The organism is Pedobacter sp. BG31, assembly GCF_042464845.1.
Taxonomy (GTDB): Bacteria; Bacteroidota; Bacteroidia; order Sphingobacteriales; family Sphingobacteriaceae; genus Pedobacter; species Pedobacter suwonensis.
Window position 1 is genome coordinate 1 of sequence record NZ_JBHNZK010000006.1, and the last position, 56,934, is coordinate 56,934.

General features: G+C 37.8%; 61 protein-coding genes (1 of these 61 only partly in view). 30 read left to right on the top strand and 31 right to left on the bottom strand.

The features are described from left to right. Positions 1 to 429 precede the first annotated feature (429 nt). The 3 genes from ACFE6N_RS09325 to ACFE6N_RS09335 form a co-directional block, all read right to left on the bottom strand. Complete coding sequence (locus ACFE6N_RS09325; protein WP_378935820.1) at positions 430 to 699, bottom strand: Txe/YoeB family addiction module toxin; 270 nt, start codon at positions 697 to 699, stop codon at positions 430 to 432. Next, entirely contained in the window at positions 690 to 890 is a 201-nt protein-coding gene (locus ACFE6N_RS09330; protein WP_378935822.1) for a DUF2683 family protein, read from the bottom strand. Before ACFE6N_RS09330 ends, ACFE6N_RS09325 begins: the two co-directional genes overlap by 10 nt. A 104-nt stretch (positions 891 to 994) precedes the next feature. After that, positions 995 to 1,855 (bottom strand): RNA polymerase sigma factor RpoD/SigA, encoded by an 861-nt coding sequence (locus tag ACFE6N_RS09335; protein WP_010601359.1) that lies wholly within the window; start codon positions 1,853 to 1,855, stop codon positions 995 to 997. A 410-nt stretch (positions 1,856 to 2,265) separates the two neighbouring features. On the opposite strand from ACFE6N_RS09335, the gene ACFE6N_RS09340 reads away from it, so the two are divergent. Together ACFE6N_RS09340 and ACFE6N_RS09345 are read left to right on the top strand one after the other, a co-directional pair. After that, positions 2,266 to 2,850, top strand: coding sequence for a hypothetical protein (locus ACFE6N_RS09340; RefSeq protein WP_378935825.1), 585 nt, complete (start codon positions 2,266 to 2,268; stop codon positions 2,848 to 2,850). A gap of 42 nt (positions 2,851 to 2,892) precedes the next feature. Then, on the top strand, positions 2,893 to 3,099 hold the full coding sequence (locus ACFE6N_RS09345; RefSeq protein WP_090982160.1) for a helix-turn-helix transcriptional regulator: 207 nt from the start codon (positions 2,893 to 2,895) through the stop codon (positions 3,097 to 3,099). Positions 3,100 to 3,427: 328 nt separating this feature from the next. Here ACFE6N_RS09345 and sucC read toward each other — a convergent pair whose 3' ends face one another. The 6 genes from sucC to ACFE6N_RS09375 form a co-directional block, all read right to left on the bottom strand. Continuing rightward, entirely contained in the window at positions 3,428 to 4,627 is a 1,200-nt protein-coding gene (gene sucC, locus ACFE6N_RS09350) for an ADP-forming succinate--CoA ligase subunit beta (protein ID WP_090982162.1), read from the bottom strand. 435 nt (positions 4,628 to 5,062) lie between these two features. After that, positions 5,063 to 5,374 (bottom strand): hypothetical protein, encoded by a 312-nt coding sequence (locus tag ACFE6N_RS09355; RefSeq protein ID WP_134203897.1) that lies wholly within the window; start codon positions 5,372 to 5,374, stop codon positions 5,063 to 5,065. 322 nt (positions 5,375 to 5,696) lie between these two features. Beyond that, a complete protein-coding gene (locus ACFE6N_RS09360; protein ID WP_378935828.1) occupies positions 5,697 to 7,259 on the bottom strand; it encodes a DUF4173 domain-containing protein in 1,563 nt (520 codons plus the stop codon). A gap of 12 nt (positions 7,260 to 7,271) precedes the next feature. Continuing rightward, positions 7,272 to 7,577, bottom strand: coding sequence for a hypothetical protein (locus ACFE6N_RS09365; protein WP_378935830.1), 306 nt, complete (start codon positions 7,575 to 7,577; stop codon positions 7,272 to 7,274). 54 nt (positions 7,578 to 7,631) lie between these two features. Further along, positions 7,632 to 7,928 (bottom strand): transcriptional regulator, encoded by a 297-nt coding sequence (locus tag ACFE6N_RS09370; protein ID WP_090982174.1) that lies wholly within the window; start codon positions 7,926 to 7,928, stop codon positions 7,632 to 7,634. 2 nt (positions 7,929 to 7,930) lie between these two features. Next, positions 7,931 to 8,566 (bottom strand): hypothetical protein, encoded by a 636-nt coding sequence (locus tag ACFE6N_RS09375; protein WP_378935832.1) that lies wholly within the window; start codon positions 8,564 to 8,566, stop codon positions 7,931 to 7,933. A 310-nt stretch (positions 8,567 to 8,876) separates the two neighbouring features. Here ACFE6N_RS09375 and ACFE6N_RS09380 point away from each other — a divergent pair, with 310 nt between their 5' ends. The 7 genes from ACFE6N_RS09380 (at position 8,877) to ACFE6N_RS09410 (ending at position 15,365) form a co-directional block, all read left to right on the top strand. Continuing rightward, positions 8,877 to 9,527: an ABC transporter ATP-binding protein gene (locus tag ACFE6N_RS09380; protein WP_134203895.1), complete on the top strand. Its 651-nt coding sequence runs from the start codon at positions 8,877 to 8,879 to the stop codon at positions 9,525 to 9,527. Between the two features lie 66 nt (positions 9,528 to 9,593). Beyond that, positions 9,594 to 10,073 (top strand): hypothetical protein, encoded by a 480-nt coding sequence (locus ACFE6N_RS09385; protein ID WP_378935834.1) that lies wholly within the window; start codon positions 9,594 to 9,596, stop codon positions 10,071 to 10,073. A 1-nt stretch (position 10,074) separates the two neighbouring features. Next, complete coding sequence (locus ACFE6N_RS09390; RefSeq protein WP_378935836.1) at positions 10,075 to 10,683, top strand: HAD family hydrolase; 609 nt, start codon at positions 10,075 to 10,077, stop codon at positions 10,681 to 10,683. 1 nt (position 10,684) lies between these two features. Beyond that, complete coding sequence (locus ACFE6N_RS09395; protein ID WP_378935838.1) at positions 10,685 to 12,190, top strand: S41 family peptidase; 1,506 nt, start codon at positions 10,685 to 10,687, stop codon at positions 12,188 to 12,190. Between the two features lie 146 nt (positions 12,191 to 12,336). Then, entirely contained in the window at positions 12,337 to 12,603 is a 267-nt protein-coding gene (locus ACFE6N_RS09400; RefSeq protein WP_090982182.1) for a hypothetical protein, read from the top strand. Positions 12,604 to 12,655: 52 nt separating this feature from the next. Next, entirely contained in the window at positions 12,656 to 13,750 is a 1,095-nt protein-coding gene (gene dprA, locus ACFE6N_RS09405; RefSeq protein WP_378936228.1) for a DNA-processing protein DprA, read from the top strand. A gap of 253 nt (positions 13,751 to 14,003) precedes the next feature. Then, the gene (locus ACFE6N_RS09410) at positions 14,004 to 15,365 is read left to right on the top strand and encodes a pyridoxal-phosphate dependent enzyme (RefSeq protein ID WP_378935840.1); all 1,362 of its coding nucleotides are present in this window, start codon (positions 14,004 to 14,006) and stop codon (positions 15,363 to 15,365) included. Positions 15,366 to 15,882: 517 nt separating this feature from the next. Here ACFE6N_RS09410 and murA read toward each other — a convergent pair. The 6 genes from murA to ACFE6N_RS09440 all read right to left on the bottom strand — a co-directional run bounded on the left by murA (position 15,883) and on the right by ACFE6N_RS09440 (position 22,481). Then, positions 15,883 to 17,208 (bottom strand): UDP-N-acetylglucosamine 1-carboxyvinyltransferase, encoded by a 1,326-nt coding sequence (gene murA / locus ACFE6N_RS09415; RefSeq protein WP_090982190.1) that lies wholly within the window; start codon positions 17,206 to 17,208, stop codon positions 15,883 to 15,885. A 92-nt stretch (positions 17,209 to 17,300) separates the two neighbouring features. Beyond that, positions 17,301 to 17,987: a DUF4290 domain-containing protein gene (locus tag ACFE6N_RS09420; protein ID WP_090982192.1), complete on the bottom strand. Its 687-nt coding sequence runs from the start codon at positions 17,985 to 17,987 to the stop codon at positions 17,301 to 17,303. Between the two features lie 483 nt (positions 17,988 to 18,470). Continuing rightward, positions 18,471 to 18,968, bottom strand: a complete 498-nt coding sequence (locus tag ACFE6N_RS09425) for a SixA phosphatase family protein (RefSeq protein ID WP_378935843.1) — start codon at positions 18,966 to 18,968, stop codon at positions 18,471 to 18,473. Next, the gene (locus ACFE6N_RS09430) at positions 18,961 to 19,992 is read right to left on the bottom strand and encodes a glycosyltransferase family 9 protein (RefSeq protein WP_378935845.1); all 1,032 of its coding nucleotides are present in this window, start codon (positions 19,990 to 19,992) and stop codon (positions 18,961 to 18,963) included. Before ACFE6N_RS09430 ends, ACFE6N_RS09425 begins: the two co-directional genes overlap by 8 nt. A gap of 120 nt (positions 19,993 to 20,112) precedes the next feature. Then, positions 20,113 to 20,715, bottom strand: coding sequence for a DUF4254 domain-containing protein (locus ACFE6N_RS09435; RefSeq protein ID WP_378935847.1), 603 nt, complete (start codon positions 20,713 to 20,715; stop codon positions 20,113 to 20,115). Positions 20,716 to 20,801: 86 nt separating this feature from the next. Next, complete coding sequence (locus ACFE6N_RS09440) at positions 20,802 to 22,481, bottom strand: helix-hairpin-helix domain-containing protein (RefSeq protein ID WP_378935849.1); 1,680 nt, start codon at positions 22,479 to 22,481, stop codon at positions 20,802 to 20,804. 89 nt (positions 22,482 to 22,570) lie between these two features. On the opposite strand from ACFE6N_RS09440, the gene ACFE6N_RS09445 reads away from it, so the two are divergent. Further along, positions 22,571 to 23,200 (top strand): hypothetical protein, encoded by a 630-nt coding sequence (locus tag ACFE6N_RS09445; RefSeq protein ID WP_378935851.1) that lies wholly within the window; start codon positions 22,571 to 22,573, stop codon positions 23,198 to 23,200. A gap of 84 nt (positions 23,201 to 23,284) precedes the next feature. Here the strand turns inward: ACFE6N_RS09445 and sppA are convergent, their stop codons facing one another. Next, positions 23,285 to 25,051: a signal peptide peptidase SppA gene (gene sppA, locus ACFE6N_RS09450; RefSeq protein ID WP_378935853.1), complete on the bottom strand. Its 1,767-nt coding sequence runs from the start codon at positions 25,049 to 25,051 to the stop codon at positions 23,285 to 23,287. A 38-nt stretch (positions 25,052 to 25,089) separates the two neighbouring features. Between sppA and folK the strand changes: the two genes are divergently transcribed. Continuing rightward, positions 25,090 to 25,596, top strand: a complete 507-nt coding sequence (folK, locus tag ACFE6N_RS09455) for a 2-amino-4-hydroxy-6-hydroxymethyldihydropteridine diphosphokinase (RefSeq protein WP_378935855.1) — start codon at positions 25,090 to 25,092, stop codon at positions 25,594 to 25,596. Positions 25,597 to 25,701: 105 nt separating this feature from the next. Here the strand turns inward: folK and pssA are convergent, their stop codons facing one another. Together pssA and rho are read right to left on the bottom strand one after the other, a co-directional pair. Continuing rightward, positions 25,702 to 26,394, bottom strand: coding sequence for a CDP-diacylglycerol--serine O-phosphatidyltransferase (gene pssA, locus ACFE6N_RS09460; protein WP_378935857.1), 693 nt, complete (start codon positions 26,392 to 26,394; stop codon positions 25,702 to 25,704). Positions 26,395 to 26,481: 87 nt separating this feature from the next. After that, positions 26,482 to 28,227, bottom strand: a complete 1,746-nt coding sequence (gene rho / locus ACFE6N_RS09465; protein ID WP_378935859.1) for a transcription termination factor Rho — start codon at positions 28,225 to 28,227, stop codon at positions 26,482 to 26,484. Positions 28,228 to 28,652: 425 nt separating this feature from the next. Here rho and pyrF point away from each other — a divergent pair, with 425 nt between their 5' ends. The 6 genes from pyrF to ACFE6N_RS09495 all read left to right on the top strand — a co-directional run bounded on the left by pyrF (position 28,653) and on the right by ACFE6N_RS09495 (position 32,638). Then, entirely contained in the window at positions 28,653 to 29,483 is an 831-nt protein-coding gene (pyrF, locus tag ACFE6N_RS09470; protein WP_378935861.1) for an orotidine-5'-phosphate decarboxylase, read from the top strand. A 648-nt stretch (positions 29,484 to 30,131) separates the two neighbouring features. Then, positions 30,132 to 30,386, top strand: coding sequence for a hypothetical protein (locus ACFE6N_RS09475; RefSeq protein WP_378935863.1), 255 nt, complete (start codon positions 30,132 to 30,134; stop codon positions 30,384 to 30,386). Further along, positions 30,377 to 30,613, top strand: coding sequence for a hypothetical protein (locus tag ACFE6N_RS09480; RefSeq protein ID WP_378935865.1), 237 nt, complete (start codon positions 30,377 to 30,379; stop codon positions 30,611 to 30,613). Before ACFE6N_RS09475 ends, ACFE6N_RS09480 begins: the two co-directional genes overlap by 10 nt. A 126-nt stretch (positions 30,614 to 30,739) precedes the next feature. Beyond that, a complete protein-coding gene (locus tag ACFE6N_RS09485; protein ID WP_378935867.1) occupies positions 30,740 to 32,023 on the top strand; it encodes a DUF2851 family protein in 1,284 nt (427 codons plus the stop codon). Positions 32,024 to 32,074: 51 nt separating this feature from the next. Next, positions 32,075 to 32,290 carry a hypothetical protein gene (locus tag ACFE6N_RS09490; protein WP_090982221.1) on the top strand — a complete coding sequence of 72 codons (216 nt, stop codon included), beginning with the start codon at positions 32,075 to 32,077 and terminating at the stop codon, positions 32,288 to 32,290. Positions 32,291 to 32,419: 129 nt separating this feature from the next. Continuing rightward, the gene (locus ACFE6N_RS09495) at positions 32,420 to 32,638 is read left to right on the top strand and encodes a PspC domain-containing protein (RefSeq protein WP_090982223.1); all 219 of its coding nucleotides are present in this window, start codon (positions 32,420 to 32,422) and stop codon (positions 32,636 to 32,638) included. Positions 32,639 to 32,746: 108 nt separating this feature from the next. On the opposite strand, the gene ACFE6N_RS09500 is transcribed toward ACFE6N_RS09495, so the two are convergent. The 3 genes from ACFE6N_RS09500 to pyrE form a co-directional block, all read right to left on the bottom strand. After that, the gene (locus tag ACFE6N_RS09500) at positions 32,747 to 33,403 is read right to left on the bottom strand and encodes an ankyrin repeat domain-containing protein (RefSeq protein ID WP_378935870.1); all 657 of its coding nucleotides are present in this window, start codon (positions 33,401 to 33,403) and stop codon (positions 32,747 to 32,749) included. A gap of 395 nt (positions 33,404 to 33,798) precedes the next feature. Then, complete coding sequence (locus ACFE6N_RS09505) at positions 33,799 to 34,197, bottom strand: SRPBCC family protein (RefSeq protein ID WP_090982227.1); 399 nt, start codon at positions 34,195 to 34,197, stop codon at positions 33,799 to 33,801. 33 nt (positions 34,198 to 34,230) lie between these two features. After that, positions 34,231 to 34,896, bottom strand: coding sequence for an orotate phosphoribosyltransferase (pyrE, locus tag ACFE6N_RS09510; RefSeq protein WP_378935872.1), 666 nt, complete (start codon positions 34,894 to 34,896; stop codon positions 34,231 to 34,233). A gap of 520 nt (positions 34,897 to 35,416) precedes the next feature. Here pyrE and ACFE6N_RS09515 point away from each other — a divergent pair. Next, positions 35,417 to 36,460, top strand: coding sequence for an NAD(P)-dependent alcohol dehydrogenase (locus ACFE6N_RS09515; protein ID WP_145855673.1), 1,044 nt, complete (start codon positions 35,417 to 35,419; stop codon positions 36,458 to 36,460). A 79-nt stretch (positions 36,461 to 36,539) separates the two neighbouring features. Here the strand turns inward: ACFE6N_RS09515 and ACFE6N_RS09520 are convergent, their stop codons facing one another. Next, on the bottom strand, positions 36,540 to 37,415 hold the full coding sequence (locus ACFE6N_RS09520) for a hypothetical protein (protein WP_378935874.1): 876 nt from the start codon (positions 37,413 to 37,415) through the stop codon (positions 36,540 to 36,542). Positions 37,416 to 37,853: 438 nt separating this feature from the next. On the opposite strand from ACFE6N_RS09520, the gene ACFE6N_RS09525 reads away from it, so the two are divergent. Further along, positions 37,854 to 38,465, top strand: a complete 612-nt coding sequence (locus ACFE6N_RS09525) for an NUDIX hydrolase (RefSeq protein ID WP_378935876.1) — start codon at positions 37,854 to 37,856, stop codon at positions 38,463 to 38,465. Positions 38,466 to 38,577: 112 nt separating this feature from the next. Here ACFE6N_RS09525 and ACFE6N_RS09530 read toward each other — a convergent pair whose 3' ends face one another. The 5 genes from ACFE6N_RS09530 to ACFE6N_RS09550 form a co-directional block, all read right to left on the bottom strand. Continuing rightward, on the bottom strand, positions 38,578 to 39,183 hold the full coding sequence (locus tag ACFE6N_RS09530; protein WP_378935878.1) for a hypothetical protein: 606 nt from the start codon (positions 39,181 to 39,183) through the stop codon (positions 38,578 to 38,580). Continuing rightward, positions 39,173 to 39,676, bottom strand: coding sequence for an RNA polymerase sigma factor (locus ACFE6N_RS09535; RefSeq protein ID WP_378935880.1), 504 nt, complete (start codon positions 39,674 to 39,676; stop codon positions 39,173 to 39,175). The genes ACFE6N_RS09530 and ACFE6N_RS09535 overlap by 11 nt, the downstream gene beginning before the upstream one ends. Before the next feature lie 391 nt (positions 39,677 to 40,067). Continuing rightward, on the bottom strand, positions 40,068 to 40,529 hold the full coding sequence (coaD, locus tag ACFE6N_RS09540) for a pantetheine-phosphate adenylyltransferase (protein WP_378935882.1): 462 nt from the start codon (positions 40,527 to 40,529) through the stop codon (positions 40,068 to 40,070). Between the two features lie 562 nt (positions 40,530 to 41,091). Further along, positions 41,092 to 41,628, bottom strand: coding sequence for a 16S rRNA (guanine(966)-N(2))-methyltransferase RsmD (rsmD, locus tag ACFE6N_RS09545; RefSeq protein ID WP_378935884.1), 537 nt, complete (start codon positions 41,626 to 41,628; stop codon positions 41,092 to 41,094). Then, positions 41,619 to 42,425 carry a DUF3822 family protein gene (locus ACFE6N_RS09550; RefSeq protein WP_378935886.1) on the bottom strand — a complete coding sequence of 269 codons (807 nt, stop codon included), beginning with the start codon at positions 42,423 to 42,425 and terminating at the stop codon, positions 41,619 to 41,621. Before ACFE6N_RS09550 ends, rsmD begins: the two co-directional genes overlap by 10 nt. A gap of 224 nt (positions 42,426 to 42,649) precedes the next feature. Here ACFE6N_RS09550 and ACFE6N_RS09555 point away from each other — a divergent pair, with 224 nt between their 5' ends. The 3 genes from ACFE6N_RS09555 to ACFE6N_RS09565 all read left to right on the top strand — a co-directional run bounded on the left by ACFE6N_RS09555 (position 42,650) and on the right by ACFE6N_RS09565 (position 46,219). Continuing rightward, positions 42,650 to 43,789, top strand: a complete 1,140-nt coding sequence (locus tag ACFE6N_RS09555; RefSeq protein WP_378935888.1) for a putative sensor domain DACNV-containing protein — start codon at positions 42,650 to 42,652, stop codon at positions 43,787 to 43,789. A 251-nt stretch (positions 43,790 to 44,040) separates the two neighbouring features. After that, complete coding sequence (locus ACFE6N_RS09560) at positions 44,041 to 45,474, top strand: ATP-dependent RecD-like DNA helicase (protein WP_378935890.1); 1,434 nt, start codon at positions 44,041 to 44,043, stop codon at positions 45,472 to 45,474. 73 nt (positions 45,475 to 45,547) lie between these two features. Next, positions 45,548 to 46,219, top strand: a complete 672-nt coding sequence (locus ACFE6N_RS09565; protein WP_378935892.1) for an MCP four helix bundle domain-containing protein — start codon at positions 45,548 to 45,550, stop codon at positions 46,217 to 46,219. Between the two features lie 81 nt (positions 46,220 to 46,300). On the opposite strand, the gene ACFE6N_RS09570 is transcribed toward ACFE6N_RS09565, so the two are convergent. Continuing rightward, positions 46,301 to 47,146 (bottom strand): S1 RNA-binding domain-containing protein, encoded by an 846-nt coding sequence (locus ACFE6N_RS09570; RefSeq protein WP_378935894.1) that lies wholly within the window; start codon positions 47,144 to 47,146, stop codon positions 46,301 to 46,303. 200 nt (positions 47,147 to 47,346) lie between these two features. On the opposite strand from ACFE6N_RS09570, the gene ACFE6N_RS09575 reads away from it, so the two are divergent. From ACFE6N_RS09575 to ACFE6N_RS09610, 8 genes are all read left to right on the top strand, one after another. Next, entirely contained in the window at positions 47,347 to 49,083 is a 1,737-nt protein-coding gene (locus ACFE6N_RS09575) for an ABC transporter ATP-binding protein (RefSeq protein WP_378935896.1), read from the top strand. After that, a complete protein-coding gene (locus ACFE6N_RS09580) occupies positions 49,067 to 50,827 on the top strand; it encodes an ABC transporter ATP-binding protein (protein ID WP_378935898.1) in 1,761 nt (586 codons plus the stop codon). The genes ACFE6N_RS09575 and ACFE6N_RS09580 overlap by 17 nt, the downstream gene beginning before the upstream one ends. Before the next feature lie 71 nt (positions 50,828 to 50,898). Then, a complete protein-coding gene (locus tag ACFE6N_RS09585) occupies positions 50,899 to 51,789 on the top strand; it encodes an SMP-30/gluconolactonase/LRE family protein (protein WP_378935900.1) in 891 nt (296 codons plus the stop codon). A gap of 71 nt (positions 51,790 to 51,860) precedes the next feature. Next, positions 51,861 to 52,769: a hypothetical protein gene (locus ACFE6N_RS09590; RefSeq protein WP_378935902.1), complete on the top strand. Its 909-nt coding sequence runs from the start codon at positions 51,861 to 51,863 to the stop codon at positions 52,767 to 52,769. Further along, positions 52,769 to 53,182 carry a luciferase family protein gene (locus ACFE6N_RS09595; protein WP_090982265.1) on the top strand — a complete coding sequence of 138 codons (414 nt, stop codon included), beginning with the start codon at positions 52,769 to 52,771 and terminating at the stop codon, positions 53,180 to 53,182. The genes ACFE6N_RS09590 and ACFE6N_RS09595 overlap by 1 nt, the downstream gene beginning before the upstream one ends. Positions 53,183 to 53,752: 570 nt before the next feature. Then, a complete protein-coding gene (locus tag ACFE6N_RS09600; protein ID WP_090982380.1) occupies positions 53,753 to 54,028 on the top strand; it encodes a hypothetical protein in 276 nt (91 codons plus the stop codon). A 158-nt stretch (positions 54,029 to 54,186) separates the two neighbouring features. After that, positions 54,187 to 54,375 (top strand): cold-shock protein, encoded by a 189-nt coding sequence (locus ACFE6N_RS09605; RefSeq protein WP_090982267.1) that lies wholly within the window; start codon positions 54,187 to 54,189, stop codon positions 54,373 to 54,375. Between the two features lie 246 nt (positions 54,376 to 54,621). Continuing rightward, the gene (locus ACFE6N_RS09610) at positions 54,622 to 55,293 is read left to right on the top strand and encodes a hypothetical protein (protein WP_378935905.1); all 672 of its coding nucleotides are present in this window, start codon (positions 54,622 to 54,624) and stop codon (positions 55,291 to 55,293) included. Position 55,294: 1 nt separating this feature from the next. Here the strand turns inward: ACFE6N_RS09610 and ACFE6N_RS09615 are convergent, their stop codons facing one another. From ACFE6N_RS09615 to ACFE6N_RS09625, 3 genes are all read right to left on the bottom strand, one after another. Further along, on the bottom strand, positions 55,295 to 55,666 hold the full coding sequence (locus ACFE6N_RS09615; protein WP_378935907.1) for a hypothetical protein: 372 nt from the start codon (positions 55,664 to 55,666) through the stop codon (positions 55,295 to 55,297). 171 nt (positions 55,667 to 55,837) lie between these two features. After that, entirely contained in the window at positions 55,838 to 56,746 is a 909-nt protein-coding gene (gene moaCB, locus ACFE6N_RS09620; RefSeq protein ID WP_378935909.1) for a bifunctional molybdenum cofactor biosynthesis protein MoaC/MoaB, read from the bottom strand. Between the two features lies 1 nt (position 56,747). Then, positions 56,748 to 56,934: the 3' portion of a molybdenum cofactor biosynthesis protein MoaE gene (locus ACFE6N_RS09625; RefSeq protein WP_378935911.1), read on the bottom strand. The gene runs 257 nt beyond the window's last position; 187 of the gene's 444 nt are visible here — the last part of the coding sequence; its start codon lies beyond the right edge, outside the window; it ends in the stop codon at positions 56,748 to 56,750.

Consider the following 56,934-nt stretch of genomic DNA (forward strand, 5'->3'; position numbering starts at 1 on the left):
GATATGTACAGAATCTGCAAGACCGAATTACTAACTTCGACTTGTTTATCAGTCACTTTAAAGTTGAAAATGAAACTGGAAAGAATCTTGCAAAATTAATTGTAAATATTTAATATACTTTATATAAAACCAGGTTAAGCATGATTTTTCTAAATCCTATGCCTTGATTTTTGAAAAAGTAGGCTGTGGATTGATAAAACATAAAGTATATACCTGCAGAAAATGACCAGCCGATAAGTTTGATGAATAGCGCAAAGGTGTAAATCCCTGGCTCCTTAAAGCCATTTAAAATGAAAAATACCGATGTGAGTAAGCTAACCAATACATTCCATAAAAAAATGGGTTTGTATATAGTTAAGGATTTTTTGAGTAAACCAACCGACATGATTTAAAGATATAAAATCATAACGATAAATTTAGTTTCGCGTTTTAGTAATGGCCTCTTAACGATTGTATTTCTAAAATAATAATTTCGTTTTCAGATGAAATTTCATAGACTAATCTATGTTCTCTATTTATTCTTCTAGACCAGGAGCCTGTAAGATTATGTTTTAATGGCTCTGGTTTACCAATGCCAGCAAAGGGATTTAATTCAATCGCTTCTATCAAAGCTGATATTTTCTTTTGGATTAATTTATTTCCAGATTTTCGCCAATATTCTAGATCTTCAATTGCACGTGGAGTATAAATTATTTCCACAGGTCTGACGTTTTGATTTTAATTCCTTTACCATCCTTAATGTCTTTTCTACCTTGCAATATCTTTTCTACAAATTCCGGATCATAAGGTGAATCTTCAGCTTTTCTAAAACTTACTTTCAATAGCTTTAATACTGCTTCAACAGCTGTTAGTTGCTCTGTATTTTTTGTTTCTACAATTAGTGTTGCCATATACAAATTTAACTATTATTTTTTAACCTGAGTTAAAAGTTACTGTTAAACAAAAAAAGACCAGCATTAGCCGATCTTTTAATATTTGGTATGCATCTAACCCCTTATCCTAAATAAGATTTTAAGATTTTGCTTCTTGAAGTATGACGCAAGCGTTGTAATGCTTTATCTTTAATCTGACGAACACGCTCGCGTGTTAAGTTAAATTTCTCACCAATCTCCTCTAACGAAAGTGGGTGGTTAGAACCCAAGCCGAAGAATAAAACAATAATTTCTCTTTCCCTTTCGGTTAAAGTAGATAAGGAACGTTTAATTTCTTCCGATAAAGATTCGTTGATCAATGAGCTATCCGTATTTGGTTCATGGTTTTCCAATACATCCAATAATGTATTTTCTTCACCTTGAACAAACGGGGCATCCATAGATACGTGACGGCCTGAATTGCTTAAAGTATCTGAGATTTTATCAACCGTAGTTTCTAAAATATCTGCCAATTCTTCCGGAGAAGGCTCACGTTCATATTCTTGCTCAAGCTTAGAAAAAGCTTTGCTGATTTTACTTAACGAACCTACCTGATTTAAAGGCAAACGTACAATACGGCTTTGCTCGGCAATAGCCTGCAAAATAGATTGACGGATCCACCAAACCGCATAAGAAATAAATTTGAAACCTTTAGTCTCATCAAAACGTTTTGCCGCTTTAATCAAACCTAAATTGCCCTCATTAATTAAATCGCCTAAAGTTAAACCCTGGTTTTGATATTGTTTTGCAACAGACACAACGAAACGCAAGTTGGTTTTGGTTAACCGCTCTAATGCAGCCTGATCGCCCTCACGAATCTTCCTTGCTAAAATTACTTCCTCTTCTGCCGTTATTAAATCTACTTTACCAATTTCGTGCAGGTATTTGTCTAACGACTGACTTTCACGGTTGGTAATGGATTGCGTTATCTTGAGTTGTCTCATTTATACGTTTTGTGTGCTCTTTTAATTATTGAAGTGTGCAAAGTTACGAAATTGAATTGCAATTTGAAAGGATAAAATGCTGAAAATGTTACCGTTTGCACACGTTTTTTCTATTTTTACTTACAACAAAAATCATTCCAATAAAGTTTTTGGTGTGTTTTAATGTTCTGATGTATCTATATCTGCTTTATAATAATTATTTATTGTAAATCAATAAATATATTTTGATTATTAATAATTTTATTTTATCGTTGTACAGTAAATTTTAAATAAATATGACCTTTCTGTTTCTCCTGATTAAATAGAGAAATACAAAAAAGGTATTTTTTACTGCCTAAAGTCAATATGATTTTATGTCAGTGACGTAAACATTATACAGAAGGCAAAAAACTGAACATTTTACACATTTTATGAACAAGCTTATAAAGATTTTTAGGTACGCCGGATTTTGTTTGATTTTTATCGCGCTCACGTCTATAGCCAATCATTTAATTGATGCTGTGGATCATTATCATGCAGGAACGCTTTCGATTAACTTAGTTGAAAATAACGTAGTGCAGGAGGTAAAAACCATTGGGAAGGCCAGGTTTACCAATAGCCATATCGGTTCATACGCATTTAAACCAACGTTAAAGCAGGCTATTATTTTATCGGGCGCGGGGATTGATGGCCTTGGTTCTCATGCTGCTTTTTATCTCATCCTGGGAAGTATAATACTTTTTATAGCTTACAAGCGGCCAGAATGGCTCGAGAACTTAACCGAATTTAAATTGTGGCAATGGGTAGGCGCAGGTATTATTTTATTTTTTAGCTTAAAATTTCTTTCTTTTTGGGCCATGAAAGGGTATGTTGAGGATTTGACTTGTAAAGCATTTAAATATCAGCCTATAATAGCTGAAAATATCAATTTGGGGGTAATTTCGCTCATTGCTATACTTAGCGTAATTTACGAGCTGCTTTCGTATTCCAGAAGCCTTAACAGGAAAATGATTTAACCATTTAGGTTAAATGAAAACATTTTAATTTTATTTACTCAAATGCCTATTATTATAAATTTAGATGTGATGCTCGCCCGTCGCAAAATGTCGCTTACCGAGTTGAGCGAGCGGGTGGGGATAACGATGTCTAACTTATCTATTCTGAAAACAGGCAAGGCAAAGGCCATCCGCCTGGAGACTTTGGAAGCCATTTGTGCAGTTTTAGATTGTCAGCCTGGTGATATTCTTGAATTCCGTGCTGAATAAACCTCGCAGGTTTTCAAAATCTGTAAGGTTTGAATATTCCCAAGAATCAGCTGCCCTGGTTACATAAACCTGATAGGACGGAAAGCCCGGAGCGCAGCGAGGACTTGGAGGGATAGCAGGGCAGGAGGCTGCCATAAGCAGAGAACGCTTCGTTTCCAAAAAAAATTGTCCAGATAGATCTCTCCGTTCCGCTGCGCTACAGTCGAGATGACGATTTTTCTGATGGTTTTGGAAAAGATGGTAAATAAAAAACCCTTCCAATTTTCATTGAAAAGGTTTCAGTATGATATACGCTTTTTGCTTTAGTCTTTCAACTTTTAGCTTTAGCTTATGCTTTTTCAGCCAAAACTTTGGTTACTAAATCGGCTGCTTCTTTTAAAGCAATCGCTGAATAAACCTGTAGGCCAGACTCATCAATTAATTTTTTAGCTTCTTCGGCATTTGTACCTTGTAAACGGCAGATAATTGGCACAGGGATATTTCCAATTTCTTTATATGCATCGATAACACCCTGAGCAACACGGTCGCAACGTACAATACCACCAAAAATGTTGATCAGGATCGCTTTAACGTTAGGATCTTTCAAAATAATATTAAAAGCCGCTTTAACGGTTTGTGCATTTGCAGTTCCGCCTACGTCAAGGAAGTTAGCTGGCTCACCACCCGCTAATTTTATAATATCCATGGTAGCCATTGCCAAACCTGCACCGTTAACCATACAGCCTACGTTACCATCAAGGTTAACGAAGTTCAGGTTGCTCGCACTGGCTTCAACTTCCATTGGATCTTCCTCGGTAACATCACGCATTGCAGCATAATCAGGGTGACGGAATAAACCGTTCTCATCCAGATTCACTTTGGCATCTACCGCGATTACTTTATCATCAGAAGTTTTTAATACCGGGTTGATTTCGAACATGGAAGAATCGGTTGCTTCGTAAGCTTTGTATAAAGCAGTTACGAATTTTACCATTTCTTTAAAAGCATTACCGCTAACACCTAAGTTAAAGGCAATTTTACGTGCCTGGAAACCTTGTAAGCCAACTTTAGGATCAATTTCTTCTTTGAAGATTAAATGTGGCGTGTGCTCGGCAACTTCTTCGATATCCATACCGCCTTCGGTACTGTACATGATGATATTACGGCCTTTCGCACGATCTAACAATACAGAGATATAGAATTCTTTTGTTTCAGAAGCACCTGGATAATAAACATCCTGCGCCACTAAAACTTTGTTCACTTTTTTACCTTCTGGTCCGGTTTGAGGAGTTACCAATTGCATGCCGATGATGTCGGTAGCACGTTGTTTAACCTCTTCAAGGTTTTTGGCCAATTTAACACCACCACCTTTACCGCGGCCACCAGCGTGGATTTGCGCTTTAATTACAACCCAATCAGAGTTGTAATCGGTTTTCAGTTGCTTAGCGGCCTCAACAGCTTGTTCAGGAGTATCGGCAACTATTCCTTCTTGAACGTTAACACCGAAACTTTTTAATATTTGTTTACCCTGGTATTCGTGAATATTCATCTGTTTATATTTTTGTCTTTATCTGTCAGATGGAGCCTTTTACTATAAAGATGGTTACTTTAACAGCATCGGGTTCATTTGCTACAAAATTTGCCCAAAGCTACAATTTCACAGCCTTTAAACAAATAGAATTTGCCGATTTTTTAATAAAATGAACGTTTTATGTTAAACGGGAAATTAGTACCTCTAATGTGCGGCTGTTTATAGTGTCCCGCTGATTTCGTAGAGATGCGCAGAGATTTTTATTTGAAAGTGAGCGGGCAGTTCTTCGTGGCGGCTGGTAGCCCTGCTTTCTGCTATAAGTCCTCACTACGTTCCGGGCTTACCGCTGCAATCAGGCTTAAAAACAATGTTTGTTAATGCCAAACGCAAAAAAAATATTTCCTCTGCGTTAACCATCTTAAATCTGCCCGAACGAAACGTTAATGGCATCGGTTAACTTCCTGCAAACCGCGTTCCGAAGATCCCAACGGCCAATTCTGCCCAGACGAGGAATAAGGCTATCAATATGACAATGAGAACTATTGTTCTTAACGTGCCACTTTTCAAGTTCCTGATGACAAGCTCCAGGGCCAATCCGGTGCTGAATAATAAGGCGCCGGCTACCAGAAAATCGGATAAATCCCACTTTACTTCAGTTGTAAATTGCATGGCGATCAGCGGAATGCTTAAAATTAATATTACAACGCCAAATATAATGGCGATACGTGTTGATGGTGACTTAAATGCTGACTGTAGATTTTTCATAATTTCTAAGGTTTAATATACGATTAATTAATTTTTAATTACCCCCGATGCGTTTGCATCAGGGGAAAATTTCCAACTGAGGTTGGAGAGGTGGAGCGGTTAATTATACAGGATTTTTAAAATAATGGGCTTGTTAGTAACTGGGCTAAAAAATCTTTAATCCAGTAAGTTGAGCTATCCGTTTACACATTGATACAGTTAATTGGTATGTGTTTCATTAATTGTTAAATCAAAAATTTTATTGATAGCCACGTTCAGTGCAAACCATGCTAATGCGAAGAGTGCTAATATCATTACAACACTTTTGTCCAATCTATTCATCTTATTTTTTATTTAGATCAAAATATTTCGCTGTATTCCAATCCTGCAAATTCCATGATAACCAGCTTTCCTGATGATAACGCTCTTTAAAATAACCGATTCGTTGATCCAGTTTTCTCATTAAAGCTTCTTGTGGCTGGTCTACTTTGGCAATTTCCGAATCGTTATTGGTTGAGGGATGTATTTTTGACCGGTTTTTATCTAAAATAGGCAAGGTCTTTTCTGATAAAGAAGTGAGGTAGTAAGGATCGATAGAAACGGTGTCGACGTGATTGAGGTTGTATTTTACAATTAAAACATCCCAATTGATAAAGGTAAATGCCAACAGCATAGCAAACCATACATTTCCGTTTACTTTGAAGAGATAGAATATGGTTTTCTGTTTAGCTACTTTAAAATAAACCGTTGCCAAACCAATAATGCAAAGGGTGGCGAATACTAAAACACCGATCCTTTTATGGGTTAAACCGTGAAATTCGATATAGTAACCATCACGGATGAATACGGATAGGATCAGGATGAAATTCTGAACCATCCAGGCATAGGCCAATGCCCTTAGCGTTTTACTTTTTGGGTAAAAATTTAAATTTCCCCTGAAATAGTATAAGATTACTGCCATGGCCATTACAATGCTAAAGATCAATGAATTTGTGCCCTGGTGCAGTTCACCTGAGAAATTGCCCGTAGGTTCGTAGCCAAACCAAAGTGTGGTAATGTCAATGGTATTTAACATTAGCAATAGCAGGTTAAGCGCAGCGAATGAAATGACACCAACGATATACTCTGTTTTCAATGCCATTTTCCGTGTTAACATGTTGCCTGTAAATGTTTTTGCGATATTATACCATATTGTTTTCTGTCCCAGGCTTCTTCTGATCCGGTGCAATTGTTCTTTACATTTCAGCTCTGCTTTTTCAAGGCTTTTATCAAAGAAAGCAAGTAGTAAACCTCCTGTTAAAACCAATCCAAAACATAAATGCATAATGCGTTCAAAACTCAGGTCTTTAAAAAAGAAGTGTAGTAATTGATCTAAAAAGTCGCCAATGTGAGTTAAGATGGTTTCTGCATAATGTGCAAAAACATTATTTGCAGCTGCATAAAGGCATGAAAATAGGATTACAATGATAACCGGTACGAAGATATATTTAATCAGAGTGAAAAAGGGCTTAAGGCTCACATTGCCCATACTGATTTGGCTGAGTTGTTTTATAGCATTAAATGGTACGGTGACCATCTGAAGAATGGCCGCTAAAAAAGCAGTAAAAACGGTCCTGATTTGTTGTTGATGACCAAAGCCAATAAATAGCAATAAACTGATGTAATAAGTTACCACGGATAAATCAGAATTGTTAATAACCACTAATATCGCTGCCAGCAGGTGTGCCAAGCCGTAAATTTTTAGTTTGGTACTTTTAATCACATCCGGATTAATAAAAGTGATTGCCAGCAGATATATACCGTAAATAAGCAGATTGAGCGCAAGTCTTTCTTTCCAAAAAAGAAAAGTAAACAGCAGGCCGCCCAGTAGGGTAGAGAGGAGTAATAAGTTGGATTTTGTTTTCATTTTGTTTAAGGTTTATAAATTGAAATAGCTTAGGATGAAAATGTACAGGAGTACTAAAGGAATATTTAATAGCATCCAGATGACCGTAACTATGGAGTTTCTCCAATAAGACTTATTGAAAATAAGCTCTACTAAAATTATCGCTAGCACGAAGACGTTTAAAATCGCAGCTCCAATTGTAAAAACAGCCCCCGCTATCATTAAAAAAAGAGAGTTTGATATTAAATAGGTTACAAATATCAATGTTGCAACAAGCGCAGAATAGTAAGCTATTTTTTTGCCTAAGTAATTCATTTGAGGTTCAGGTATTTCTTCCATTTTAATGTTTTAAAAGTGCTTTGAAATTCAAAGTTAAAGTTCAAAAAAAATAGCTTACAGCTTCCTGATCATTTTTTCGAGCGCATCTAAATGCGCCTTAAAAGCTTGCCTGCCCAATTCGGTGATGGAGTAGGTAGTACTCGTTTTACGCCCAATAAAACCTTTGTGTACCTTAATAAATTCTGCCTGTTCTAATGTGTTCAGGTGTGAAGCCAAATTTCCATCCGTTAATTCCAGCATTTGTTTTAGGTCATTAAAGCCAATTTCATTGTTTACCACCAGCATAGACATAACGCCCAGCCTGATCCGGCTATCGAATATTTTGTTTAAATCTGCTATCGGGTTTTTCATCGTTACTGACCTCGCTCATATTTAAAATACATTAAAAGACCATAAACAATGTGTAGTATGCCGAAGCCCAAAGCCCAGAAAATTAATCCATAACCCACATAAAACATACAGATCAAGCCTAATATCACCTCGCAAAAGCCTAAATAACGGATATCACTGTAGGTAAACTTACTGGCGTTAATCAAGGCCAAACCATAAAAAATGAGGCAGCTCGGCGCGATAATGCTATAGGTATTTGGGTGGTTGATTAATAAAGCGATGATAAATAATCCTCCGGTAAACAAAGGGATAAATAAGTTGATTAACAGTGATTTAGAGGTTTTATCCCAGATTGGGAGATTGTTTTTCTGACTTTTTCTGTAGGTAAATAAAACACCGCCAGCCAAAGCAATTACCAAAACAAAGAGCCCTAGTTTGATCAGGTTAAATTCGAGATCCATTTCCCCATCCACGCCATAACCATAACCTCTTTTATTAATGAATTTGTTGATTTCATCATTTGCAAAATAAGCACCAATTAACGCTATCGCACCTGCGAAAACACCTGATAGACCACTCAAAGAAATAAATCTTGATGACCTGTCCATCATATTTCTGATATCTTTTAAGGTACTTAGTTGTTCTTCCGGGCTTTTCATTTTTAAAAGTGCTTTGTTTTTCAAAGTTATATAAAAAATTGAGATTTGCAAATCTTTTTTGGTTTTTTCCTCCGGGGGGATTGCACAGATAAATGGATTACACAGATTTAAATTTTTAACTTCTGGGATTGGTTTCTGATTTTTGCTATGCCTTCAGCTTTATGCCTTGGTCGTAATCATCCCACTTTAGTTTTTTTCTTTTGTGCTTTGGCCTTTCTGCTTTGGTCTTTCCGCTTTAGTCTTTCCTCTTTCCGCTTTAGTCTTTAGTCTTTCTGCTTTGGTCTTTCTGCTTTTTTACTAAATTTGAACCATGCTAAAAGCCACTGGAATCAGAAAATCGTACGGAAATCTGCAAATTTTAAAGGGAGTAAATTTTGAAGTACAAAAAGGGGAGATTGTGAGTATTATTGGTCCATCTGGTGCCGGGAAAAGTACTTTGTTACATATTCTAGGTACATTGGATAGGCCTGACGAGGGATCTGTAGAATTAAAAGGTACGGTTATAAATAAACTGAATGGCGATTTGTTGAGTAATTTCCGAAATCAGAATATAGGTTTTGTATTTCAATTCCACCATTTGTTGCCAGAGTTTAGTGCAATCGAAAATATCTGTATTCCAGCGTTTATCGCTAAAACGAGCAAAAAGCAGGCTGAAAATAGGGCTTTTGAACTTTTAGATCTTTTCGGACTTAAGGATAGGGCGCACCATAAGCCCAATCAGTTGTCTGGCGGTGAACAACAACGCGTGTCCATAGCAAGGGCATTGATCAATAGTCCCTCAATTATATTGGCTGATGAGCCCTCTGGAAATTTAGACTCCGAAAATGCAGCAGGATTACACCAATTGTTTGTGAGTTTGCGTGATAATTTCCATCAAACGTTTGTAATCGTTACGCACAACGAACACCTGGCCAAAACCAGCGATCGGGTGGTGAGCATGAAGGACGGATTGATTGTATAAGATTATAATTATTCTTTCATTCAGTCATTCCATCATTCACCAATTTATTCATTCAATCATTAAATTTTGAAAATACTTATTACAGGCGGCAATCATTCAAAAGCTTTAAAGCTGATGAAAGCCTTTCCTACCCATTTTGTTTTATTGGCCGATTATGGTGATGTACCGGGTATGGTAACTGAAAACTATGCGTTTTCATCGCTGGGACCACTTAATAAAGATAGTATAGCGCATATTTTATTAAATTTTTGCATTTCTGAGGGGATTGATAGTATTATTCCGTTACATCAATTTGAGGTTGAGCCGATTGCTAAGTCGGCTGTACTTTTTGGCGAGTATGGCATTCAGGTTTTATTGCCTGATGCGAGTTTAATAGCAGGTTATATAGCTAACGAACAAACTACTTTTCAAAATTTTGCGGTCTTTGTAAAGGGAGAGTGCATATTTGCCAGCGGAAAGGAAATTTTTGTCAGTACTGATGAAAAATTAAACGGGGTGTTCGGATACAATGTTGCTGATGATGAACTGAAACTTTTTACAATTTAATATGGAAGCCGATTTATACGTTAAAGACAAGCAGCTGGTATTTTTTGAGCTGGATGATGTGTTATTTCCGGAGAAAGATTATTTATTACAGGTTTATTATCTGTTTGCCCAGTTTATAGAGTATACCGAGCAAAAAAACGCACAGCCCATTCTGGAGTTTATGCGTAACGAATACGAAAATATTGGCACTGAAAATCTTTTTCAGAAAACAGCTAACCAGTTTGGCATTGATACCAAATATGAATATAATTTCAACCTCCTGCATCAGAATGCCCGTTTGCCCTTAAAGCTTTTGCTTTATAAAAATATGCTCGAATTTATGCAGGCGCTGGTTGTAGACCGTAAAAAAATTGTAATTGTAACGGCAGGTAATCCTGAGCAACAGCTTAATAAAATTAGGCAGACTGAATGGAATGGACTAGAGCAATATCTTACCGTGTACTTTGTTGAGGAACTGGGGCAGCCAAAAGCGGAAATTTTTCAGAACATATTAAGCGACAACAATTTATTAGCCAGCCAGGCGTTAGTTGTTGGTGCAAATAAATTTGATGAGCAACAATCCAAATCAATTAATTTGCAGTATATTGTATCATTAGAAATTTACAAATAATATGCTTAGAAAATTTATTTCGCAGAACACCTTTTTCTGTGCTTTGATTATTGTGCTTGGGTTTACAGCATCCTGTAAAAAAGCGGGTAATACTCCTGATAGCAATATTAATGGGGAATCGAATCTTTTGCAGACACCAACCAGCGATAGATCACTACTAACCAAAGATTCGATTTTTTTATATGCTAAACAAACCTATTTCTGGAATGTTGGCATGCCTAATTACGATACCTTTAATCCAAGGCAATATAGCTCAAACAATGCAATTATTGCAGCAATTAAGGCTTTGCCAAGCACCGGCGGAAAAGATAAATATTCATTTATTGATGATGGATCTGTAGCCAGTCAGCTGAGTGGGGTGGGGGGTGATTATGGCTTTTCTGCAAATTTCGACGCAACTGACCTTTTGCGGGTTAAATATGTATATCCAGGCTCTCCTGCTGATTTAAAAGGTTTAAAGCGTGGTTATCAGTTAGTTAAGGTTAATGGAGGCGGAACTTCCAGATCAAGCAGTACTGATATTGCTAATCTGAATGCTTCTATATTTGGCGACAATCCTTCAATTTCATTAACCTTTGTTAAACCAGGTGGTGGCACACAGGATATTGTTATCAACCGCGCCAGTTATAATATCAATCCTGTTTTATTTACCAATACCTATACTATAGGTGCAAAAAAAGTGGGCTATATTGTATTTAATAGTTTTACCACCAATGCTGCTGCTGCTTTGGATGCCGCTTTTTCGAAATTTACTACAGATGGTGTTACCGAGCTGGTAGTAGATTTAAGGTATAATGGTGGAGGTTCTGTGGCTACTTCCGAATTGTTTACCAACTTAATTGCGCCGCCAGCGCAAAACGGTAAAGTGATGTATACTACTTACTGGACACAAACCATGCAGGACAATCAGGCCACTATTCTTCAAAACCAGAAGTTCTATGCCAAAGGTAATGATGGTGTAACGCGGATGTATTCCTATTTTGATTATTCTTATAAACCAACGGCTGCAGCCGGCAACCAGGAAATTTTCGCCAAGCGCGGAGCTTTAAACGGTTTAACCCGCGTTTATTTTCTGGTTACCAGTGGCACGGCTTCTGCCAGCGAGTTATTAATCAATAACTTAAAGCCAGTAGTGGATGTTAAATTGATCGGTAAAACCACTTATGGCAAACCCGTAGGTTTCTTTTCCATTCGAATTGATAAAAACGATTTATATATTCCGCAGTTTCAAACCAAAAACCAGTTAAATCAGGGCGATTATTTTATGGGGATGGCCGTTGATAAAGATGTTGCAGATGACCTGACCAAAGATTTCGGTGACCCATCAGAAAAAATGCTCGCGCAGGCTTTGTATTATTCCGCCAACAATAACTTCTCTGCACTGGCTAAAGATAATGTAATTAGCAGTACTTCCGGTGTAGGTAGACAACAAATAGATGCTGCGAACGAAAAACTCGATCATGAGTTTAAAGGAATGGTCGAAACCAGAAAACTGAGGTTTAAATAATTGATAATATTTTGTACCAAAATGGCCGGTTTTGTATTCCAAATCTGGCCATTTTTATATATTTATTACAATATCTGATCAAATAAGTATTGCATTTTTTTAAAAAAATTAATAAGCTTGTTTAACATTAATCGTTAAAGAGAGCCATGCCGATAGAAATTGTAGAAAAGGAACACATCAGTTATTTAAATATTATCAATGCAAAAGAAGATCATTCTCAGGAACTGAAAACCAAGCTTGCTGAAGCGCAAAGATTGGGTAATGAATTTAAATCAAAAGCCGTTATTACTTTTAATACGACTATTGGACCAAAACGTGTTGATACTACCGTTTGGGCAGTCACAGAAAAATACATACAGCTCAAAAACAATATTCATATTCCATTAAAAAGTTTAATAGATATAGATTTTTAAGCTTGCTTTAAGGAAATAAAATCATCCCGAATTTATTTAACCTTATTAGATGATGAGCACGCTACATAAAATTGCCTTAACTTTTATTAAGTCTATTGGCCCGGTAACGGCCAAAAACCTACTGGCCTACTGTGGAAATGCCGAAAATGTATTTTCTGCAAATAAAAAGCAGCTTCTGCAGATTCCGGGCATTGGAGAAAAAACAATTGAAGCCATTCGTGGTAGCGATGCGCTGACGAGGGCCAGGCAAGAGTTGGATTTTGTTGAAAAGCATGGAATAGAAGTATTGTTTTTTTCTGACGAAAAATATCCTAAAAGGCTAAAGAATTGCATCGATTCACCCATACTGCTTTATGCCAAAGGTACAGTTGATTTTAACCAGCAACGGATCATCAGCGTTGTTGGAACCCGTAATGCAACAAATTACGGTAAAAACCTCTGCAAGGAACTATGCGAAGTTTTAGCGCCATACAATGTGTTAATCGTGAGCGGACTGGCATATGGTATTGATGTAACCACGCACAAAGAATGTCTTGCCCATCATATCCCAACCGTTGGCGTACTTGGCCATGGCTTAGATCGGATGTATCCAAAAATCCATAAAGCGGTGGCTCAAAAAATGGTTCTGAATGGAGGTCTGCTCACCGAATTTCCAATCCTAACCAATCCCGACCGTCCTAATTTTCCGCAAAGAAACCGGATTATTGCGGGTATTGCAGATGCTACGGTTGTAGTTGAAGCATCTATTAAAGGAGGTGCATTAATTACTGCAGAAATAGCAAATTCTTATAATAAAGATGTATATGCTTTTCCAGGTAGAACGAACGATGTGTTTTCGGAAGGATGTAATTTTCTGATTAAGACCAATAGGGCCGGATTAATTAATAATGCCAACGACCTGATCTATTACCTTGGTTGGGATGAAGAATTGAAGGCCAAACAGCATGTTAAGCAAACTACCCTGCAATTAAGTCTTACCGCTAATGAGCAGGGGGTTGTAGATGCTTTACAAAATGGTCAACTTTCCATAGATGAACTTTCCCTTCAGTTAAATATTCAGCAAAGTAAACTGGCTATTGTTATCCTTACCCTGGAGATGCAGGGCATTATTGTTTCTTTGCCCGGGAAAATTTATAAACTGGCATAAAACGATATCCTCACGGTAAAACCTATTATTTGTTAAAAGTTGAATGTTGAGATCTAATTTTTGATTTAGAAATAACCTCCTTTTAGAGAGTGGGACGAACAATTAAATCGCATTTTACCCAATAATCAATCTATAATGCCGATCATAATTGTAGATTATAAAATTAAATTCTTTTGAAATTAAATTTTAAAAATTATGTTTTGAATAAAATATAGTTTATAAAATACTTGATGCCTTTTCTTAATTTTGTGACATGTGGTACAATAATATTCTAGAAACCATCGGTAATACACCTCTGGTTAAATTAAATACGATAACAAAGGGAGTTCCGGGAACAATTCTGGCAAAAATCGAAACGACTAATCCGGGCAATTCGATTAAAGACCGTATGGCGGTTAAAATGATTGAAGATGCCGAGAAAAGCGGGAAGTTAAAACCAGGCGGAACTATTATAGAAGGTACATCAGGAAATACTGGAATGGGCCTTGCCATGGCGGCCATTATTAAAGGTTATAAATGTATCTTTACCACAACTGATAAACAATCGAAAGAAAAAGTAGATGCCTTACGTGCCTTTGGTGCCGAGGTAATTGTTTGTCCTACGAATGTCGATCCTGAAGATCCCCGTTCATATTATTCTGTTTCCTCACGTTTGGAACGCGAAGTTCCAAATTCCTGGAAACCCAACCAGTATGATAATTTAGCCAATTCACAGGCTCATTATGAACAGACTGGTCCCGAAATATGGGAACAGACAGAAGGTAAAATTACGCACCTGGTGGTTGGCGTAGGTACAGGTGGAACCATTTCCGGAACAGGGAAATATCTGAAAGAAAAAAATCCGAATATTAAAATCTGGGGAATTGATACCTATGGTTCAGTTTTTAAAAAGTATAAAGAAACGGGTATTTTTGACAAGGATGAAATCTATCCCTACATCACTGAAGGCATTGGCGAAGATTTCCTTCCGGCAAATGTAAATTTTGACGTGATTGACCTGTTTGAAAAGGTTACAGATAAAGATGCTGCGTTAATGACCCGTGATATTGCACGCAAAGAAGGAATTTTTGTGGGTAACTCTGCTGGCGCTGCAATTGGGGGCTTAATCCAGTTAAAAGATCAACTAAAGCCGGAAGATGTGGTGGTGGTTATTTTCCATGACCACGGTAGCCGTTACATGGGCAAAATGTACAATGAAGACTGGTTGCGTGAACGTGGATTTTTACAGGACGAAAAACTAACGGCGAAATCAATTTTGTCTAAAAAAGAAAGTACAGAGATTGTAACCCTTGATGCACAAAAATCTGTGCTTGAAGCCATAAATACCATTAAATCAATGAATATATCTCAAATTCCGGTAACCCAACAGGGAATGATTGTGGGTAAAGTTGCTGAAAGTGATATTTTAAGTGCCTTATTGGAAAATCCGGGATTGAAATCGGCGCCGATTTCAGAAATTATGACCGCTACTTTTCCTTTTGTAGACCTGAATACTTCCATTGATAAAATTTCTTCACTGATCAATAAAGAAAATTCAGCCGTTTTAGTAGAAGATGAATCTGGAAAGATCGAAATTATCACCCAGTATGATATTATTAATGCGATATCAGTGTAAAATTAATTTCGGTTTGTGAGGACACAAACTGAGGCATCTGATGTAAATATGAAATGAAGTAAATAGATCGTCATTTCGAGCGTGGTGCAACGCAGTCGAGAAATCTGTCTCGAGAATAGATCTCTCCATTTCGCTGCGCTTCAGTCGAGATGACGCTACGTTTTTAACTCTTTCAATGGGTAACGATGAGCAAGGCAGTTCCTACGATCGTCCTCCTGAACTTGTTTCAGGATCTTTATAAGCTGATTTTGATTATAATATTGCCTCTAGGTAGCTTATATCGGCTTTTTGATCAAGCAGCGGTCACCCTGAACCGAGCCTTAGCGAGCTCACCGAAGGTAATTAATTTCGGTGTCTTAATGTTAAGAATAATAGATGCTGAAATAAATTCAGCATGACGATTCTCCTTATAAAGTAACCATAAAAAACGCCCAGATAAATTTTACCAGGGCGTTTTTCGTTATGCTATTTCGCTTTGGTTTTACCTTAAGCCTTAAACCTTCTGCCTTCAACCTGATTAGTGGCTCGGCGCATCGGCATTTACACGCTTAATTTGCGCGCCTAAAGCACGCAAACGGGTGTCGATATCCTGGTAACCCCGCTCAATCTGTTCAATGTTATAAATGGTCGATTTACCTTCTGCAGATAAAGCTGCAATCAGCAAGGAAACGCCAGCTCTGATGTCAGGAGAAGTCATGCTGATCCCGCGGAGTTTGTATTTTTTGTCGATACCATTAACCGTAGCACGGTGCGGATCGCAAAGGATAATCTGTGCGCCCATATCAATCAGTTTATCCACGAAGAATAGGCGGCTTTCAAACATTTTCTGATGAATGAGTACATTTCCTTTTGCCTGCGTAGCTACAACCAATACAATACTCAATAAGTCAGGGGTAAAACCCGGCCATGGAGAATCGGCGATGGTTAAGATAGAGCCATCAATAAAAGTGTCAATTTCGTAATGTTTTTGAGATGGTATGTAAATATCATCACCACGGCGCTCTAATTTAATACCCAGTTTTTTGAAAACCTCTGGTATCACGCCAAGTTCATCGTAACAAACATCTTTAATGGTAATTTCCGATTCTGTCATCGCTGCCATGCCAATAAAAGAACCAATTTCGATCATATCAGGCAGCATTCTATGCTCGGTTCCACCTAAAACCTTTACACCTTCAATGGTTAGTAAATTAGAACCAATGCCCGAAATTTTTGCACCCATGCGGTTTAGCATTTTGCAAAGCTGTTGTAAATACGGTTCGCAGGCTGCATTGTAAATGGTAGTGGTACCTTTAGCCAAAACCGCCGCCATAACAATGTTTGCCGTTCCGGTTACCGATGCTTCATCTAACAGAATGTAGGCGCCCTGTAAATTGGTGGCATCTACATTAAAGAAAGCCTTTTTGCTATCGTAAACAAATTTTGCGCCCAGTTTTTCGAAACCGATAAAGTGGGTGTCCAACCTTCTGCGACCGATCTTATCGCCGCCTGGTTTAGGGATAGCAGCCTTGCCAAAACGAGCCAATAATGGTCCTACAATCATGATCGAACCACGTAAGCCACCGCCTTTGGCTTTAAAAGTATCAGATTCAAAGAAATTTAAATCGATATTTTTAGCTTCAAAGGAATAGGTATCTTTATTAATGCGTTCAACAATAACGCCCAAATCGCCAAGTAATTCAATCAGTTTGTTTACGTCTTTAATATCAGGAATATTACTGATGGTTACTTTTTGTTCGGTCAGCAATACTGCAGATAAAATCTGTAAAGCTTCGTTTTTGGCACCTTGTGGAGTGATTTCGCCTTTTAATTTAATTCCGCCGGTTATCTCAAATGCGTTCATATATTTTGTAGTAATTAGTATCAAGTAGTAAGTATTAAGGTCAGGTAGACATTTAACCTTCCGCCTTTTCACCTTCTCACTTTTACCGTTTCTTAATATTTGGGTTTATTGTTGTTGCGTTGACGGTTATTATTGTTATTGTTGTTCTGGCGGTTTTTACCGTTATTGTTATTATTGTTGTTTCTTCCCCGGTTATTGTTATTATTATTTTGACGTGGATTTTGCGCTCTAAACTCCACTTTTGCCAAATTAACGCCTTCATCTAATGATAACAGTCCGCCAGAAAGATATTTTAGATCTTTAATAATGGTATCATCACTCACGTTATCCTTATTCCAGGTAACATAAGCCATTTTCATAAAATTTGCAATGCTTTGAACCATGGCCTTCTTAATTTCTGGATTTTCCTCGCGCATGGCTTTTTCGATTAGATTCTCAACCGTTTTGCCGTAATGTTTGTAGGTAATTCTTTGTTGAGGATAGGCCAGAGGAGCTGGTTTAATATAAGCATTTTCGATTAACGGCTTTGGATATGGGCTATCTACATCTATCTGGTAACCAGAGATAATGTGCAGGTGATCCCAAAGCTTATGTTTAAAATCGGCAACATCACGCAGATGTGGTTGCAAGAACCCCATCAGGTCGATTACTGCCTGGGCATATTTATTACGTTCTTCTATGGTGGGCAATTCGCAGATATACTTCACCATGTTTTGTACGTTGCGGCCATATTCAGATAAAATTAAATGGCTACGCGTAGTATTATAGTCAAAATTCATGTACAGATAATTAATGGGTAAATTTTCCGGCGATACGAATTATGAAATAACCAGAGGAGTTTAGGTTATGAATTCACCGAAATGTCTATTGCCGGACTTTCGTTTTATATAGTCAAAGATAATGAAATTATTTGATTTGTGATATGCTTATCGAAATTGTGATAATTTAATTCAGTGATTTACTGGAAATGTTCCTTCTTTAGTTCTTGGCCCTTTCAGCCCCGTTATCCGCTATAGTCCTGATGAAGGATCAGGAGCTGCCGCTACTACCGGGTTTATTTAACCAAGGTTTGTGCCTATCGGGAAATAACATGTCCGGCGCCAATGTGCTAGAGCCGTTTTAAGCATTCATATCCCTGGCTAAAGCCAATCTGTAAAGTGTTAATGCAAACCCACTATAATTTTCATGTAAACCGGTATTTCCGTGCAATTAATTAATAGCCTACCTGTCTCAATGATCATAATCCCTTAATGATAAGTGCCTTAAACCTCATCACTATTTTTCGGGTAATCAAAAAACACCAGTTCTCCTGTTCCTTTACTTACCATTTGCCATGAATCAAAAGGAAAAGAAATTAATACCATACCTGCAGTTGGAATGTTATAAATGTCGGCATCGCATAACTCGTTTGCAAAATCTGTAAAACCAGGATTATGACCAAACATCACGATATGATCCGCGCCATTATTCAAACGATTAACTACTTTAAGTAAAGCGGTGGTATTCGCCTCGTAAATAGATTCTTCGAACTGAATGTGGTCTATATTGTAGGCTTCTGCAAAATATTTAGCGGTAGATTTGGCCCTTTTTGCCGGGCTGCTTACCATCAGGTCGACGTTAAAACGGCGTTTGATTAATCTTTCGGCCATTTCTGGTGCATTTTCTTTGCCACGTTTGTTCAATGGACGATCGAAGTCACTTAAATTTGTATTTCCCCAGTCCGATTTTCCGTGGCGGACGAGAAGTAATTGTTTAGCCATTTAATTTCTCTTTGATTTTGTTAACGATGGTTTCAGGCTTAATCAAGTCTATATAGTTTTCAACACCGCAAAGGCAGGGTTTGTTTCCATATATAGAATTTGGCCTTGCCGGATGATCAATCTGAATACAATCGTTTTCTCGTTGTCCATATCCTAAAAAACCAGCGTAAGGATGGGTTGGCCCCCAGATAGATATGACAGGTATACCGACAAGTGACGCCATATGCATGCCGGAGGAGTCCATGCTTAACATTAAATCTAAGTTGGAGATAATGGCAAGTTCTTCCGTTAAATTAAAGTTTCCAATTAAATTATAAGTGTTCTGATACGTTTTGGCCCATTTTTCGGCAATGTCCTGCTCTGATTTACCACCTCCAAATATAAAGAGCTCATAACCTGATTGGCTTAATAAGGCAATTACTATTTCCATTTTTTCAAACGGATATACTTTATAGATATGCTGTGCAAAAGGAGAGATGCCGATTTTTTTTGTGGTTTGATCGCTAAACAATGCTTTTGCCTTTTCGGGTAAAGCCTGTGCTGACTTGTTGATTCTGTGACTGAGTTTAATGCTAAAACCTAATCCGCGGAAAACATCGGCATAACGCTCAACAGTTTGTCTGAGCGGCTTAAATATCTTTTTAGTGGCACGGGTTAAGGCTTTTTTCTCCGCTCTTCCCTTGTCTATCCGTCTGATTTTTGTTCCTGTTAAACGAAAAAAAGTAGAAATTGTCCTGCTTCTTAAATTATCATGTAAATCGGCTATAGCATCTGGCTTGTAGCGGCGGAGTTCCTGATAAAGTTGATATAGTCCACTTATCCCTTTATGGATGGATTTTGGTTGGATAGGATGGAAAAGCAAATTGGGAATATGTTCAAAAAAAGGTTTAAAAGCCGGCCGGCTAACCATAATGAGCTCAACCGTCGGATTCTGCGCGCTAAATTCTTGTAAAACAGATGCCACCATAGCCACATCGCCCATTGCTGAAAAACGTAAAACGATAATTTTTTGGGTTGTTGACATGTTTTTCAAGTAGGTCGTCATTGCGAGAAGGCGTTTTCAGCCGACGAAGCAATCTTACAACGATCGCTACTAGCGTGCGCATTAAGATTGCTTCGTGCCTCACAATGACGATTTGAACTATTATACTTTATTATACAGCACCGGATTTAAACTCGGGTCGTTATACATTTTCATTTGTTTATACACTTTCATGTATTTTTTGCCAGCTTCGATGTCTGAGAGTAACTCATCAATACTGGTCGAAAGGTCTGCTCTTTGAGCTAACAGTACATTGAGTTTAGTTTGGCATTGCGCACGGTGTTCGGCAGATGCGCTTTCGCGTCCAGCTTCTTCCTGCATATGGTAAATTTTCAGGGCCAAGATAGAAAGCCTGTCTATTGCCCATGCCGGACTCTCCGTATTGATTTTTGCATCTGGCAAAGGCGTAATCCCTTGATATAGGTTTAAGAAATAGCCATCAATAAACTCTACCATATCGGTACGTACCTGGTTTTGGGCGTCAATGCGTCTCTTCCAGCTCAAACCATCAACAGGATCAATCTGTGGATTGCGCACTACATCTTCCATGTGCCACTGAGCGGTATCAATCCAGTTTTTGATATAAAAAAGATGCTCTAAAGTTTCGGCATCGTAAGGGTTTTCAACCGGATGGTCAATATCATCAAATTTGTGATAGTCTGTAATAACCTGATTAAATATGCGGTTGGCAATTTCACTGATCATGGGGACAAAGTTATGTTTTTTTACCACAGATTTTCGCAGATAAACACAGATTTAAACTTATCTGTGTTCATCCTTTTCATCTGCGGTTAATTTGGCTTTTTACGATTAAAGTATGCAGTAATCTCCTCTAAGGTGAAAGCATTCAAACATTTGTCGGCGCTTAAACCACCTTTGCGGGCTACTAAAATACCATAATGCATATCGTTGAAGCCTTCAGTACGATGTGCATCAGGATTTACGGACAGTAATACACCTTTTTCAAGCGCATAGCGGTGCCAGCGCCAATCTAAATCTAAACGTAAGGGATTGGCATTGATTTCGATTACCACGCTATTGGCCGCACAGGCTTCGATAATTTTTTTATAATCAATAGGGTAGCCGGCCCTGCTCAATAACAAACGTCCGGTGGGATGTCCTAAGATATTGGTATAGGGGTTTTCAATTGCTTTTAATAAACGGGCGGTTGCTTTGGCTTCATCCATACGCAGGTTACTGTGCACAGAAGCTACCACAAAATCGAATGTTTTAAGGATGTCATCTGAATAATCGAGCGATCCATCGCTTAGAATATCACTTTCAATCCCTTTGAAAATTTTAAATGGAGCAAGTTTTTTATTTAATTCATCAATTTCCTGGTGTTGCGCAAAAACACGCTGTTCGTTTAATCCTTTGGCATAAACCGCGGTTTTAGAGTGGTCACATATACCGAGATATTGCAGGTTTAAATTATCCTTACAATACAGGGCCATTTGCTCTAGTGTATGCACACCGTCGCTCCAAGTAGAGTGATTATGCAAACTACCCTTTAAATCCTTATATTGGATTAATGCTGGAAGTTTATTTGCTTTAGCCAGTTCAATTTCATCAAAATCTTCACGTAGCTCGGGCTCGATAAAAGCTAATCCAGCCTTACTGTAAATTTCTTCTTCATTTGTGAAAGGGCCGTTGCCTGCTAAAGCCAGTACTTTTTCAACGTGTTCTTTATTTCCGGTTAAGGCAAACCATTTTAAATAAAAGGCTGATCTTTCCGTCACATAGATTTTGATCCTGAGTCCGGCCTCAGTGGTACAAATGTAAGACTGCTCCGCTTCAATAAGCGAAAGTTGTTCAAACGAAGGTAAATTTTGCTTAATGGCGTCAATATGTTCTGTACCAATTACCATTTCGAGTTCATCAATAATCTCACATGCACGGCGGTACTGACCAGCAAAGCCTAAAAGTGCAGTTTGGTCAATTTTTTCGGCCCAGCCTGCAAGTTGCGTAAACAAGGTTTTAGCAAATCCTTCTACCTGTGCATATAAAAATCTGCCGTTGGCAGCCAGTTTAAATTCAATGGCATTTTTAATTTCTTCCTGCGTTTTTAAACCAAAACCCTTGGCTTCAATCAATCGGTTTTCATTGCAGGCGTAATATAGTTCACCGATATTTTCAATCCCCAGCGTACGCCAGATGATGAATATTTTTTTTGGTCCGATGCCTTTTATACCCAGCATTTCTACCACACCTTCGGGTGTTCTTTCGAGTATTTTGTTAAGCTCTTGTAGCTCTCCGGTTTGAAGAAGTTCTATGATTTTAGAAGCCAATCCTTTACCTATACCATCTATTTTATCCAGTTCATCCAGGGGTTTGTCTTTTAAGGCAAAAGGCAGTTTATCTACCTTAAAATAGGCATTTGCAACCGATTTAATTTTGAAGGGGTTTTCTTCGTGCAGTTCCATAAGCTGCGATAAGAGGCGTAAGGTGCGGGCGATGGTCTTATTTTCCATAAAGGGTAAAATTAGGAAATAATGCCTCAAATTTTGATCATGCTGATCAGTTTCTAAACACAATTTTATTAAAGCGTTGTTTTACACTCATGAAAATTACAAAAACAGTCCTTTTAGGATTAAGCATAAGTTTCCTTGCTTGTCAATCTGAAAGGAAAACCGATGAAAATAAACCAGATTCGTTAACAGGCACTACTTCTGTTTCCGGACAAGCGGTTGATGAACGGTTCCTGGTTGTCGCAGGTCATTCAATAGGAGAGATAAGTCTTGGCGAAGATATGCAGCAGGTAAGCGCAAAACTTGGAAGACCTGATTTTAGCGATGCAGCCATGGGCAAAGCCTGGGGAATTTGGTACAGCAGCGATTCAACAGCCAATGGAAAGAATGAGGTGGCCATTTATTCTTCTTACCGAGACACCAGTATGCAGGTGAAAGATGTAAAGCAGATCAGGATCACTTCAAATGAATTTAAAACAAGGGATGGTTTAGCTACCGGAGTTAGTTTGGAGGCCACTAAGCTGAAAATCCCGGGTATCAACAAACTTTACGTTTATCTGAATGAAAAAAAAGATACAGTAGTTGTTTATGATGCGAAAAAAGAGGGGATTGGTTTTGAGTTTTTAAATGGGAAGAGCATTGCCTTAACGGTACATCCGGCAAATATTGCGCTTAACCAAACTTATCTGACCTTGCACCCGGAATGGAAACTGATTAATTAGGGATAAAGTAAAATGTAAAATGGAATAGGGGGTAGTTCCGTCTTCCATTTTACATCCTCCATCTTACATCATCTCCATCTTACATTATTTTATGATTGCTTCAAATGGCATCCTGGCCTGAATTCCGGAGCTTGCCATCACTTTTTTCATCTGTTGGTAAAGCATATAATTATCGCCCAGTTCCTGTTTGGTATAATAGGTTTTAATCTTGTCTGTACCTTCGTCCAATAACGATTTCCATGGGTCTATTACATCCGGATATTCTACTACCTTATAATCCTTTAGTTTTGCTTTTTTGGCCGCGGACTTAATGGCATCTTTAAAACCTCCGATTCTATCAGCCAGTCCAATTTGAACGGCATCTGTACCAATCCAAACGTGTCCACCGCCAATACTGTCGATATAGGCTTTACTTTTCTTTCTGCCATCGGCCACACGACTTACAAAACCACTATAAACCCTGTTCAGTTCATTTTGAATAATAAATCTTTCACCCTCAGTCATCGGGCGGTTAGTGGCCATGATATCTGCATATTTACCCGTCTTCACGCCATCAAATGTAATTCCCAGTTTGTTGGTCATTAAATTTTGGAAATTTGGAATAATGCCAAACACCCCTATCGAACCCGTAATGGTATTCGGCTGTACAAAAATGCTGTCGGCAGCACAACCAATATAATAACCACCTGAGGCGGCCACATCGCCGAAAGATGCAATAACCGGTTTTTCTTTTCTGGTTAACACAACCTCTCTCCATATTACGTCAGAAGCTAAAGCACTGCCTCCGGGTGAGTTGATGCGGAGTACAACTGCTTTGATATCATCATCTAAACGTGCCTTCCTGATTGCCCTGGAAATGCGCTCCGAGCCGATCTGGTTGTCAGAACCTTCGCCGCCATTAATTTCACCATTGGCGTAAATTACCGCAACTTTGTCTTTACCTTCTCCGGTATCTCTATTATTCTTCGCATAATCGTTAATCGAAACCGAACGGATATTCTCTCCTCTGGTTCTGCCGGATAATCCTTTTAATTCCTCTAAAATCTGATCTTTATATTTTAAAGCATCTATCATTTTAAAGTTTACTGCATCTTGCGGCTGTCGTATTTTGTAATTATCAGCGATGTTATACAGGCTATCTTTCTGGATATTTCTGCTTTCGGCAATATCACTTAAGAATGTGTTATATAATCCACCAACATAAGCCGTTACCTGCTTACGGTTGTAATCGCTCATTTTATCTAAAATAAAAGGCTCAACGGCACTTTTGTAGTTTCCTACACGAATCACCTGCATTTCTACACCAACTTTTTCTAATGTGCCTTTAAAAAAAGTAAGTTCTGAGCTGAAACCTTTAAATTCTAAAGCGCCCTCAGGGTTTAAATATACTTTATCAGCAACTGAAGCCAAATAATAGGCTCCCTGAGTATATACTTCGCTATAAGCGATGATTTTTTTATGCGATTTTTTAAAATCAATCAGTGCATTTCTAACCTCGCGTAAAGTAGCAAAACCTGCATTCGGACTGCTTACATTCAGGTAGATACATTTAATATTATCGTCTGTTTTGGCTTTTTGCAACGCCTTTAGGAAGTCGTTCAGGCCTATCGCATCTTTTTCATCACCACCAACAATTGGCAGGTTACCAAATGTTTTTTTTGGCGTACGTTCTGTAATGGCTTGATCTAGATTGAGGAATAGTACTGAATTGTTAGAAACCGTAATGGTTTTGTCAGTATCAATAGAAGATACTAATCCCACTACAACGATGAAGCAGATTACAAAAACGATTATGATTGATAAGAAAAAGCCCAACATGGAGGCAAATAAATACTTAAAGAATTCTCTCATTTAAATTTTAATTTTGTGCTGTAAAGATATAAAAATACATGATGCTTAATCAAGCTTTAGAGTACCATACGGCTTATTTGTTACTAGGTGGGAATTTAGGCGATAGAGTGGCAAATCTGAAAAAAGCCATTGTACTGTTGAATGATAAAGTGGGCGGGGTTTTATCCGTTTCATCCCTTTATGAAACGGCTGCCTGGGGCAAAACCGATCAGCCTGCATTTTTAAACCAGGCTGTTGCTTTGCAAACCCGTTTAAGTGCTTTGGAGGTTTTGGATCTTGCATTAAATATTGAGCAGGAACTGGGGAGGGTGAGGAAAGATAAATGGGGGGAGCGTTTAATTGATATTGATCTTATCCTTTTTGGAGATCAGGTGATCAATATTCCCGATAAACTTCAGGTGCCTCATCCGCATATGCAGCATAGAAAATTTGTGATGGAACCTTTGGCTGAGATTGCCCCTGATGTTTTGCATCCTGTGCTTGGAGAAACAATGTTATCCATCTGTAGCAGTATTGATGATCCGCTTGAGGTTAAAAAACTGTAACGCATTAACTTTTAATTTTGCAGAGAAGGAATACCGTTTTTAAAGGATTAATCTAATGCGCATTGATCAGCGATTTTAATCTTCTTAATCTGCGGGAAAACTTAGTTATATTTTGTGATTAGCCGTTGCTCCTTTAAAATGAAGAAAAGATAAAGCAAAATAAAGTACCAATACAAAAGGTATCGCCGCAAATTGCAGAAATGCAATTAATATGGCCGAGAGCATGAGGAAAATAAATTTGATTTTATTTTTCGCCCAGCTCAAATTGCTAAATTTTAAAGAGAATATTTTTATTTCGCTTACCAGTAAAAAGCTGGTGATCAATGTAATAGCAATCTGCAAAATGCTGGAGAAAATAATCTGTGGATAATCATGCGCAATAAAAGGCAGCGAACAGATGAATAGGGTATTCATTGGCGTATTTAAGCCAATAAAATCTTCCGTTTGCCGGCTATCGTTGTTGAATTTTGCCAATCTGATTGCAGAGAAAACCGTGATGATAAAACCCAGGTAGGGAAGGTATTCAGAAGAATAGTCACTTGCTTTTAGTAAATGAAACATAATCACCCCAGGTAAAAAACCAAAACTCACCATATCCGCCAATGAATCCAGATCTTTTCCTATGGCCGATTTAACATTTAATAAACGGGCAACCATACCATCAAAAAAATCGAATATTCCGGATAAAATAACGAAATAAGCTGTGGTTTCTAAATGACCTTTAAATGCAAAAACGATCCCGATGCAGCCAGAAAAAAGATTTGCACAGGTAATCGCATTAGGAAGATGCCTTTTCATAGGTATAAGGTGTGGGGTTTAGGGTGTAAGGTTCAGGTACCCAGATCGGAAACCTTAAGCCTTACACCTTTTACCTTTAAGCTTTTCTTAGCTGTTCATCGAAATTAAGAACTCTTCGTTACTTTTTGTTCCTTTTATTTGAGATTGAACAAATTCCATTGCTTCCTGGCTGTTCATATCAGCAAGGTGGTTACGTAAAATCCACACGCGCTGTAACGTATCTCTGTCGTGCAATAAATCATCGCGACGGGTACTTGATGCTGTAATATCGATAGCCGGGAAAATACGTTTGTTAGATAATTTACGATCTAACTGAAGTTCCATGTTACCGGTTCCTTTAAATTCTTCGAAAATTACCTCATCCATTTTAGAACCTGTATCGGTTAATGCGGTAGCTAAAATGGTTAATGAACCTCCGTTTTCGATGTTACGTGCCGCACCAAAGAAACGTTTTGGTTTGTGCAGGGCATTAGCATCAACACCACCTGATAATATTTTACCAGACGCAGGTGCTGTAGTGTTATATGCTCTGGCTAAACGGGTAATCGAATCTAATAGAATAACTACATCATGTCCGCTTTCTACCAAACGTTTCGATTTCTCTAAAACAATGTTGGCAATTTTAACATGTCGTTCAGCTGGCTCATCAAAGGTTGAGGCAATTACCTCCGCTCTTACACTGCGAGCCATATCAGTCACCTCTTCCGGACGCTCATCTATTAATAAGATAATTAAATAAACTTCCGGATGGTTTTTGGCAATGGCGTTGGCCACCTCTTTCAATAAATTGGTTTTACCTGTTTTAGGCTGTGCCACAATTAAACCACGCTGTCCTTTACCAATTGGCGTAAATAAATCCATAATACGGGTAGAATAGTTGTTCGTATCCGTAAACAGGTTTAATCTTTCTGTTGGGAAAAGTGGTGTTAAATAATCAAAAGGAACGCGGTCACGTACTTCAGCAGGGATCCTGCCATTAATGGTTTCTACACGAACCAACGGGAAGTATTTTTCTCCTTCTTTAGGCGGACGGATGCTACCTTTTACGGTATCACCGGTTTTTAATCCAAAGAGCTTGATTTGAGACTGTGATACATAAATATCATCAGGAGAAGTTAAATAGTTGTAATCTGCCGAGCGTAAGAAACCATATCCATCAGGCATAATTTCCAGAACACCTTCGTTTGTGATGACGTTATCGAAATCCAGGTTAGAGTAACTGTTTTCGTTTTTGTGGTGATTGCCACCGCCTGGTTGCTTTTGCTGGCGGTTTTCATCACGTTGTGGCTTTTCCTGTTTTTCTTTAGGCTCTTGTTTTTGCTTTGGTGCTACCGGAAGCACTTCTGCACTTTCCTCTATCAAAGCCGAAATCGGTTTTACACTTTCTTCACTATCATTGGTTCTGTCGGGCTGCTTCTCATGCTGAGGCTCGTCAAACAAAGTAACCGCATCTCTTCTTTTTTCAACTGGTGCTGCAGATTCAGTTTTTGTTAACCTTGTTCTTTTTTTAACCGGCTTTTCATCTTTAGTGAGAGGCTTCTCATCTGTAGTGGCGGCTTTTTCAGCGATTACCGAAGAAGCTGCTGTTGCTGCTGCGGCAACTTTCGGTGCTTTTGCGGCTTTGGTTTTAGGTGCACGTGTGGCTGTAACAGGTTCAGTTTCACTATAAGGATCTGCCCCTGATTTAGCAGCATTTATAATTTCTTGCTGGTGTAAAAGTACTTCAACAAGGTCGATTTTTCTTAGGGAGTCGGCACCTTCAATGCCATAGCTTTTTGCCAGCTCACGTAATTCTGTTGTGAGCTTATCATTTAATTCTGTTTTACTAAACATTCTAAATATATATGTTTCAAGAAATTTTTCATTTGTTTATAACGGATGTTTTCTGTTATAAATTTGCACAGGCTTAAAAAATATTTGTGTTAGCGCAAGCCCGGCTTTTCATTGTGCATAAGTTCTTAAGGCTATAAAACATTAATTGAGGTCACTAGAGATAGTGCTCAAATTGTTTCATAATTGTTTACAAGCTGAATAAAAAGCAATATTTGCTTTTAAAAAATGGTAACAAAAAACAAGTCTTGATAAATTTTTCTGGGATATTCAGATAAACGATTGAGAAATTATGGTGCAATTGTATGTATTTGAAACGTAATCTGCAAGCAAATGTTTAAAATGTTTAAAAAAATAATTAATGTGAACATTATTTTGTCGCTCAGAAAACTTAAAAATCTTCATATTTGCAGCAAATAAGCACATATATGACCAAGCAACAACTCTTCGAGCAGATACAAAAAAAACGTTCTTTTTTATGTGTAGGATTAGATTCTTCGCTAGATAAGATACCACAACACCTATTGAAGTACGAAAATCCGATTCTGGAATTTAATAAACAGATTATTGATGCCACGAAAGATTTATGTGTTGCTTACAAACCCAATACTGCTTTTTATGAGTGTTACGGCAAAAAAGGTTGGGAAACCTTAACCGAAACCTGGAAATATATTCCGCAGGATATTTTTTCTATTGCAGATGCTAAACGCGGCGACATTGGCAATACTTCTGCCATGTATGCCGAAACATTTTTTAATGCGGCATCGTCTGAGATGAGTTTCGATTCGGTTACCGTTGCACCCTACATGGGGAGCGATTCGGTAACGCCGTTTTTAACCTTTAAAGATAAATGGGTAATTCTATTGGCTTTAACCTCGAATGCAGGGCATGCCGATTTTCAATTGCAGGAAATTGGAGCAGACAGGCTCTTCGAAAAAGTAATTAAAACTTCGCAAACCTGGGCAACAGACGAACAGATGATGTATGTGGTTGGGGCTACACGCGGTGTGGCATTTGGCGATGTACGGAAACTGGCGCCAGATCACTTTCTTTTGGTACCTGGAGTTGGTGCACAGGGTGGAGATTTAAGTGAAGTATGTAAATATGGATTAAACTCGCAATGTGGGTTATTGATCAATTCGTCAAGAGGCATTATTTATGCCAGCCAGGGTGAAGACTTCGCCGAAAGGGCAAGAGAAGAGGCCTTAAAACTGCAACAGGAAATGGAGCAGATTTTAGTTAAGGCAGGGCTGGTGTAATGAAACTGAATCGCTTGTTACTTGAGAAATATTTATCGTATACAATTCAGTATGAAGAGCCTGTTTAAAATTAAGTGAAATTTATTCATATGTCAGTCTGAGCGTAGTCGAAGATAATTTTTATAGTTAAGAGAAGCACTTCGACAGGCTACCACTGACCTTATTTTGCAATGATTTATTAATGAGCGACTGGAAGGATCTATGCATTTCCGCATAGCTAGGCCGTAGCACCATATCTCCGTTTTGCTTAAATCCGGCCTAAAAAATTTTTCGGGCTCCACTGACTAAGCCATCCCACTGGCTTCGAAAGAAAAATTTTCAGCCGGTGTTTTATTAATAGTTTTTCATGGTTTTCATTTGTATTAATGAGCTCGGCAATGCCTCGGTTTTGTTTCTTTTTGACATCAAAAAGAAAGAGCCCTTCGGCGGCGGCGAGCCGAGGCAAGACCGCGGTAGGATAAGAGAAGACAATTTTACGTCACTCTTATTGATTTTAAACAATTTAATTATCCCTCAGTGTAACAAACCAGAAGAAATAATGTAATAGACTTTAAACAGGCTCTAATAATATATAATTGATTATTTTGCCTATAGCTCATTCTTTTTCTTTACGAAAAAATCCTTATATTAATTGTTTAGACCTGGTTTATGACTAACCCTTTCGATAATATGGACTTTAAGTCGTTACTAGAGCATATAAAAAAACTTTCAGCTGCCGAAAAAAAGGAACTGATACAGGTTTTAAGTCAAGACCAACTTCCGGTGGTTAATGAAGAGCAGATAGCTTATATTAAGACATCGGTTAAGGATACCTCTTTTGATGAAAAGTGGAAAGAAAGTATATCGTCTTCTGAATTTAAAGCAGCAGCCATTCAGCATATTAATGCCTTGCCTTGGAAATAGTGGTACGCTTCCATCCCTCGGTTTTACTTTATCTTAACGAATTGGTTGATGTGCTTTTTTATGAAAACTATTTCAGTATCCGCGAAAGTGCTATAGATTATGTGACCAGATTGATCGATACGGTTGAAAGGAAGATCGGCAAAGCGCAATATCACATTGCTCCAAAGGTTATTGCACACCGGGGCAGTTGGTTCATCCATTTCAATATCAGTCAGAAAACAACATGATATTTTCTATTCGAAAAAAATAGGAATCGTTATTTGGTTACCTAAGTTTTTAATAATTATTCCAAAGAAGCTCAAAATTTAAACTTATAAGTTAGTTATAGCCAGATAAATTCATTATCTTCAAGGATGAATTTTCCAGAAGATTTTCTTCATTATGTATGGCAGTTCAGGTCGTTTGATTATAACGGACTGCAGACCTGCGATGGTGAAAAACTGGAAATCATCAATACCGGATTGCTTAACCCAAATGCAGGGCCGGATTTTAATCACGCCAAAATTAAGATAGGTGAAACCACCTGGGCCGGAAATGTAGAAATTCATTTAAAATCTTCGGATTGGCTAAAGCACAACCACCAGCTTAATCCCGCATATGAAAATGTAATTTTACATGTTGTTTACCAGCATGATGCCGAAATAACCCGGATGGATGGGACCATTTTGCCTGTTCTGGAGCTTAAAGACCGCATTTCTGCTGATCTGATCAGAAGGTACGAAAACCTTTTCCTCACCTTAACAGATTTTCCCTGCATTGCCCAGATTGGGGAAGTAGAAGAGTTGATTATAGATTCCTTTTTATCAAGAACATTGGTTGAACGTTTTGAGCAGAAAACAAGTGCGGTTACAGAGACCTTAAACGAACTAAATGGGAATTGGGATGAGACATTCTACCGTTTTCTGGCGCGTAATTTCGGATTCAAAATAAATGCCTTGCCTTTTGAACTTTTTGCCAAAGCAGTTCCGCAGCACATTTATGGCCGGCATAAAAACAATCCGCACCAAATAGAAGCATTGGTTTTTGGCGCGGCAGGGTTTTTAAACGATCATTTTGAAGAAGCGTATCCACAAAAGTTGAAAGCGGAGTTTCAGTTTCTCCAAAAGAAATACAATATTAACCCCATTGATGTTTCGATGTGGAAGTTTATGCGCATGCGCCCACAGAATTTTCCAACCATACGTTTGGCACAATTTGCTGCATTAATTACCAAAGCCAATCATCTTTTTTCTAAGGTTATGGAAATAAAGCAGGTGGCTGAGTTGCATACCTTATTTGAAAATCTGCCTGTAAATGAGTACTGGAAAACGCACTACCATTTTAAAAAGGTAGCATCTTCAGTAAATATTCAGATAGGAAAGGCATCAGTAGATAATATTCTTTTAAATACTGTGGCCTTGTTTCTATTTGCTTATGGAAAACATACCGCAACACCATATTTTATCAATAGGGCGATAAAACTGTTGGAAAGTTTGCCTGCTGAACAAAATGCCATTACTGATAAATTTACCGGGGCTGGAGTGAAGATCGCAAACGCATTTACCTCTCAGGGAATTTTGCAGCTAAAAAAGCGGTATTGCGATGAGAAAAAATGCTTATCCTGCGGCATTGGAATTAAAATTTTGAAACAGGCCTAAGCTGTTTCCCGTTTTCGCAAAACTTTATACTTTAAATTTTGTTTCTGTATTATGGAATTTCCACACGAACTAAAAGAATTATATCCTGATCAGATTATCGAGGTAAGGGGGAATGCTGATGCCTTAACAATTATTTTAAATAAAGATGTTGATATTCATCAGTTTAAAGCAGAGTTGATTAAAAGGTTTTCAGGACTGGAAGAGCAACAAACGCTTTTTATCAAACACCAAGATAAACAGGATTTTGAAAAACTGATTTTGGAATAATTGCTTTAATTTTGCGATTGTGCTTAATCAATTAATTTTGCTAAATTAGACTCTGTAAGCAAATAATAGCTCGTGTTTTGGAGCGTTCTTACTTAGTGCCGAATGATAAGATTTTAAAATAAGCTTAAAATGTTCCAGAGAATTGTGACTTATTTTGAACAGCAGAGTTTTGGTGTTTCTACGTATTTGGCTAATAAGCTAAATATGAGTACTGCAAAAGTCCGCCTGTTTTTTATCTACTCGTCATTTTTGGCGGTAGGTTTTCCCATATTATTCTATTTTTTAGCCGCTGTGGTGCTTGATATCAGAACATACATGAAAAGAATGCGATTGCGGATCTGGGAATAGTCAGTTTTTATTTGGCAGTATTCAGTTGGCAGTGTTCAATTTGAAGTTGACAGTCGTCATTATCCAGTTGTCAGGACTAGAGACTTACGACTTTAGACTCAGGACTCTCTAATCATCGTCTCTTAAAATTTCTGCAATTTCATTAAAGCCTTTTTCCGCAGCTAGATCAGCAGGTTTTTTTCCGCCCTCCATCCGTAAAGAAACTTCAGCACCATGTTCTAATAATAAAATTATTAATTCAATGTTTCCCAGTTGAGCAGCTGTGTGTAAAGGAGCTACGCCCGCTTTCTGACAAACATTTGGGTATGCGCCGGCATCCAGAAGCATTTTAGTGATATTGAAATGGTTGGTTGCAACTGCCGAGTGGATGGGAAATACGTTAAAGCCATTTTTTGATGCCAGATTAACATCAGCCCCTTTTAAAACTAGAAAACGGGCCAATTCTTCATGTCCGAAGTAGCAGGCTAAACCAAGCGGGGTAAAGCCATCTTTAGAAAATTCATTGATACTGGCAGGGTTTTGAAAAATCAAGAGCGTAGCCACATCAAATTTTCCGATAGCGCAAGCCTCAAATAGGGTTAATTGATCTACAAATTCGGCAATCAGATCAGCTATTTCTCTTTTTTTATAATAACAGGCCAATAAAAGTGGTGAAATGTGATGAGAAGTATCCACATTTGCCAGTTTTGGGTTTTCAAGTAGAATTTCTTTTACTGCGTGAAAATTTCCAGCTTCAATTTGTTCCTCAAGTTGCGCTATACTCATCATAATGTTTTAAAAATCGCTTTAAATTAACAAAAATTGGGAACTTTAAAGTTTAATGGCTAAATATATATCGTGCAACGCAATATGCCAAAAGCTTCTGCAAATAAAAGGGACTTAAAATCGTTAGAGAGCGCCTGGTAGCGATGAGAGACCGGAACTAAACCCTCACTGCCCCTGGCACGGTATTAAAGAAAATGCTGAATTTCTAGATTTCAGCAATCTGTATAAAGCTGTATATAATATGAAATTTAACAGTTAGTGATCAGATCAGTATGATAGCTGTGTTTTTATTGAGTTGTTTTCGCGATTGCATAAGAACTTCATGGAAATAAAAAAGACGAAGTTTAATTCGTCTCGTTAGTTATGTGAAATCACGGAAATCTTGTAATCTATTACTATCCCAAAATCTCTTTCAGTTTTTCGGTTTGGTGGTCAGCCAGTTTTTGAAGTGGGCCTGATGCCAGCATTTTCATCATCATATTTAAATCAGCTGAAATGATGTGTTTTGCTGTAGTAGTTCCGTTTCCGTTATCTGCTAACGTCCATTTTAATTCTACATCAAAAGGCGCTTTTTCGCTCGGAATTGCTGTTATTTCCTGATTCTCTATTCTGTTCGAAATTTTAATGGCCAATTTTGCCATATTTTGAATGGTGAACCGTGCATCATCTTCGGTTGATTCCCAGTTATAGATGTTTTCTGGCATCAACTGCTGGTGGTTGTTCATATTGGATAGAAAAGTATAAACCTCAGCAACCGGTTTATTAACTTCTACTGTGCTATCGATAACAGTCATTGTATAATTGTATAAAATTGTTTTTATTCCGAATTAAGAGCCTGAACTTAGAGCCTGTCCTTTTCCCCATTCTGAAGGATTCAGGCGCCATTTCCCCAATAACTCCATGTCGCTTTTGGCAATGATGCTGTGTTCGGCAGCATAATCGATCAATGCGGCATAGTTTGATAAAGTTAAGTAACGGCATTTCGCAGCCGCAAAATTTTCGTCTGCTTTTTCGAAACCATAGGTGAAAATTGCCGCTAGGCCAGCTACTGATAATCCAGCTGCTCTAAGCGCTTCAACAGCCTGTAAACTGCTTTTTCCGGTTGAAATTAAATCTTCGATAACCACCACACGTTGACCTTCAACCACTTCACCTTCTATTAAACTTCCTGTACCATGTTCTTTGGCTTTCGCTCTCACATATATAAATGGTAAACCCAGCTCCTGAGCAACTAAAACGCCTTGAGGGATTCCGGCAGTTGCAACACCTGCAATAACATCTACTGAGCCAAATTCTTCTTGTATGGCTTGCGCAAGTTTTTGCCTGATGTAAGTTCTAACCTGAGGATGGGAAAGGGTAATTCTGTTGTCGCAATAAATTGGCGATTTCCAACCAGATGCCCATGTGAAAGGATTATTTGGTTGTAATTTGATTGCCTTTATCTGTAATAAAAATTCCGCTACTTTTAATTCAATATCACTTTTATTATACATGGCTCAAAATTACAGATTTATTTGTGTTTGTCATAACGTTTATTAAACCCCATTATTTTGCGTTTGGGATAAGAAAATTTCAGAATCCGGATTTGATTCAGACATTTCAACAATACAAATATTGGAAATTTTGATGGATGCTAAAAGCGCTTTATTGTCACCTGCTGGAAATCAGTTGGATAAAGAATCGTAAAGCTTAGAAATATATTTTATATGCCAAAGCCCGGTTACCCAGCCAATGTTTTTTCCGCTTGTTTTAATGATCTGAAACTGCATGATGGTTGAGTGTTAAAAACAGAGAAAATCTGGGAGTTCTGATATTATCATTCAAAGATGCGCTGGTGTAACAAAATCTGTCGGGGTAAAGGATGGTAAAAAATATGCCGACGCAACAGGTAAACTTTAAGTAGATTTATATTTTAAGTGATTGTTTGAATTTTGTAATGATTAATTTGATTTGCGTAATTATCCATAACAAATAGCTGTTTACATTTGTTACCTCTAATTAATTTAAATTTTTATGATAGCAACAAAAGGATATGCGGCACAAAATGCCGAAACGGATCTTGCACCCTGGAATTTTGAACGTCGGGACGTAGGACCTCATGATGTTCAGTTCGAAATACTTTTCTGCGGGGTTTGCCATTCAGATCTGCACCAGATCAGAAATGATTGGTTTGAGGGAATATTTCCTATGGTTCCTGGTCACGAGATAGTAGGTCGCGTAGTGAAGGTTGGAGATCACGTGAAGAAATTTAAAGTAGGAGATCTGGCTGGGACAGGCTGTATGGTCGATTCATGTCAGGTTTGCGAAAACTGTAAGCAGGATTTGGAACAATATTGTTTGGAGGGCAATACGCAAACTTATAATAATTTAGCGAGAGATGGTAAAACACCAACTTATGGTGGATATTCGGATACGATTGTAGTGAGAGAGGAATTTGTACTTCATGTGTCTGATAAATTAAATCTGGCCGCTGTAGCACCTTTGTTATGTGCAGGTATTACCACTTATTCTCCGCTAAAACACTGGAAAGTAGGTAAAGGGCATAAACTGGCTGTATTAGGCTTAGGTGGTTTGGGCCATATGGCGGTGAAATTTGGCGTAGCTTTTGGGGCTGAGGTTACCGTATTAAGTACTTCACCCAAAAAAGAAGAGGATGCCAAAAAACTTGGCGCCCATCACTTCGTTGTAACCACCGATGCTGAACAGGTTAAAGCAGCAAGAGGTACTTTCGACTTTATATTGGATACGGTTTCAGCAGAACATGATTTTAACATGTACCTTTCGTTATTAAGCACAAATGGCGTACATATTTGTGTGGGTGTTCCACCTAAACCAGCAGAAATTGCAGCTTTCAGCTTAATCGGAGGTAGAAAAAGCCTGGCTGGATCTGGTATTGGCGGTATTGCCGAAACTCAGGAAATGTTAGATTTCTGTGCAGAGCATAATATCGTTTCGGAGATTGAAATCATCGATATGAAAGATATTCACCATGCCTACGAGCGTATGGAAAAAGGTGATGTACGCTACCGTTTCGTGATTGATATGGCTACACTATAGGCTGAACCCATCAGATCAAACTTGATGATTGGGGTTCAGAGATAGCGATATTTCTGAATCCCTTTCTTTTAAAGAATAACTAATAATTTAAAGCATCTCCGTTTTTCTTTACAAATTCGGCTAGCGAGATATGATGTGCTGATTCTATTTTAGCTAGCTTTCTTTTGTTTTCAATTAGCAGGTTATCCAATGTTTTCAGCGAATCTTTAAGATAGGTTATCGATAAAACATATGAAATCCTGTTCCTGATTTTATCGGCAAGAAACAGTTCGATCAATATCAGGCAGATTATAAAAATATAGTGATTGAAAATAATATTATTGGAACTCTTCGAGAAAGTAGGAGAACCAGCCAAACCGAAAAATAAATCTATAATTAGCGGAATACCGATGATAGCAAGGAGTGAAAGTGACCTTACTTTTAAAGTAATTCCTTTTTCAGCAATCTCAATTTGTTCTTTAAAGGCTGAAAACTTGCCTTTAAGCGGGGTTTCCCTGTTTCTCTCTTGTTCTTCTAGTTTTTGAAGCGCCTTACCATGCTCAATATCGATTTTCCTCACTTCCTCTACAATATGGGTTTCGGCATTATTCAGCTTTTCCTGGTCTGCTATAATAGATTCCTGTTCGGCAATAATTTTGTCCATGACCAGAAGATCCTCCGGAATGCCATGTCTGAGTTTTTGTTCGGCCGCAACAATCCGGTTATCAAGTTGTTTAAATTGTTTTTTCAGTTCAGCGATTTCTTTGTTGAAATGCTCTTTTTTCGAGGTGTAACTACTTTCGAGGCTGTTAAGCGCCGAAATATATTCAAAATCTGTAAGCAGCTGTTCATTGGTCGCAAAACGCTGGTACAACCCATTTAATCTGTTAAAGAGTTCGTCAGTTGATTTTTCCGGATTAGAAAGATCATTTCGGTATATTTCCAGATCTGTTTCTGATAATAAAGGTATGGACATGGCAGATTAAAAAGTTAAAATTATAAAAAAAACGTTATCGCTGGGAAATTATTAACCGTTGTTCCTACCTGAATGTTCTTCCTGATGACAATTATCATTAGTTTTTACAAATAAAATACCTGGTAAATAAGCGTTTAAGATTATTTTTAATTAATCGCTGTTTTTTTTTCTGCACTTTAATAAATTGTTATATATTTGTAGCAAGCAAGGGGTGAGAGCCTTGCATCAATCTTTGATTGAGAGCGTTAATTTAGATAAGGTTACAACATTAATTGTTGTAACCTTTTTTTTATATCCTATAAATAACTCAGCAATTTTTTTACTTTAGGGCAAGCAAATATATTGCTGTATTAAAAAATCCTTTGATGGGTTAAAGAAGAAACACTGATTTTGCTATAGGGCCCAATTACGCCTCCATTTTAATATGCTTTAAACTACATGCCAAAAAACTATAGAATTTACATCAACGATAATACTTTGTTTATCTCGGACTTTTTGCCTGAGCAAAAGGAAAAAATTCAACAGCTGGAATTTCAGGATTTCAATCTTGAAACGTTCTATAAAAAATTGAAAAACGGATCTAAAAAGAGCTATATATTCTTGACAAAAAATCCTCAGGAAACTTTTAAAAAATTAAAGAAAGATTGCGCCGTTATAAAAGCTGCCGGCGGTTTGGTAGAAAGTGCAAATGGCAATTATCTTTTTATTTTCAGGAACAAAAAATGGGATCTGCCAAAAGGAAAGCTGGAAGACGGTGAAAAAATGAAGGAAGCTGCTGTGCGCGAGGTAGAAGAGGAGTGTGGAATCAGGGTTTTTAAACGGGAAGAAAAGCTTTGTAAAACTTACCACGTTTATCCGATGGGCAATAAAATGGTAATCAAGAAAACCAACTGGTACAAAATGAAGGTTAAGGGCGAACCTAAATTGGTTCCCCAAAAAGAAGAAGGCATCGATGAGGCTGTCTGGTTAAATAAAAAACAGATTTCACCTGTTATTCAAAATACTTTTCCGTCTATTATGGATGTGTTAAGGGCAGGTAAAATATTATAAATTTTTATTAATTGTGGTGTCAGTTAGAAATAGCCGACATCACAATCAAGATTAAAATAAAAATTCATATTGCTATTGCAGGTGGCAACTTCTGATATCGGGAAATACCGGTTTACTCGTAATCTAATTCATCAACTACTTTTTTAACCTGTTTAAGGTATTTTCCATAACAATACCAAGCCCATAGTTCTGTTATCAGTCCAATAATTAAGACCGTAATAAAACAGTTCAATAAAATATATACAATCGATAGCCTGGTTAAAATCTTTGCGAAAACGGTTGCTTTTTCGATCAACAAGTAAGCTGACATAAATCCTACTATTATGAAAACTATAATATAGGTTAAGGCTTTATATAGCTCAATATTCAATTTCATTTCATAATAAAACCAAAGGATATTTTTGCGGGTATCCATGCTCATATCATACGAATTTTTATAAAACCTGTAGAATTTAAAAAAGTAATAGGCTGTAAAACCACAAATGATGGCGTATGTCATAAAATATACCTGATTTAGCGCAACTGAAAACTCAGCTATAAATGGGATACATACCATAAATGCTAAAAAGGCAAGTTGATAAAAAAATTCATGTTTCATCTTCGCCCTGATTTTATCAATAGGAGTGTGCGACTTTTTTATCTTAAGCATATCCGAAGAAATGTTGCTTCCTTCCGTAGTTTCAGCATTCCATTCTTTTTTTAAATCGTCAAAATTCATAACCATTTTTCTTTATGATGAATTGTAATTTTTCTTTTGTCCTGTTAAGTTTTACACGTGCATTACCCTCGCTTATTCCCAGATTTTCGGCAATTTCGCGATGTGATTGATTTTCGAGAAAAAGGAAGATCAATGCTTTTTCAATTTCATTTAATTCTTGAACGGCAGCGTACAAATAAGTTAGTTTTTCTTCTTTCCCTTCATTTTCGTTTACATCTATTACATCAGTATGTATATCAAATGGGGTTTTGTCTACTTTTCTTCTGTCTTTTTTTAAATAGATTAATGCTGTATTGACGCAAACGCGGTACATCCAGGTGGTAAATTTGCTATTCCCTTTAAAAGAAGGATAAGCTTTCCATAATTGTAATACCATATCCTGAAACAGGTCACGCTGTTCTTCGGCGTCGTTCATATACATTTTAGAAATCTTATGTATAATCGCTGCGTGCTGATTGATCAGGGTGAGAAATATGTTTTCTGTTTCTTTCATTTAATATATACCCAATTGGTAACAGGTTTTTAGAAACGTTACAGTTTTATTTAAAAATAATTTTTAACCACAGATAAAGAGAAGGCAGATAAGATTTTATAATGAAATATCCTTCTTGATCACGTAGCGCTCGTTTGAAGCGAAGTGTTCAATTCTCGCAGTCGAGCGCTACTAAATAGATTGTCGACTGCGTTGCATTCCGCTCGAAAAGATTCGTTGAGGTAGCTATGGGTTAAGATATAGCTGATCAGTCAGTAATACTTTACGCACACTGATACAAAACCCCGTCCTATGCGGTTAGTTATTCCCTCTGGAAAAGGAGAACCGTGTAACTTTGATGGACCTGGATTTAAATCTGTGTTTATCCGTGTACATCTGTGGTTAACAAAAACTATAAAAATGCCAATGCTTCTTTGGGTACAAATGGACTAACATCGCCATGATTTCTTAAAATATCGCGGACAATTGTCGAACTGATGGCAGAGTATTCCGGTTTACTTAACAGTAAGATGGTTTCTACTTCAGGCATCATGGTTTGATTGATCTGCGCAATAGCCCGTTCATATTCGAAATCAGCAGCTGAGCGGATTCCGCGCACCATATGGGTGGCATTTATTTTCCGGCAGAAATCTACAGTTAGACCTTCATAAGTTTGGATTTCGATGTTCTGATAACCTTTAAAAACGGTCTGTAAGATCTGAAGACGCTGTTCAGCACTTAAAAAATTCTGTTTAGAACTGTTAAGTCCAATGCCTACTATAATTTTATCAAAAAGTGGAGTGGCCCGTTGTAAAATATTGACGTGGGCAATCGTGATCGGATCAAATGAGCCTGGAAATAGCGCTATCTTCATGATTCAAATATAGGTATAATAGTTAAAAGCGGAATAGTTTAGCGCTGAGGGTTTAGTGGTTAGCGTGGTGTATATAACAGGAGTGAAACACATTATGGAAACAGGTGATGCAGTAATAAATACATTCTCTAATATGGTGCGAGAAAAAAAAGGGCAAGGCCATAGGTATGGATATGGCAGAAAGAACTATGGGAGAATAAGGGAAATTGAAGAAAGAAGGTTGAGTATATAAAAGGGGTTTGGAAATGAAAGGGGGGAAGATAATTGGGGTGGTTCAGTCCCGCTCTCTGCTAAACTCGGCTGAAAAAGCCTTCGTACCGCTGACGATCGGGTTTATAAACAAAGGTGAGTCCCTGTGGGGGCCTTCATCCAGAACCGTAATTCTCACTGGGAAGCGCGGATTAAATGAATAAGTCAATTACCAATAATCAACTAACAATTATCAGCAAACCAATCTTTAACCTTGAGTTGTTAGCAGATTGAACCAATAACCAATGACTAATGGCCAATAAACCAATGACCAATAAACCAATGACTAATGACCAATAAACCAATAACCAATCTAACTAAACTCAAAAAAGCTGAAGGAAGAATTTCCGTATTTTCTCGTTTCGGTATAACCCGGCTGGCTGTTCAGTTTCATATTACTTTGGTGTTCTACAATTAATAAACCATTGGGCTTTAGCAACTGTTGGGATTCAACCATTACCGGAATCTGCGGAATATTAGGCATGTTGTAGGGCGGGTCGGCAAAGATCAGGTCGTAACTGCCGGTCATTTGTTTCAATAATTTAAAAACATCACCCTTACGTACATCAATCTGATCAAACTGGTATTGTTTAGCTGTATTTTTCACCCAGTTTACGCAGCCGTAATCCATATCAACTGCTAAAATACTTTCTGCGCCACGTGAAGCAAACTCTAAAGTTAAATTTCCGGTGCCGCAGAATAAATCCAATACAGCACAGGTTTCGAAATCGTATTTATTGTTCAGGATATTGAAGAGTGCTTCTTTGGCCATATCCGTTGTGGGGCGTACCGGTAAATTTGCAGGGGGCTGCAAACGGATTCCCTTTAATTTGCCACCAATTATCCGCATAAATCTAAAGCAAGAAGGCCGCTGAAATAGTGTTTAGGCATGTCTGCCAGTAACTCGCTATTTTGTTTACCAGCGGGAAGAAAGAAATAAAGTTGGTTAAAGTATTTTAATAAACAGGTATAGTGCTCATCATCTTCGTTAATGATACCTTGTAAGTAAACAGGGATAGTATCATTGAGGCCCAATTGTTCGATCATCAGCAATAGAAAATAATTAAATTCTTCAGCATTTTCTGATTCGTAGTGGTTTTGAAAAATGACCTTCTTATCTTTTAAATAGAGTACATTAAAAGATACTGCAGTAAAATCGACTAATAAAGATTCGTCTGCAAGGTGATCAAATAAAACCATTAATGGTTCAGATTGCGGATAAAGATCGGTTTGTTCCGGCAGATTTGCTTTTAAATCCTCGTCTAAACAAAAAACAGTGTTAAAACCCAGCTTTTCGTTGTGTTTGGTGTAAACTTTAGCGTCAGAGCCCAGGTATTGGGCGTAAACAGTCAAATTTTCGCGGTCAAACCATTCATCAGGGATAAAAATAAAGTTTGATGTATGGATAGCAGCCTTAACGGCTCCATAATTTAAAGAAAGATAATGGTCGGTTTCAAAGGCCGTTTTGAGGTCTTTTTCAACATCTTTGCATCCTTGTTTATCAAAAATGAGATTAATCTCTTTAGTATCCTGGTTAACCACGGCATAAGAAAAGCTATCATTTGTTATTTTCAATAATAAATGGCAGTTTACAGATGTGTCAGCTTTGAAATTTGGGTCAATCAATAAGAGACTATTGTTACGCATTGAAACAAAAATAGACTTTTTTGAGGATTAACGCTAAGATGTGGTGAATTTTTTGGTCTTGCTACCAAAGTCATTTGGTTTTTGCCAGAGAATGGGGAAAAGCACAGAATAGTTATTTGTACCACGCTAACCGATTTTCCGATGAACAGGTGGACGCTATTTTTTTACCAAAATCAAACTTTTAGGCTATTCAAAAATCGGAATATTCGGCTTAAATTCGGAACATGAGTTATAAGCCTACCTATAAAGCGGCAAACACCATTGCAGCAACAATAGAAGAACATTTTGTTAAACTGCATAAGAATGCAATTGCGCAAGGCGAAATAGATTTGGCTACTCAACCAGATCAAAAAAATATTGAAGCGATCATTGATGTGGCTTTTTGGAGCAGTTTACGTAAGGAGGAGGGGCATTCGCCCAGGATTTCGATTGCTTTTTTACCTCCTGAGCAAACCTCAAAACCATTGCGTTTTGCTAAAAAATTATCCTTAAATGCAAATAATTTAACCAAAATAGCCCCTGGAATTGAGCGTTCGGGGATACATCTGGGTGTGTGGGAGGAAGACGGTGAGCTTTATATCTGGGGTACAACCCTTAATATTCCTAACTTTTGTTTTGTAGTAGATGTTTCTGAGCCCGGCTTAATTGTGATCAAGCACCGCAGGATTTATGGTATTGGTAAATTTACTAATGTGGCGGTGTTAAAGGGCGAACAGATCCGAATCGTTGATGATAGGAGCTGTAACAATAGAGATTGTCCGCCTATTTTGCAAGCCTTACTGGATTTAACTGTATTGGCAAGCTGGAACGACCCGATTAATATTTTAATTCAGTTTTCGGTTTCTATGCGGGCGCACGGCAGGGGTGGAGCTTTGTTAATTGTGCCTAAGGGTGATGTAAAATGGGAAGAATCCATTATTCACCCTATCCAGTATCTGGTTGAACCTCCATTCTGTGGATTATCCAACCTGGCAAAGCAAAATGGTAACCAAAGCGAGATTTTCTCGCAAGGGGCTGTGCGCCGTGAGGTGGAACATTTAGCTGGTTTAACCGCGGTTGACGGCGCAACGATTATCAACGAAGAATTCGAACTGATTGCATTTGGGGCCAAAATAGGCCGTGCAAAGGGAAAACCTACTGTAGAACAGATTGCGTTTTCGGAGCCGATTTTTGGTGGAGAAGATACAATTCTTTATCCAGGGCAACTTGGCGGCACCCGCCATTTTTCCGTTGCCCAGTTTGTAAACGATCAGCCTCAGTCTATTGGTCTGGTAGCCTCGCAGGATGGCCATTTTACCATTTTCAGCTACAGCAAAAAACAAAATATGGTAATGGCTCATCGTATTGAAACGTTACTTTTGTAATAGCAGGAAGCATAGGGCATAGCGCGATTGCTATTATTTGGAAAGGTAGCTTACTGCTAATCGGATACTGTAGTCCGTCTTTCCGCTAAATTCCCGATCACACTTTTGCTAAAAAACAAATGACTATTTAGATCGGGAGATATCGCTTCAATACGGTTTAGTTAAATAGGGCTGTGCTGGAAACCTCAATTACTGTTTCATGTACACTAAGCAGTTAACCGATTAACCGTTTAAACAATTAACCATTAGAGATGATCTACGACAAAAGCCAGCTTATCGCTTCAGCATACGAACATCAGCCGACCAAGGAGCAAATGCTGTTTTGCCAACGGATGTCGGCATTTTTACAACAGGACGATGAGTACCGCTGTTTTGTACTGAAAGGTTATGCCGGTACGGGTAAAACCACCTCGGTAGCAGCTTTGGTAAAGGTGTTAAGGCAGTTTAACCTGCGAAGCGAACTGCTTGCCCCAACCGGAAGGGCGGCAAAAGTAATGAGTCAATATTCATTTCGTAAAGCTTTAACCATACATAAAAGGATTTATAGAAAACGCTCAGCAGCATCGCCAGAAATGCAGTTTCAGCTGGCGCCGAACCTCTCCGAAAATACGCTGTTTATTATCGATGAAGCCTCAATGATCGCTGATGAATTTAATGAGACTGGCTCTTCGATATTACGTGATCTGCTGGAGTTTGTGTACAATACCAAAAACTGTTTTCTGCTTTTTGTGGGTGATACCGCTCAATTGCCTCCGGTAGGAAGTTTAGACAGCCCGGCACTAAATGAACAATACTTAAAAGATAAATTCGCCTTAACGGTTTCATCGGTAGAGTTAAAGGAAGTGGTTCGACAGGGTAAGAAGTCGGGTATTCTGGCCAATGCCACCATGCTACGGAACCAGATTGCCAAAAATCCTGAACATCCGTTACCTAAATTCCTGACCAAAAACTACACCGATATTTACAACATGGCTGGTGCACGATTGGTAGAAGGCCTGGAGTATGCTTACCGGAAATTTGGTATGGAAAATACCCTGGTGGTTTGCCGTTCCAATAAATCAGCCAATGTGTATAACCAGCAGATCAGGGCAAGGTTATTATACCGTGAAGAAGAATTAACTGGCGGTGACCAGATTATGGTGGTGCGGAATAATTATTTCTGGCTGCCTGAAAACGAAGATACTGCCTTTATTGCCAATGGCGACATGGCCAGAGTGATTCGTGTAAGGGGAGAAGAAGAACGTTATGGTTTCCGTTTTGCTGATGCCACTTTAGAGTTTATGGATTTTCCGGCCGCAGGTCAGATTAGTTGTAAGGTGATGTTGGATACTTTGAATTTAGAAAGTGCAAATCTGCCTTACGAACAGAATAAAAAGCTTTTTGATGGCCTTAATGAAGATTACGAACATATTGCCAATAAGCGGCAGAGAATGTTGGCAATTAAAGCTGATCCCTTCTATAATGCACTACAGATCAAGTTTGCTTATGCGGTAACCTGCCATAAAGCACAGGGCGGCCAGTGGGATGCTGTTTTTGCCGATCAGGGTTACCTTACAGAAGAAATGATCGATGTTGATTTTTTACGTTGGTTGTATACCGCTGTAACCCGGGCAAAAAAAGAGTTATATTTAGTCAATTTTGCGCCACAGCTTTTCGCGAAAACGGCACAGGAGGATTATTTTTAACACCTGATTACACAGATTTAAGGATTGCACGGATTTACTTTCCTGTACCTGTAACATATTAACCGGTTGTATTATGAAATTTGCCTTTAGCCTTAAAAATAAGCTAAAAACTGCTTTTTTGCTTTTCTGTATTATGTGCTGCACCTTGATGATCCGCTTTTTGGAAGATAAAAGTGTAGAAAAAATCAATGACTCTTTCATTTCGATGTATAACGACAGGCTTATTCCGGCTACAGACTTATATTTCATTGCTGAAAATCTATATTATAAAAATGCCATCCTGCAGGAACTGTTGCTTGGAAACGATGCTGCAGAAGGTTCAACGCTTGCAAATATGAATAACCATAACCGGAAAATTGATTCAGTAATTAATAAATACGAGCTTACTTTTCTGGTAAAACAGGAAAAAAACTATTTAAATGAGTTCAAAAAGGCGTTGCTTGTTCAGCAGCGTATAGAAGCCAAAATGTTGAATATGGCCAGTGCAGAAGAAGGAAGGTCAATTTACGAATCGACAGGAAAAAAAGCAGTGAATCAAACGTTGGTCAAGCTATCGGCACTGATTAAAATACAGTCTAAGGTGGGTAATGAACTGATTAAAGGTTCAAGGATTTTTGTTTCGGGGACGAAGGTTTACTCTACATTACAGGTTATTTTGGCTATTGTGATCGGAATTATGATTGTCAACATCGTTTCGGCTTCCAACATGGTTAAGATTACAAACGATAAATTCAATCTGAATTAGATTCGTCTTTCGGTAGTTGTGACACCAACCGATAAAAAAAACTCTGCTGGTTCATGTCGCACCAACCAGCAGAAAATAAGGTTATTCAGCGTCTTCGTCTGAAAGCAATCTGATCGAGTCGTCGGAAAGCAGAATCAAACGTTCTTTGTACAAGGAGCCAATCGTTTTTTTGAATGCACTTTTACTGATCTGAAAACGGTGGTAAATATCTTCAGGTGAGCTTTTGTCGCCCAGTTCAATCACACCGCCACTTTTTTTAAGTTCTTTCAAAATCATCTCTTTCGAATCAAGGATATGGCCGTATCCGCTAGGTTGCAAGGTTAAATCAATTTTGCCTTCTACGCGGATTTTCTTGATCCAGCCTTTACGCATGTCGCCCGGTTGGATATTATCGAAAACTTCATTATTGTACAGTAAACCAATGTAAGTATTGTTGATGATGGCATTGTAACCAAGATCGGTTTCTTCGGTAATCAATAAACTCACTTCATCACCTTCTTCAAAATCAAAACCATCTTCTTCAACAAAATCATACAATTTAGATGAAGCCAAAAGTCGATCGTTATTTTCATCTAAATAAAGGTAAACCACATACTTGTAGCCTTTTTGCATAGGCCTTTTTTGTTCGCGTTTAGGTATATACACGTCTTTATCGATTCCCAAATCCATAAAAACCCCGTCATCGCCATCAGAAACTACCTTTAAAAAGGCAAAATCGCCAACTTCAGCATAGGCTTTTTGGGTAGTGGCAGTTAAGCGGCCATCTTTTTGTATAAATACAAAAACGTTAATGTTATCACCAATTTCTACTCCGTTCGGAACGTATTGGTAGGGGAGCACGACCAGTTTATCACCGTCTGTTAAGTTTAATCCGGCTTCTGTTTTACTTAAAATCCTTAACTCGTTGTATTTTCCTATTTCAATCATTTGTTTTGGGTTTAACCATTTTCTCCAATGGCTTTTATTGCAAAGGTAGTAATGTTTAGTGGTAAATGGGTTTTAAATCATAAGTAAACAACTTGGTTTGTTCGTTTATAAATATCTTTCTTCTTTAATATCTTTCTTACAAACGATGTCAATTAATTCGGCTAAATTTGGAAACTACAAATTAAGGTATCTTCATTGATATGAGAAAAACCAAAGAAGCCAAAAAACCAGGTATTTTCAGTTTACTTGGAAATTATAAAGGCTTAATTTTTATGCTGATCCTGTTTGCGTTGCTCAGTAACGGCATCAACTTACTTTTACCGAAGATTATTGCCAATGGTATTGATGCTTATACCCATAAAACTTTCAACCTGCAATCCATTCTGCTTCAGTTTTCGCTGGCCATAGCGTTTGTTTTTATTTTCACTTATTTACAGAGCATTGTGCAAACCTATGCTTCTGAACGGGTGGCCAGAGATTTGAGGACAAAGTTGTCTGATCAGATTTCGCGACAAAGCCATGCTTACATTATTCAGGCTAACCCCTCAAAACTGCTGACCAACCTTACAGCTGATGCTGATTCGATCAAAATGTTTGTTTCGCAGGCTATCGTTTCCATTTGTTCATCTATATTTTTAATTGTCGGGGCAAGTATTCTACTGCTTACAATCAATTGGAAACTGGCGCTCTGTGTAATTGCCATCGTACCAATTATCGGAGGGGCATTTTTCTATGTGTTGAGCAAAGTTAAGGTGCTTTTTAAAAAGAGCAGGGAAGTAATCGATTGGCTCAATAAAGTGATTAGCGAAAGCATTATGGGCTCCGCATTAATTCGCATCATCAATTCGCAGATGCTGGAATACAACAAGTTTTTGGATGCAAATGCAAAAGCGAGGGATTTGGGTATATCCATCCTCCGGATGTTTGCAGCTTTAATTCCTGTTATTGTTTTTACAGCCAATTTATCTGGTTTATGCATTTTGGTACTGGGTGGTCATTTCGTCATTACTGATTCGATGACATTGGGAGAGTTTGCTGCTTTTAACAGCTACCTTACGCTCATCGTATTTCCCATTTTGGTAATCGGTTTTATGAGTAATGTTATTGCACAGGCTACAGCATCTTACCAGAGGATTGAAAATGTGCTCAATGCTGCGGAAATTATCCATCCCGGAACGTTAAGCACTTCTTTAAAAGGCTATTTGGAGGCGAAAAATATCAGCTTAAGCTTTGGCCAAAAACCAGTTTTGAAATCAATTTCTTTTACTGCCCAGGCAGGCTCAAGAACGGCTATAATTGGTCCTACAGCCGCTGGGAAAACACAACTGCTTTATGTTTTGACAGGTTTGATCGATGCTGATGCCGGATCTGTATTATACAATGGGCAGGAGATTCAACAATACAAACAGGAAGATTTCCATAAACAGGTTGGTTTTGTATTTCAGGATAGCATTATGTTTAATATGAGCATCAGGGAGAATATTGCCTTTAGTGATACGGTTACAGACCAGTCGCTGGCTAAAGCCATTGCTACTGCAGAATTGAAAGATTTTGTAAATGCCTTGCCCGATCAGCTAAACACAATTGTGTCGGAGCGGGGAAATAGCCTTTCCGGCGGACAAAAACAACGGATTATGCTGGCCAGGGCCTTAGCAGTGAATCCGAAAATCCTGTTGCTGGATGATTTCACCGCCCGGGTTGATACCTCTACAGAGAAAAAGATCCTGGAGAATATCCAGCAAAATTATCCAGGTTTAACTTTAATTTCCATTACCCAAAAAATAGCATCTGTTGAATATTATGATAAAGTGATCTTGCTGATGCAAGGCGAAATTATTGCGGAAGGAACCCATCAGGAGTTGTTAAAAAGCAGTCCTGAATATGTTCAGATTTACAATTCACAACAGAGCACCAGTAATTATGAACTACAATCTTAACGAGCTTAATAGCGGGCGGGAAAAACAATCTACATATAAAGCGCTGAAAAGCCTGCTAAAACTCATTTCTACCGAGCATAAAAACCTTTGGCTGGCACTGATCGCCATTTTGGTGAACTCAGGATTATTGCTTTTGGGTCCGTTACTGGTAGGTCATACCATCGATACCTATATCCGTAACAAACAATTTCACGGTGTTCTGATTTTTGGCGGGATACTATTGGTGATGTATATGATTGCTATGGTTACAGGTTACACTCAAACAAGATTAATGGGCGGGGTGGGGCAGCGAATGTTATATACCTTAAGAAATGCCATTTTTAATAAATTACAGGAGTTACCGGTTTCTTTTTTTAACCAGAATAAGGTTGGAGACCTCATTTCGAGGGTAAATAACGATACTGACAAACTGAATCAGTTTTTTTCACAATCCTTAATGCAGTTTATCGGCAGTATCGTTACCATGATCGGCGCCGGCATTTTCCTCCTTTCCATTAACGTTGAATTGGGTGCCGCTACGCTTGCGCCCGCCGTAGTTATTGTGCTTTTTACGGTGGCTTTATCGCCCTGGGTAAAAGCTAAAAATGCTAAAAATTTAAAAAGCGTTGGCGGAATGAGTGCCGAGATACAGGAAAGTCTGAACAATTTTAAAGTTATTATTGCCTTTAACCGCAGGGATTATTTTAGGAAACGTTTTAACGAAGCCAATACCAAGAATTATAAAACAGCTATCAGTGCGGGTTTAGCCAACAATACTTTTGTCCCTGTTTACGGTCTGTTATCCAGCATTGCGCAATTAATTACTTTGCTATTTGGTATTCATTTAATTGCGAAGGGCCATTTTACCCTGGGTTTATTGGTGAGTTATATCTCTTATACCACAAATTTTTATAATCCGTTAAGGCAATTGGCTGCGCTTTGGACCAGTTTTCAGGTGGCGATGGCCAGCTGGGATAGAATTTCGCAGATTTTATCCTTGGAAAGCAATTTAAAACAACTGGCATTGAATGAGACAGCCACTTCAACTGCATTGATAGAATTCAAGAACGTTCACTTTTCTTATGATGACAGTAAAGAAATCTTGCATAATATCAATTTAAGGTTTGAGAAAGGAAAAACCTATGCCTTAATTGGGCCAACCGGCGGCGGAAAAACGACAACAGCTTCACTCATTTCCCGTTTATACGATCCTACCAAAGGAAGGGTTTTGTTAAATGGTAAAGATATCAGGTCGTTTTCTGCAGCAGAAAGAACACAAAAAATAGGTTTTATATTGCAGGAGCCGTTTTTGTTTACCGGAACGGTGAAAGAGAATATTTTATATGGCAACAGTCAGTATAAATCGGTTACAGATGCTGAACTGCAAAAAATAATTGAAGAAGCGAACCTGAATGCGCTATTAGCCATATTTGATGAAGGATTGAGTACACAGATTACTTCAGGATCAGACAGTATCAGTTTAGGACAGAAACAGTTGATTGCCTTTATGCGTGCGGTGCTTAGAAATCCTGAATTGTTGATTCTTGATGAAGCTACAGCCAACATTGATACCATAACCGAACAACTTTTGGGCAGTATTTTAAATAAACTTTCTAAAGAAACTACATTGGTGATTATTGCACACCGCCTGAATACCATTGAAAATGCCGATGAAATCTATTTTGTAAACGAAGGTGAAGTGCAAAAGGCCGGGACGCTGGATGATGCATTAAATATGTTACTCAAAGGGAAGCGGGTAAGTTGATATATTTACTGAAACAGACCTCGCAGGTTTTTAAAACCTGCGAGGTCTGATCAAACAATTAAAAAACACAAATGAAAAAATATTTTCTCTTTCTGGCCTGTTTGGCCCTAAGCTTGGCTTGCTTTGCACAAAGTGCTGAACAAAACCTGTTTGTTCAGGATAGTTTAAAATTGATTTCTTCACAGTTTAAGTTTACAGAAGGTGCATCGGTTGATAAACAGGGAAACGTTTTTTTTACAGACCAACCGAACGACAAAATCTGGAAATACGATATTCATGGTAAGCTGAGTCTGTATATGGATAAATCAGGAAGGGCAAACGGTACTTATTTTGATCAGAAGGGCAACTTGATTGTATGTGCCGACGAAAATAACGAGATCTGGTCTATTGATCAAAATAAGAACATAAAGGTACTCTTTAGTGAGTATGAAGGTAAAAAAGTAAATGGTCCGAATGATATCTGGCTGGATAAGAAAGGTGGGATATATTTTACCGATCCTTATTATCAGCGAGATTATTGGACGCGGAAATCGCCCGAAATTAAAGGCCAAAAGGTCTATTATATCCCCAAAGGAAAAAAAGAGGCAATTGTAGTTGCAGATGATGTAATTAAACCTAATGGAATTGTAGGTACTCCTGATGGTAAATTTTTGTATGTGGCCGATATGGAGGCAAATAAAACTTACCGTTACCGTATCGGTGACGATGCCAGATTAACAGATAAACAACTCATTCTTAACCAGCATTCTGACGGGATGACTTTGGACAATAAAGGAAATATTTACGTAACAGGAAAGGGAGTAAATATTTACAAACCTACAGGCGAAAAAATCGCCCATATAGATGTGCCTGAGGAATGGTGCGGTAACATTTGTTTTGGCGGGAAAAATAAAAATATACTTTTCATCACCGCTTCAAAATCGCTTTATACCATCCTGATGAATACAAGAGGGGTTGAGTAGTTTTTTTATTTTCAGTAAATTTTGAAAGTTTAATATTTTTATTTTATGTTTGGTATTATAAATATTAAATAATGAAAGCATCTGTAGACAAAGAATTTTTAGGTTTTCTGGTTCCCAATATTTTAATTATTAGCATTATCGGGATAAACAGATTTGTACTCCAGCCTCAAAGTGGGGGTATTTTAGTTTTTTCTGAATTCATTATCCTTCCTATATTAATGGGGATATTAGCCGCATGGTATTGGCGTGATTTGAAATTCAGCAGTAAAAAGCTGATCTGGTATTCTATATTGAACGGCTTTTTTGCTATTGTACTGAGTTTTTTCTTTCTTGGTGAAGGAACCATCTGCCTGCTTATTGTGTCACCGCTCATTTTTGCTTTTGTTACCACGGGTACTTTTATTGGAAAGGTTATGTTTAAGAAGAACAAACAAACATTAAACATAAGCTTTGTTTCATTGCTTTTTGCCGTTTTTGTTGTCGATTCGATATCAGATCATCATTATGAAAATATGGTTTCTGATGAGGTGATTATTAAGGCAAAGCCTGAAAAAATCTGGAAACATGTGGTTGCTTTTAATAAAATCAATAAACCAAACAACTACTGGCTTTTTAAAGTAGGGATGCCAAGTCCTATGCAAACAACAGTTTCCGGATACAAAAATGGTGCGGGCCGAAAATGTATTTTTAGCAATGGCTATACTTTCGACGAAAAGATAGTAACCTACGAAGAAAATAAAAACCTAACTTTTGATATTGTCAACCAACCTAAAGATCCTGAAATAATGGGGCATATTGATATTGAACGCGGGCAGTTTTTATTATATAATAATGGTGATGGAACCACAACTTTGATTGGAAATAGCTGGTATAAACTGCACGTTTTTCCAACCTGGTATTACGATTTATGGGCCGAGAGCATTACCAGAAATGTACATTTAAGGGTAATGGAACATATTAAAACCCTTAGCGAAGAATAATGTTCCGGTTTATCGTTTATCGGCTCAATTTCCTCAAAGGCATACCACTGTTTGCACTGATTTATGATAGCTGTTTAAAAATTGCAATGTTGCTGGTTGCGCCCGAAAGACTAGCCTGGTTTGACGAAATTGAAAACGAGGTACTAAGTTGGGACGGAACAAACGTGAGCTTGCATAAATTTGGAGGAATGCAGTTTAATTACGGACAAAAAGAGATCGGTCATTTACACAGTAATGGGCTGCTGGATATTTTATTCACCAGGCAGGTTAAGCAAGAGTTACTCGCTTCAGGAAAGGCAGAAGTGCATCATGTTTTTAAAAAATCTGGCTGGATCAGTTTTTATATTTTAACTGAAAAAGATCTAATAAACGCAAAGTATTTATTGAATGAGGCTTATCGAAGCAGGGTTTAGCTACCTTTAATAAACTCAAAATATAATGACATTTTTTTTCTGTTCAGTTTATTCAGACGCCAAAAATATAAATTACAATAATTAGCTTTGAAATTCCTACTTATAGGGATAGACGACTATGAAAAAGCCCTCTCAGGATTGAAGGGCTTTTTTATTTACTCCAATCCTGGAAAAATATGATCTTATAATGCTGCATTTTATTTTATATATACTTTTATCATTATTTTATGCCAAGGATATAGCCATTTCTCACCTTAAATGGCATATTGATGTTGACATTTTGTCGGACAGGTAATTGTATTGGAGTTCCCGCCAGTACGGTAATGAAATGGATGTAAGATGTCGTTATTCCAAGCGCTGTTTCGATTGTATGTTAGGTAGTTTTTTTTTGCTAAGCAATAATGTTCTCTCCTAAGCAGCAATAACACTATGGAGAAGTGTTCTCCAAGAATAGGACTCTTGTCGCTTGTGCAAATTTTAATAATTAATTGATTGTATAGGTACTGTTACAATTAATCTAATTTGGAATATTTTTTTAAATTAGCATATATTAAAAAACCTGATAAGCTTATGGAAAATCTAAAGGAAGAAACCAAAATCAAGGCTTTTCTTAACAGGATAAAAGCAGAGTGGCCGGGAGTGGTAGAACGCTTTGAGTTTAAAACTGGCAGTGTGATTTATGTTCATTTAAAAGAAGGCATATCGAGCATGGATTTTCTGGGTAAACTTTCCAGACAGGTAGAACGTTTTGTGGATTTCAGTAAGCCGATTATCTTATATCATATTGAAAGTGATGGCATGAACTTAAGATCGCATCCCATCAACTGGTACTCGACGCTTAGGTAGGGAAGATCAATTGTCGATGTCTTACTTATATTGAGATGTTTGTTATAATTCTCGTTTTTTGAATCTTTTTACGGATAAAACGTAATTTTATTTGCCAGTAATTTTGGTTTTTGGGTTTTAATCCTATTTTTGATTTTTAATTTAAAACATCCAGTATAATGAAAAACGGAACAGTAAAATTTTTTAACTCAGAAAAAGGCTTTGGCTTTATCAAAGAAGAAGGCGGATCTGAGATTTTTGTGCATGCATCAGGCCTGATTGATGAAATCAGAGAAAATGATACAGTTGAATATGATGTTCAAGAAGGCAAAAAAGGCCTTAATGCAGTGAAAGTAAGAGTTGTTTAATTCTTCCCCCAAAAGATTTTGAGCAGGATTTAGTCCTGCTTTTTTTTTGCCTCGATTTTTTTTGCGTAATGAAAATTTAATCACCGGCAGTACTGAATAAAAAGATGAAAAAATTTCCTGCTCATTTCTAGTGGGTTACTGATCCGGATGTTTTTTATACACAATCCTGATTATTGTTTTTTAATCGGGATTTTTATTTTTGCCAATGCCGGAGCAATTCGGCCAGAACCAACAAATTAAATATTTTTGCAACTTTCTATTTTTTCAATTCAGGAACCTGCTAACTGCAGCAAACCCCTTGATGGAGGTAGCTTTATGGCCGCTGCGCAATTTGTTATGGCTCTTAATTTTGCTCACGAATTTGAGCTTTTAAGTTTATCGGCCATTAACAACCGGCCTGGTGTTGCCAAAAAGGGTGGCTTGGTATTTGTGCGTAATGGCAAACTTAAAATGCATCCCGGAATTTATGACCATTTGGCATTGATCTCCATATCATCTATCTGTGCAGGAAGTATTTATAACCACAGTCTTGATAAAATGGCTTCAGAAATTATAAATCTTCCTTACAGTGAAGGCTTTTTGAGCTTAACAGGTGCAGAAGAAGATTATATGGCATTTAAACGATTGTGCAGCCCGATATCGCGATTTTTTTTGCTGCACACTAAAAAAGTACAATGGTCTGCAATCTTATCCGTTTTTCGCTTTTTAATGATGGATGGCATTTGGGATGTAGTTAGTTTTGTTGCAGATAAACTTCGCCATTCTGACACAGATATACTCGCTTGTGCACAACTTTTAGAAAGTATGCAAAAACAGGAATGGTATGTCGATTTCAATCAGTCCCTTCATGATTTTCATGCTTCGCGTTATCCTTTAAGTAAAGTTGGCTTAGCGGCGGAATTGCCTGAAACGGCTTAACTTATTTCAGGTAATTCTCTAATAAAGCGTTTATATCCTCTCCCACAGCTCTGCTGCCCATATTATGGAGTTTCTGTTGCGAAGAATTATGCTTTTCGATATAAGTAGCCTCTGTTTTATTAAATTTAAGATAACCCTGTTCAAAATAGCGTTCTTCAATTTCAGTAGATGAATCCATTGACCTAAACCATAATTTAATTAGTGATCCTGTAATTTTATCAAAGTAAAGCCAATGGTAAGTCGCCTCTGCATCTGCATTTTCAGGCAGGCCAAGACGCTGAATTTCGAGGATAGTGGTATCAGAATTTTGGAAAAAGTATAAAATCTTATATTTAGGCGACATGGCGCAAAAATAGAACATAAATTTGATCACAAAAAAGATTTTTGTGGTTTAAATTTAATATTGTCAATAGTGATATTGGTCCAGGATCCTGACCATGGAACTACGAATTTTAATCTGATTATATCTATTGTTTTGAAGATTAGAAATATGGCTAATGGTTTAAAGATTCTTCACTGCGTTCAGAATGACATCAGGTTAATATCAATGTTTCTCACCTTTAATAACCTTGAATAAATGCAAAACCTGTGGGAAAAGTGCATCCATACTTTCTTCAGCGCCGCTTTTAGAGCCTGGGAAAGTAAGCACCAAAGTTTTTCCGATGAAACCAGCTACACCACGAGAAAGCATGGCATAGGGCATACGCTCCTGACCATAGTGCCGGGCGGTTTCCATAATCCCATCAATATTCCTGTCGATTAGCGGTGCAATGGCCTCCGGAGTTACGTCGCGTGGTGAAAGGCCTGTTCCGCCTGTAAAAATGATTAAGTCATAGCCAACTTCACTTAATTCGCTTGCTTTATTTCCGATTACATCGATTTCATCCGGAACGATTTCATATTTTTCGGTATGGATGTCCCATTGTTCCAAGCGCGAGATAATGGCTTTTCCTGCGGTATCCTGTGCCTTATTTTCAAAAATAGAATCAGAACAGACTACAACGGCAGCTTTGATTTCAGGGAATTTGGCAGTTTTAAATTCTGATTTCCCACCTGATTTTTTTAGTAAACGGATATTTTCTATCTCAACACCTTTGTCAATCGGTTTTAACATATCATATATCGTTAAAGCAGTAACTGATGCACCGTGCATTGCCTCAACTTCTACGCCTGTTTTGTAAATGGTGTGTACTTCAACATTAATAATGATGGATAAACCTTCAATTTCATAAGTAATAGCCGTATATTCAATTGGAAGTGGGTGACAGTCCGGAATAACATCACTCGTTTTTTTTACGCCGAATAAGCCTGCTGCCCGGGCAAATTCAAATACATCGCCTTTTGGTATCTTGCGCTGTTCAACGGCATCAATGGTTTCCTGTTTCGATACTTTCACAGTAGCAGTTGCAACGGCAATTCTTAAGGTATTGGATTTTTTTGTGATGTTTACCATGTTAAATATTTTCTTTCCACTGGTGGGTTTCGTCTTCGAATATTTCTTTGCCCCAGATTGGTAATTCTACTTTTAACCGATCTACCACGTCACTACAGGCTAATATTGCGGGCTTGCGGTGAACTGAAGAGGTAAACACAAAAAGGCAGATTTCGCCTGCTTTAACGATGCCTAAGCTATGGTAAATA

Coding starts and splice junctions, on each gene's coding strand:
- ACFE6N_RS09330 (WP_378935822.1), bottom strand. CDS start 890: ATGGCAACACTAATTGTAGAAACAAAAAATACAGAGCAACTAACAGCT.
- ACFE6N_RS09335 (WP_010601359.1), bottom strand. CDS start 1,855: ATGAGACAACTCAAGATAACGCAATCCATTACCAACCGTGAAAGTCAG.
- ACFE6N_RS09340 (WP_378935825.1), top strand. CDS start 2,266: ATGAACAAGCTTATAAAGATTTTTAGGTACGCCGGATTTTGTTTGATT.
- ACFE6N_RS09345 (WP_090982160.1), top strand. CDS start 2,893: ATGCCTATTATTATAAATTTAGATGTGATGCTCGCCCGTCGCAAAATG.
- sucC (WP_090982162.1), bottom strand. CDS start 4,627: ATGAATATTCACGAATACCAGGGTAAACAAATATTAAAAAGTTTCGGT.
- ACFE6N_RS09355 (WP_134203897.1), bottom strand. CDS start 5,374: ATGAAAAATCTACAGTCAGCATTTAAGTCACCATCAACACGTATCGCC.
- ACFE6N_RS09360 (WP_378935828.1), bottom strand. CDS start 7,259: ATGAAAACAAAATCCAACTTATTACTCCTCTCTACCCTACTGGGCGGC.
- ACFE6N_RS09365 (WP_378935830.1), bottom strand. CDS start 7,577: ATGGAAGAAATACCTGAACCTCAAATGAATTACTTAGGCAAAAAAATA.
- ACFE6N_RS09370 (WP_090982174.1), bottom strand. CDS start 7,928: ATGAAAAACCCGATAGCAGATTTAAACAAAATATTCGATAGCCGGATC.
- ACFE6N_RS09375 (WP_378935832.1), bottom strand. CDS start 8,566: ATGAAAAGCCCGGAAGAACAACTAAGTACCTTAAAAGATATCAGAAAT.
- ACFE6N_RS09380 (WP_134203895.1), top strand. CDS start 8,877: ATGCTAAAAGCCACTGGAATCAGAAAATCGTACGGAAATCTGCAAATT.
- ACFE6N_RS09390 (WP_378935836.1), top strand. CDS start 10,075: ATGGAAGCCGATTTATACGTTAAAGACAAGCAGCTGGTATTTTTTGAG.
- ACFE6N_RS09395 (WP_378935838.1), top strand. CDS start 10,685: ATGCTTAGAAAATTTATTTCGCAGAACACCTTTTTCTGTGCTTTGATT.
- ACFE6N_RS09400 (WP_090982182.1), top strand. CDS start 12,337: ATGCCGATAGAAATTGTAGAAAAGGAACACATCAGTTATTTAAATATT.
- dprA (WP_378936228.1), top strand. CDS start 12,656: ATGAGCACGCTACATAAAATTGCCTTAACTTTTATTAAGTCTATTGGC.
- ACFE6N_RS09410 (WP_378935840.1), top strand. CDS start 14,004: ATGTGGTACAATAATATTCTAGAAACCATCGGTAATACACCTCTGGTT.
- murA (WP_090982190.1), bottom strand. CDS start 17,208: ATGAACGCATTTGAGATAACCGGCGGAATTAAATTAAAAGGCGAAATC.
- ACFE6N_RS09420 (WP_090982192.1), bottom strand. CDS start 17,987: ATGAATTTTGACTATAATACTACGCGTAGCCATTTAATTTTATCTGAA.
- ACFE6N_RS09425 (WP_378935843.1), bottom strand. CDS start 18,968: ATGGCTAAACAATTACTTCTCGTCCGCCACGGAAAATCGGACTGGGGA.
- ACFE6N_RS09430 (WP_378935845.1), bottom strand. CDS start 19,992: ATGTCAACAACCCAAAAAATTATCGTTTTACGTTTTTCAGCAATGGGC.
- ACFE6N_RS09435 (WP_378935847.1), bottom strand. CDS start 20,715: ATGATCAGTGAAATTGCCAACCGCATATTTAATCAGGTTATTACAGAC.
- ACFE6N_RS09440 (WP_378935849.1), bottom strand. CDS start 22,481: ATGGAAAATAAGACCATCGCCCGCACCTTACGCCTCTTATCGCAGCTT.
- ACFE6N_RS09445 (WP_378935851.1), top strand. CDS start 22,571: ATGAAAATTACAAAAACAGTCCTTTTAGGATTAAGCATAAGTTTCCTT.
- sppA (WP_378935853.1), bottom strand. CDS start 25,051: ATGAGAGAATTCTTTAAGTATTTATTTGCCTCCATGTTGGGCTTTTTC.
- folK (WP_378935855.1), top strand. CDS start 25,090: ATGATGCTTAATCAAGCTTTAGAGTACCATACGGCTTATTTGTTACTA.
- pssA (WP_378935857.1), bottom strand. CDS start 26,394: ATGAAAAGGCATCTTCCTAATGCGATTACCTGTGCAAATCTTTTTTCT.
- rho (WP_378935859.1), bottom strand. CDS start 28,227: ATGTTTAGTAAAACAGAATTAAATGATAAGCTCACAACAGAATTACGT.
- pyrF (WP_378935861.1), top strand. CDS start 28,653: ATGACCAAGCAACAACTCTTCGAGCAGATACAAAAAAAACGTTCTTTT.
- ACFE6N_RS09475 (WP_378935863.1), top strand. CDS start 30,132: ATGACTAACCCTTTCGATAATATGGACTTTAAGTCGTTACTAGAGCAT.
- ACFE6N_RS09485 (WP_378935867.1), top strand. CDS start 30,740: ATGAATTTTCCAGAAGATTTTCTTCATTATGTATGGCAGTTCAGGTCG.
- ACFE6N_RS09490 (WP_090982221.1), top strand. CDS start 32,075: ATGGAATTTCCACACGAACTAAAAGAATTATATCCTGATCAGATTATC.
- ACFE6N_RS09495 (WP_090982223.1), top strand. CDS start 32,420: ATGTTCCAGAGAATTGTGACTTATTTTGAACAGCAGAGTTTTGGTGTT.
- ACFE6N_RS09500 (WP_378935870.1), bottom strand. CDS start 33,403: ATGAGTATAGCGCAACTTGAGGAACAAATTGAAGCTGGAAATTTTCAC.
- ACFE6N_RS09505 (WP_090982227.1), bottom strand. CDS start 34,197: ATGACTGTTATCGATAGCACAGTAGAAGTTAATAAACCGGTTGCTGAG.
- pyrE (WP_378935872.1), bottom strand. CDS start 34,896: ATGTATAATAAAAGTGATATTGAATTAAAAGTAGCGGAATTTTTATTA.
- ACFE6N_RS09515 (WP_145855673.1), top strand. CDS start 35,417: ATGATAGCAACAAAAGGATATGCGGCACAAAATGCCGAAACGGATCTT.
- ACFE6N_RS09520 (WP_378935874.1), bottom strand. CDS start 37,415: ATGTCCATACCTTTATTATCAGAAACAGATCTGGAAATATACCGAAAT.
- ACFE6N_RS09525 (WP_378935876.1), top strand. CDS start 37,854: ATGCCAAAAAACTATAGAATTTACATCAACGATAATACTTTGTTTATC.
- ACFE6N_RS09530 (WP_378935878.1), bottom strand. CDS start 39,183: ATGAATTTTGACGATTTAAAAAAAGAATGGAATGCTGAAACTACGGAA.
- ACFE6N_RS09535 (WP_378935880.1), bottom strand. CDS start 39,676: ATGAAAGAAACAGAAAACATATTTCTCACCCTGATCAATCAGCACGCA.
- coaD (WP_378935882.1), bottom strand. CDS start 40,529: ATGAAGATAGCGCTATTTCCAGGCTCATTTGATCCGATCACGATTGCC.
- rsmD (WP_378935884.1), bottom strand. CDS start 41,628: ATGCGGATAATTGGTGGCAAATTAAAGGGAATCCGTTTGCAGCCCCCT.
- ACFE6N_RS09550 (WP_378935886.1), bottom strand. CDS start 42,425: ATGCGTAACAATAGTCTCTTATTGATTGACCCAAATTTCAAAGCTGAC.
- ACFE6N_RS09555 (WP_378935888.1), top strand. CDS start 42,650: ATGAGTTATAAGCCTACCTATAAAGCGGCAAACACCATTGCAGCAACA.
- ACFE6N_RS09560 (WP_378935890.1), top strand. CDS start 44,041: ATGATCTACGACAAAAGCCAGCTTATCGCTTCAGCATACGAACATCAG.
- ACFE6N_RS09565 (WP_378935892.1), top strand. CDS start 45,548: ATGAAATTTGCCTTTAGCCTTAAAAATAAGCTAAAAACTGCTTTTTTG.
- ACFE6N_RS09570 (WP_378935894.1), bottom strand. CDS start 47,146: ATGATTGAAATAGGAAAATACAACGAGTTAAGGATTTTAAGTAAAACA.
- ACFE6N_RS09575 (WP_378935896.1), top strand. CDS start 47,347: ATGAGAAAAACCAAAGAAGCCAAAAAACCAGGTATTTTCAGTTTACTT.
- ACFE6N_RS09580 (WP_378935898.1), top strand. CDS start 49,067: ATGAACTACAATCTTAACGAGCTTAATAGCGGGCGGGAAAAACAATCT.
- ACFE6N_RS09585 (WP_378935900.1), top strand. CDS start 50,899: ATGAAAAAATATTTTCTCTTTCTGGCCTGTTTGGCCCTAAGCTTGGCT.
- ACFE6N_RS09590 (WP_378935902.1), top strand. CDS start 51,861: ATGAAAGCATCTGTAGACAAAGAATTTTTAGGTTTTCTGGTTCCCAAT.
- ACFE6N_RS09595 (WP_090982265.1), top strand. CDS start 52,769: ATGTTCCGGTTTATCGTTTATCGGCTCAATTTCCTCAAAGGCATACCA.
- ACFE6N_RS09600 (WP_090982380.1), top strand. CDS start 53,753: ATGGAAAATCTAAAGGAAGAAACCAAAATCAAGGCTTTTCTTAACAGG.
- ACFE6N_RS09605 (WP_090982267.1), top strand. CDS start 54,187: ATGAAAAACGGAACAGTAAAATTTTTTAACTCAGAAAAAGGCTTTGGC.
- moaCB (WP_378935909.1), bottom strand. CDS start 56,746: ATGGTAAACATCACAAAAAAATCCAATACCTTAAGAATTGCCGTTGCA.